Genomic DNA, 57,671 nt, shown 5'->3' with positions numbered 1-57,671 from the left:
CGCTACTTAAGGAGATTCTGCAACGGCACCATGAGGTCATGAAAAGTCTGGAGGGCAAGATCCCGTTGACGCTGGCAAGCAGCCTGTCCGACTTGAAATTCCAGATGCAGCACTTGGTTTTTCCCGGTTTTATGGCGGATACCCCCGAAACCTGGCTCAAGCAGATTCCACGTTATCTGGAAGCCGCCCTGATTCGAAGGGAGAAAATGACCCGGGAGATGGGGCGAGAGCGGGAGTTCCTGCACGATTTCAAACCGCTGTGGGAACGGTATGCCACGCGCAGGGAACATCTGATGCGCCAGGGTATCGCCGATCCGGAATTGGTGATGTACCGGTGGATGCTGGAGGAGTATCGGGTATCGTTTTTTGCGCAGATACTGGGGACATCGGTACCGGTATCGCTCAAGCGGCTGGATCGCCAATGGGAAAGGGTCAGGGTGTAAGGCGGAGTGCAGGTAGTTGGCGCCAGCTCAGTACCGGGCCGCTCGGTGGCGTGTTATGTTAATATTTTGACGCATAAATCAAAAAATTGTGGGGTTGCCTGTGACAAAGACAGTAATTAGCGGGACCGGTTTGTATACACCGCCGGCGGTCGTCGAGAATGACGATCTGGTCGCCGCCTTTAACGAATATGTGCGCCGCTTTAATGACGAACACCGTGCCGCTATCGAGGCAGGAGATGTCGCGCCGTTGCAGGAGTCCTCAACCGCCTTTATCGAGAAGGCTTCCGGCATTAAACGCCGGCATGTCATGGATCGGGAGGGCATTGTTGACCCCGAGCGCCTTTGTCCACGTTTACCGGAGCGGGATAACGAGTCTCCCAGTATCCAATGCGAAATGTCTGTCGCGGCGGCGCGGGAAGCGATGGCCCAGGCCGATCGATCTGCCGCCGATATCGATGCGGTCATCGTGGCCTGTTCCAATCTGCAGCGTCCTTATCCGGCGGTAGCGATTGAGGTCCAGGCCGCTCTGGGTATCGAGGGTTTCGCCTACGATATGAACGTGGCCTGCAGTTCGGCGACATTTGGGATTCAGGCGGCGGTGAACGCAGTGGAAAGCGGTTCGGCAAGGGCTGTGCTGGTCGTCAATCCGGAGATCTGTACGGCACACCTCAACTTTCGCGACCGGGACAGCCATTTCATCTTTGGGGATGCCTGCACGGCGATCATCGTCGAGCGCGCGGATCAGGCGCGGGGTGAAAACGTATTTGAGATCCTCGGAACACGCCTCAAAACGCTATTTTCGAATAATATCCGGAACAACTTCGGTTTCCTCAACCGGTGCGATGAGTCGGGTATTGGTAAGCCGGACAAGCTTTTTGTCCAGCAGGGCCGGAAGGTGTTCAAGGAAGTCTCTCCCATGGTTGCCGATACCATTATGGGGCACCTGGAAAGCCTGGGGCTGACGTCTGATCAGCTCAAGCGACTGTGGTTGCATCAGGCGAACCTCAACATGAATCAGCTGATTGCCCGCCGGGTGCTGGGGCGTGATGCGTCTGAAGAAGAGGCGCCGGTAATTCTGAACGAATATGCAAACACCAGCTCTGCCGGCTCCATCATTGCATTTCACCAGCACAAACAGGACATCGCAGCCGGTGAGCTGGGTGTGATCTGCTCCTTCGGTGCCGGGTATTCCATCGGTAGTGTGATTGTTCGCAAGCACGGCGCCTGATAGGCGCCTTTACTCCGCCGCCAGCGCGCGAAGAGAATCCGGTAGCTCGGTCGATTTGCGTTCGCGGTGGTTCAGCCAGACGATTTTGGCGTATCCTTCGCAGCAGATGTCGCCGGTCGCCTGGTCGATGACCTCATGGTAGGTATCGAGGCTGGATCGGCCGGCTTTGCCGGTGAACGTGCGAATTTCGACGTTGGTCGGCCACCCCAGTTCACGAAGGAATGTGGCTTCGGTCTTGATGATGACGGGGCCCGTTTCGGCACTGCCGACCTTGAGTTGCAGGGATTCCAGCCAACTCACGCGCGCTTCTTCAAAAAAGCGGAAATAGGTCGTATTGTTCACGTGCCCATTGGCGTCCAGATCACCCCAGCGTATGGACATCGTATTGGTGTAGACCAGATTTCGTTGATCACTCATAAAGGCTGGCTCCGAGCCGGATGATTCAGCCATCCATTGTCATCGAATGATCACGATTTGAAAACCAGGGCCCGGAAACGAGGCCATGATAGGGAGCATTTAACGGTATGCTTAACGTTGGAAAGCGACTTTCCATTTCTTCCCTCATTATCCGGGCAATGATGGTCGTCCTGTTGAGTGCGTCGACGGCGAATGCCTGGGCCGCGTCTAGTGACACGGGCTATCAGGACAGCAGCAACTATGATGCCCGTGACCCCTGGCAGCCCTTTAACCGCAAGGTTTTCGCGTTTAATGATTTCCTCGATCGGTGGTTCCTGAAGCCGGTGGCACGGGGTTACCGTGCGATCATGCCGCGCTTCCTGGATGATGGTGTCACGAATTTCTTCAGCAACCTGGGTGAGCCCATCAACCTGGTCAACAGTCTGTTTCAGCTCAAGCCCGATGCGGCCATGACCGCCACGGGGCGTTTTCTTTTCAACACGACCTTCGGCCTGGGCGGATTCTTTGATGTGGCGGGGCGCATGGGGCTGCCTGCGCACGATGAGGATTTTGGGCAAACCCTGGGATACTGGGGCGTGGGTACTGGTCCCTATCTGGTGCTGCCATTCCTCGGGCCGTCAGACGTACGTGACGCGTCGGGGATGACCGTCGACTACTTCTCGCCCGAAAACCTGTGGAGCTACATCCACGCACCGGACTGGTATTACCTGCGGGGCCTCGACGTGGTGGATACGCGAGCCGACCTGATTCCTGCGGAAGGTTTGATCGAAGGGGATCGCTACACCTTCCTGCGTAATGCCTATTTGCAGCGACGTCAGTTCCTGGTGAAGGACGGTAAGGTAGATGACCCCTTCACCAGCGGCGATGATTCGGACGTCATGTTAAAAGGGTTTTGATCCCCACGGAGTCGTCGCTTTCGGTGAGACGGACGACACATCGCGATAAGCTCATGATGACGCTGGCGGTATCGAGGTCTATGCTGGGTCAAAGGCGAGATCCGGTAAGCGTGGTACGGAGGCCATTTGCCAAGAGGGGCAGGGAACGCATCCTACCCCGACGACACGCAGACGAGTACGGATCCGCAGTGATAGCTGACCGGAGGTTTCTGGTTCATGGCGATGCGCGGCAAGATCCACCGTTTCCAGAAAATGCTGGCGGAGGCTCCGAATTACGAGAGCTGGAAGGCAGCGGCACTGGAGCTGGATTATCTTGAAGGGAAGGTCGACTGGAAGGAGACCTTTGCCTCTGATCTCTACAATTATGAGTTGATCTACGACCGGCTCAGTCAACTGCGACAATATCACCAGCAGCGTGAATTCGATCTGTTGCGTCGGGCGCTGCGGGAAGGTTTGCATCACGATCTCGGTAATATGGGCAACCCAGCCCTTTACCGTCAGAGCCGCGTAGGCACCAAGCATCTGGTTGAGGCCTATATCAACCAGGTCTGTGAATCGCTCGATTTTCTGTGCGATAACGACGTGCCAGGCTTTTCGGTGGCCGAAAAAATCGACTTTTTCAAGGATACACTGCTGAGCTATGGGCGACCTGCACTGTTGCTCAGCGGAGGGGCCAGTCTCGGCTTGTTCCATATCGGCGTCATCAAGGCGCTTTGGGAGAGGGCGCTGCTGCCTCAGGTGGTGGCCGGTTCCAGTGTCGGCGCGATCATTGCCGGCATCCTGGGAACTCATACCGACGCCGAGATCCCCGACCTTTTCTCACCGGAAAACCATAACCTTCATGCGTGGCGCTGGAACGGTCTGATGAATGGCCTGCGAGGCCGCGGCTTCATGGACCAGTCCCAGTTGGAGAACTGCCTGCGGGCCAATATGGGCGAGTACACCTTTGAGGAGGCGTTTCACCGGACAGGACGCTCCATCAATATCAGCGTGTCGCCAATTCAGGAGAATCAGAAGGCGCGGCTGTTGTGTGGTTATACGTCGCCGTACCTGCTGGTCTGGAGCGCGGTACTGGCGTCGGCGGCCGTGCCGGGTATTTTTGCCCCGGTCACCCTGATGAAGAAAGATCCCAGCGGTAACCTTCAGCCTTACATGCCGCGCCTGCAGTTTGTGGATGGTTCCGTCGTCAGCGATCTCCCGGTTGAACGGCTGATGCATCTGCATGATGTCAATTTCACCATCGTCAGTCAGACCAACCCCCATGTCGTACCCTTCCTCGGAACGCGGGGGCGTGACGAGAAGATGGGCCTGCTCGGCTTACCGAAGCAGTTGCTGAAGTCGGAATTCCAGTTCCATGGCAAGGGGCTGTTCGATTTCATGCGTAAGCGCGTGCGCCCGGAAATATTGCGTCAGGCCTCCGGCCAGATGTATACGATCCTGGCTCAGCGCTATTACGGTGATGTCACCATCGCGCCGCGATACGGCCTTCGCCACTACGCGGGGATGTTGAGAAACCCAACACCAGAGTTCGCCCGGGAGCTGATACAACAGGGCGAACGTGCCACTTGGCCGCATATCGCCATGATTCGTACCCATGCCAAGATTTCGCAGACACTGGAGCGCTGCGTTGCGCGGTTACGGCAACGGGCGGAATCGCGGCGGGCGGAAATCCGGGTGATTTCCTCCGATCCGGTAGCGGGTTCGGCGAGCTGAGGACCACGGGTTTCATGACGGATTACCGGTTCCCGGCAATCCGTCCAGATCGCGGGTGACAGTGTGGCGGGCCGGGGGCTATCATTAGGCTCCTGCATGCCCCGGCCCGATTGAGAATCAATGTACTACGAATTTTTTGGATTTCGCGAGGCGCCTTTTTCCATCGCCCCGGATCCGCGCTATCTCTATCTCAGCGAACGCCACAAGGAAGCGTTGGCCCACCTCATGTACGGCGTGGGCGGGCAGGGCGGCTTTATCGTCATTACCGGTGAAGTCGGAACCGGGAAGACGACTATCTGTCGCTGCTTTATGGAGCAGGCGCCAGAGCATGTCGATATCGCGTTGATCCTCAATCCCAAACTTTCGGCGCGCGAGCTCCTCGGCAGCATTTGCGACGAACTGGGTATCAAGATTCCCGCGGGCGCATCGATCAAACGCATGATCGACCAACTGAATGCCCATCTGCTCGACGCGCATGCCAAAGGGCGCCACACGGTGCTTATCATCGATGAGGCGCAGAACCTGTCGATCGATGTGTTGGAACAGCTGCGCCTGCTGACCAATCTGGAAACCTCAGAGAAAAAGCTGCTGCAAATTGTCCTGTTGGGGCAACCGGAGCTGCAGGAAATCCTGGAACGACGGGAGCTACGACAGCTGGCCCAACGGGTGACGGCACGTTACCACCTGGATTCGTTGGCCAAGGATGAAATCCCCGCCTATGTCCGTTACCGCCTGTCCGTTGCCGGACAACGGACCGACCTGTTTACGCCGGCGGCCCTGCGCCGCGTCTATCGCATGGCGCGGGGCATTCCCCGGCTGATCAACCTGATCTGCGATCGCGCGTTGCTGGGTGCCTATGCCGAAGGCGTGCATCAGGTCGATGCCCGGACTGTACGTCAGGCCGGCCGCGAGGTGTTGGGCCGCGTTGGTGCTGCTGGCGGGAATATGAAGGCCGAACGCCCCTCTCTGCCGGGTGTCAGTGTCGGCGTCATTGTCGCCGCCTTGGTGTTGTTTACCGCTGGGCTCACCTCATACCGTCTTGGCTGGCTGAATATCCGCATCAATGACAAGGGGGCTTCGGCGACACTGTCTACACCGGAGAAGGCGACGCTATCGGCGTCCTCAAAGCCCCTCAAGGCAGATACCTCGTCGTCGGGAATAGGCTCGAGCGGCAGTCAACCGGGAGCGTCCACGTCTTTGAGCAAGGTAAGCGCTTCGGACGCTGGTGGCGATGTCTCCCAGCAGGAAGTCGCTTCTCCTGACACCTCGACCGGCCAGAAAAGCGATCCTGCGCCTGACCTTGATGCCTATCAACCCCAAGGCGACGAAAAGGTTCAGGCGTATCAGGTAGTGTTCAAGGCCTGGGGCGATGATTATCAACCGGCCTCGACGCCTTACGCCTGTGATTATGCCCAAACAATGGGGTTGCAGTGTCTTCACCGGGAGGGGAACTGGCGGGGTCTGCAGCAGTTGAACCGGCCTGTCGTCATGCGATTGTTCAATCGCGATGGCAATGAGTTCTACATTGCGTTGTTGCGCCTTTCGGGCGACCTTGCAACGATCAGTCTGGATGGCAAGGAGTACCAAGTGCCGCGTGACCTGTTGGACAAGCACTGGCTGGGAGACTATTCGCTCGTTTGGCGAATGCCGCCGGGTGAAAGCCGAAAGGATGCGGATCGTAAGAAATGGCTGTCTTTACAGATCAGTCAGGTGATCGACCGTCAGGGCGGCAGCGTTTCCCAGCGGCAGCAGCTCAAGTCCATGTCCTTGGTGGATCAGGTCAAATGGTTCCAGAAGTCGGTTGGCCTCATTCCCGACGGTATCCCGGGTACGGTCACACTGATCCACCTGAATACGGTGCTCGACGCCAAGGTACCCCGGTTGTTCGATACGACGCAGACCGTCGATAGTGCCAAACGAGGTTGACGATGTCCTATATTCTGGACGCATTACGTAAATCTGAAAGTGAGCGGCGCCAGGGGCGCATTCCGGATCTCGGTACAACAGTACAGATGGTCCACAAGAAGCGCTCCCAAGGCTTGCATTGGTCGTTCTGGATTGCCGTGGCGCTTGTCGTCAATGCCGGTGTCTTTGCCTATCTTTTCTGGCCGCGTCCAACGCCTTCGGCCAAACCGGTGGTTGCTTCATCTGTTCCCAAAAGCGCGGTGGCGGAGCCGGCGTCTAAAGCGGCAACTGCTGCCGTTCCAGCTGTGGCAGCAACGCCGTCGCCGCAAACCGCCCAGGCTACTCCCTCTGGCGCTAAGCCACTGCCAGCGGGAGCTTTGGTAACGCCGCCGTCACCGTCGAAGACCCAGGTCGTATCGGCACAGAGCGGTGTACCGACCCTGATCGTCCCATCGGAGGGCGACCAATCGTCTTTACCGTCAGCGTCAGCAGCAACGCCCGCACCTGGCCCGACGACCACCATTGCGAAGACGTCGTCGACGCCGGATCTGGCGCATCCTGACAGCATTCCGCTCCTGGTTGACGAGCCTCTGTCGTTCCAGCAGCAGGTCCCGCCGTTGCATTTCAGCGGCCATATCTATTCCTCTGTGCCCAGTGCACGCCGGGTGGTCATCAATGACATGTACCTCGGTGAGGGCGATTCATTGGGGGACCTGAAGGTGGAGCGTATTACCGAGTCGGGCGTGGTTTTCGATCTGAATGGCCAGTTGTTCCGGGTAGGTGTCGTCAGCGACTGGAATGGGCCGAACTGACATTATGCTGGCAGAAGAGACCAAACAGCAGATTCAGCAGGCCTACCGGGATTTTCTGGCAGGGCGGGGTATTCGCGCGCGCTATGGGCAGCGCATGATGATCGCCGAGATTGCCAAGTATGTATCGGCGATTCAATCTCACGACGGCGAGCGCACTTCACCACCCTCTGCCTGTGTGATCGAAGCCGGCACAGGGACGGGTAAGACGCTGTCCTATCTGTTGGCGATGATTCCCCTGGCGCGGCAGCTCAACAAGAAACTGGTGATATCCACGGCAACGGTGGCCTTGCAGGACCAGATTGTGGGGCGGGATCTGCCGGACCTCAAGGAGTTCGCCAAGCTCAACATTTCGTGGACCCTGGCAAAGGGACGGGGGCGCTATCTTTGCCTGTCTCGCCTGGAGAACAAACTTCATGAGCATGGCCAGGGCGACAGCGACACCATGCCACTGTTCCTGCTTGAAGAGCCCAGCGCGGAAGCGGGAGACAACCGGCAGTTCATGGAGGAGCTTTTGGCCTCCTATGCGTCACGTCAGTGGGACGGGGATCGTGACCACTGGCCGGGAGGCATTCCCGATGAAACCTGGCGCCAGGTGACGACGGATCATCGCCAGTGTACCAATCGCCACTGCAACTATTTCGATACCTGCGCCTTCTTTGCGGCTCGGGGGTATCAGGAAAATGCCGATGTGATCGTCGCCAACCACGACCTGGTGTTGGCAGATCTGACATTGGGCGGGGGCGCCATTCTGCCTCGTCCTGAAGATACGCTGTATGTCTTCGATGAGGCTCATCACCTTCCCGACAAGGCCCTTGGCCATTTTGCGGCGTCGCTTTCGCTGCAGGGAACGCGGCACTGGTTGAAACAGGTGTCCCAAGCGCTAACTCGCATTGTCCCCTTTGTGCCGCCGGGTTCCGGAGCGGCCCGGGTCGTCGATAGTATTGGCGCAGCGGCGCGAGATCTCGATCCCATGTTGGACGGTGTCTACCGCTATCTGCTGACTGAAACGCCCTGGCCAGACGAGGGCGAGGAGGATAGTGACCATTACCGTTATCCCCAGGGGCAGATCGGAGGCGGCGTCAAGGAACTGGTGGACGCGGCGGTGATTGCGTCATCGACGCTGGTGCGGCATCTCAATACGTTGCTCGAGGAGCTGGAAAAAGGGTTCGACGACAGAAAGACATCGGACCTGGACCGCTCCACCGCCGAGGCATGGTATCCGGCTATCGGTACCTTGCAGAATCGGGCGGAAGCCGGTCTCCGTCTCTGGCAGTCCTTTGCTGCCAAGGATGAGGGTAAGGGGCCGCCAACAGCGCGCTGGTTACAGCGAGAGTCCTGGGAAACCGGCGACGATATCACCCTATACAGCAGCCCGGTACTCGCTGACAGTCTCCTCTATTCCCGACTATGGACCAGGGCTTTCGGTGCGGTGCTGACGTCGGCGACGCTGACGGCTCTGGGGCGTTTCGACCGTCTCCGTCAACGCGCGGGGTTGCCGGAAGAAAGCCAGTACATCGTGGTGCCCAGCGCTTTCCGCTATGCCGAAATGGCGACGGTCGAGGTTCCTGCCAATGCCATTGATCCGTCCGATGCGGCTGCTTTCACGGAGGCTTTGGTCAAGGCTCTACCGGAGATATGGCGGGATGAAAGTGCCGTGTTGGTCCTGTTCACTTCTCGCCGCCAGATGCACGATGTTCGAGATCTCCTGGCGCCGGGCTTTCCCGAGCAGATCGTCACTCAGGATGATATGTCCAAGGCGGCGGTATTGGCCCACCACCGTGAGCGTATTGATCGTGGGGAAACCAGCATCCTGTTCGGGGTTGCCAGCTTTGCGGAAGGTATTGACCTGCCGGGCGCTTATCTGAGACATGTCATCATCACGCGACTGCCATTTTCGGTACCGAACGACCCCATTGAGGCCAGCCTGGCGGAGTGGATTACCGTGAGAGGGGGGAATCCGTTCATGGAAATCAGCGTGCCGGATGCCTCCATTCGCCTGATTCAGGCTGCCGGTCGACTGTTGCGAACCGAGGATGACCGGGGACGCATCACCATCCTGGACCGGCGTATTGTCTCTCGCCGCTATGGTCGCCTGTTGCTCGACGCGCTTCCGCCTTTCCGACGTATTCTCGCCTGAGATCCTTTCCAATAAGTCTTATCGATAGCCGTACCGACACCGTCGAGGATTCGTTCGTCCTTCTCTTGGAGCGGTAATGGATAAGGGGGGGGAATCGGGATAAAAAAAAGGTGTCATGCGCCGAACCGTACATGACACCTTTGCTGCAAGCAGGGCTTTTACTTGGGAGGCCCTAACGAAAGCTGAACAGGAATCAGAGGCCTGAAGTTCTGAATTCCGTTGATGAGTTACCTCATCGATGTTTGCAGTTTAGGGGGGGAGGGGGCGTATTCGGATCGTCCAAAGGGCGTAGCGGGTGGGCGTAACGCGTATTTTTGTGATGCTTGTCACAAAAGAAGGCGCTATTTACCGTAAATCAGGATAAAACACCTAGCTGTCTAGCCTTCGCCAGGGCTTCGGTACGGCTACGGGCGCCAATTTTACCGTAAAGATTACGAATGTGGGCCTTAATCGTGGTTGGCGCAACATCGAGTTTCAGGGCGATTTCCTTATTGGCCAGCCCGGCATTGATCAATTCCAATACTTCCAGCTCACGCTGACTGAGCGGTTCCACCAATTCGGCACAGCCAATCACAGCTGTGGCGGGCTTGGGCTCGCCCACCGGCTGGCTCGATTCGGGGGAGTAGCGTTCATCCAGCAGGCGGTGCAATTCCGCCATGTAGGAGTCGGGCAGGTCCCGGGTGTCGCTGTGCCGGATGAGGTGAGCGGTGGCTTCGCCCTCGTCCACGAAGAGGCGTAGCAGACGATCCCGGGCAGCAAGCCGGAGTGCCTGCTGCATCGTGGCTACGGCTTCGGCTTCATCGCCTTTTAAGTGGCAGGCCGTAGCATAGACGGCCAACAACTCGATCAGGTGCTTGTTGTGCTGGCTTTGTTCGGTTTCCGTCCGCAGTGGAATGAGGATATTCAGTGCATCCTCCGGGCGCTGGGTTGCCAGCATCACACGTGCCGCGGTAATGAGGCTTTGTTCGCGATTCAGCGGGTTCTGATAGGTTTGCTCCTCCCGCCGACGCAACCAGGCCGTGGCCTTGTCGAGTTGACCCATGGCCATGAAACAACGGGCTTTCAGTGCGTCCACACTTGGCGGCTCGAAAACTATGACGTCACGCTTGTGCGTCAGCACATTTTCCGCATCTTCCAGGTATGCGATGGCTTCCTCATAGTTTTCCTGGGAAAACGCGAGATGCGCGCGCATATACTGGATGATGATGTGCTGTCCGGGTTCGGTACCTTTTTTCACGTGATCAAGCAGTGGATTCAGGTACGTCTGTGCCAGGGAAAGGTCGTTACGCTCACGGTAGATCTGTATCAGGGCACTGTTTTGCCAGCAGGACACGAGGCGAGGCTGGGATGGATCGGTGTGGTAGCTATCCACCCAGGCCCGGACTGACGCGCAGAGTTCCAGGGCCAGGTCCATTTCACCCTGATGAAAGAGTATCCAGGCGAGCAGGCCACCGCTGGAAAGTACGGTGGAGTGCTTTTTCTCGGCCTTGCCGTGGTCAACGGACGATTGAAGTGCGGTACGTGCCGACACCAGATCGCCCCGGGCGTAACAATCCAGTCCGATACCGTAATAGGTCACCGATTTCAGCGGTATGTTCGTGTGGTCGATATCCCTCAGGACCTGCTGGGTCAACACGCTGGCTTTTTGTAAATCGCTTCTTGTGCGCGCGAGGTAGGAGCGTATCAACGCGATTTCGCTCTGCAGCGCCATGGCACCATCCGTATCTGGATGGTCTTCGGCAATGCGCTTGTGCAAAAGGCTTTCCAGGCGTTCGAGCAGGGGTTCAACGATATCGAGTTTGTTGCTGAAGAACAGTGCCCAGATACGCAGCATCAGCAGCCGGGGGCGAGACTCGGTCAGCGATACCGGCATGCGGTCCATCCAGCCGAGAACAGGAAGGTGATAGCCGCCGTGGATCAGGTTGTTGCCATACTGCTCCAATACCTTGGCCAGCCATTCCCAGTCTTCGAGCTGCACCAGTTGGGCAATGGCTTCCTGCAGTTGATCGTGCTCCAGAAACCAGTCGACGGCACGCTGCTGTAATTGATCGATGCGCTGACTATCGGTCTGCTTCAGGCGGTTATAGAGCGCTTCCCGGAACAGGTCGTGGTAGCGGAACCATTCACCCCGCGTATCCAGGGGAATAATGAAGAGGTTCGCTGCAACCAGCGTTTCCAGAATGCCCTGGCTATTCGTGGCCTCGCGAATGCCATCGCACAGGGGGCCGCAAAGGCGCAGGCAGCAGGCCGTTTCGAGCAGGAACTGGCGTATCTCCGGCGCCTGGTGATCGAGAATCTCGCTCAGGACATAATCGCTGATGTATTTGTCGCCGCCGCCGTACCGGATGAGTGATTCGGTATTTTTCAGGCGATCGTCGTGACTGCCGGAAAGTGCGGCGAGCTGCATGGCGGCGACCCAGCCCTCCGTTCGTTGCCAGAGCTGGGTGGCCTGTTCCGGCGTCAGCGCAAGTCCCATGTAGTCGTTGAAAAAGCTTTGGCACTCGCTTTCCGAAAAAGCGAGGTCAGCTGCATGGACTTCGTCCAGGCTGTGCCTGACGCGCCAGCGTGCAAGGGGAAGCGGTGGCTCTGTTCGCGAAATGAGCACTACCTGGAACTGTGGCGGCAGGTAATCGATGAAGTAGCCCAGTTGCCAGTGGATGTCCGGGCGCTTGATCAGGTGGTAGTCATCGAGTACGAGCACCGCGGCGTTGTCGTCGCGTTCGGCAAGGGCATTGATGAGCGCTGTGATGGCGCCATCGAATTCCTGCTCCGACAGGTCATTGATTCTTTTTCTGGCGTCGCTGATGTCGGCGATCTTCTGACGCTCAATGGCGCCGGCGACATATTGCCAGAAGCGACGGGGTTCGTCGTCGCCCGCATCCAGTGACAGCCAGGCGATCGTTCCGCCATCCTGCTCACACCATTGGTTGACCAGGGTGGTCTTGCCGTACCCGGCGGGTGCAATGACGGTGGTGATGCGTTTGCCCGGGCGGGGCTTAAGTCTGTCCAGCAAGCGCGTGCGAGTGATCGCACGAGAATCGGGGGCGGGTCTCAAGAATTTGGTCGCTAACAACATGCGAAATCAGATCATCCAGGAGCCTGAAAGTTCATCCCGACAGCATATGGGCAGAAAGGATCGTCAGCTCAGCATTGTCGGGCCTTTACAGGCATTGTCAAGCTGTGACTGACGTGTCGTGAGGCCGGAAATGGAGCAGGGTGACCCGGAACGGGGGCCCTGCCTAGGTTTCCTAGAAGAAGACGTATTTCAGTCCGACAAGGAAAAGGATGCTGGCAAGGGCTGATTGCATCACTTTGGCCGGAAGGCGCCGTCCCAAATAGGTCCCCAGATGGATGGCCGGCAGCGAGCCGAGCAGGAGACTGCCCAGCAGGTAGAAGTTGATGTTGCCCAGTTCCCAGTGACCGAGTCCGGCGACCAGCGTCAATGGAACCGCATGTGCCAGATCGGTGCCGATAATTTCGATCGGTGAAAGCCTTGGATACAGGATCATCAGAATGGCCGCACCGAAGGCGCCAGCGCCTACCGACGACAGCGTGACGCAGATACCCAGAAATACGCCGGCAAGAATGGTAAGCGGGGCCTGATAGTGTTCATGCCATCTGCGACCTTCGGTTGTGGTGGCTTGAAATCGCTGGAGGCGGGAGCGGAAAAGCAGGACGATAGATGTCAGGATCAGCATGGCACCCAGCGTCGACATCAATAGCCCCTGGTATTCGGCAGGATCCGAAAAAAAACGGGACAGGATGAGGATGGTGATGATTGATGCCGGCAAGCTGCCCGAGGCCAGACGACGCACCACCTGCCAGTTGACATTGCGGTGCCGGTGGTGAGAATGCACGCCGCTGCCTTTGGTGACGGCGGCATAGATAAGATCAGTACCCACGGCAATATGTGCCGGAAAACCGAACAGCAGAAGGATGGGGGTCATCAGGGACCCGCCTCCAACGCCTGTCAGTCCGACGGCGAAACCGACACCAGCGCCGGCTATAACATATAGCAATATATCCATGATTTTGGTCTACACTTTAGGTACTGTGCTTCCGTGGATGATCAAACTCTACTGACTCTTATCTATTCATAAAAAGAATATTTACTTATATTTTTATTCGACTTTGTTCGGATGAGGTTCTGGAGGAATCATGAAGCTGCAGCAATTGCGCTACATTTGGGAAGTTGCGCATCACGATCTCAACGTATCCGCTACGGCGCAGAGCCTTTACACGTCTCAACCCGGTATTTCGAAGCAGATTCGACTCTTGGAAGATGAATTAGGGGTCGAGGTGTTTGCACGCAGCGGTAAGCACCTGACTCGTATCACGCCGGCCGGCGAGACGATCATTCGTGAGTCGGGGGAAATCCTGAGGCGGGTAGAGGGGATCAAGAAGATCGCCCAGGAGTTCAGTAACCAGCGACGGGGTGATCTCAGCATTGCTACAACGCACACCCAGGCGCGTTATGCTCTGCCGCCCATCATTCGCGGCTTTATCGAGGCATACCCGGAAGTATCCCTGCATATGCACCAGGGAACGCCTATGCAGATTTCGGAAATGGCGGCGACGGGTGCAGTGGATTTTGCGATTGCCACTGAGGCCTTGGAACTGTTCAGCGACTTGATCATGATGCCCTGTTATCGGTGGAATCGTTGCATCATCGTGCCGCGGGAGCATCCGTTGACACAGTTGAAGGAGTTGACGCTGAAGGATGTCGCCGAGTATCCCCTGGTCACTTATGTCTTTGGGTTTACCGGGCGCTCGAAGCTTGACGAGGCTTTCCAGGAAGCGGGTCTGACGCCAAAAGTGGTGTTTACCGCTGCCGACGCTGACGTTATTAAAACCTACGTACGGCTGGGACTGGGCGTTGGGATCGTTGCCCGGATGGCAATCGATGAGGTGACGGACAAGGACCTGGTGGCTCTCGATGCAAGGCATCTCTTCAAGCCGAGCACGACACAGATCGGTTTTCGAAAAGGGACCTTCTTACGGGGTTATATGTATGACTTTATCCAGCGTTTTGCCCCCCACCTGACTCGCGATCTGGTCGAGGCCGCCTCTCACCGGACCAATCGCGTTGAACTGGATGAACTGTTCAAGGATATTGAACTGCCAATCCACTAGCCCCTGCGTCTTGCGAGCCTATCGAGGCCATCGGTGGCCTCGACGGTGTTCTAGCGGACTGAGTCGGCAAGGTCGCAAGAAGCCTTAAGATTGGCTTGCGATCAGGTTGCCGGCATGCAGGCCGCACTCCTTCTGCGTAGCCTCTTCCCACCACCAGCGCCCTTCGCGCTCATGCTGACCCGGCAGAACAGGGCGCGTGCAGGGCTCGCACCCAATGCTGATGAAGCCCTTTTCGTGCAGGCTGTTATAAGGCACTTCGGACATCCGGATGTAATCCCAGACTTCTTTGGAAGACCAGTTGGCCAACGGATTGAACTTCACCAGTGGCCGCTCGTCTGAGCCAAAGGTGGTGTCCTGCTGCACCACAGGAACATCATTGCGGGTGCTGGGGCTTTGATCACGGCGCTGACCGGTGATCCAGGCGTCGACAGTCGCCAGCTTGCGGCGCAGGGGTTCAACCTTGCGAATGCCGCAACATTCGCTGTGTCCATCCTGGTAGAAGCTGAAAAGCCCTTTGCGGCTCACGAGTTGCTGAACAGCCTCGGTATCCGGAAACAACACTTCGATATCGATACCGTAATGAGTCTTCACCTGATCGATATAACGATAGGTTTCAGGGTGTAGGCGACCGGTGTCCAGCGTGAAGACGCGCAGGTTATCGGTCAGTTTATGTGCTAGCTCGATTAGCGCCACATCTTCTGCGCCACTAAATGATATCGCAATATTATCATAGTGTTGCAGGGCATATTTCAGAATGCTTCTGGGTGACTCCGCACTAAGCTCCTGGGCGAGTTGGCTGATGTCGGTCATGAGTGACGAGCCTCTGAAGATCGGATGGCAGGCTGTCCCGAAATACCGATAAGTACCGGACCCGGGATGAGCCAGGGAACAAGGCCGAACTTTATCATTGCGCCGCTAGGCACAAAAGGAATAGCAACTTATATCCTTATAGCAATTTGAAGCGCTGCCAAAGGTCGATGCTTTCCTTTATTATGAGGCACCGCTTATCGGCATGGCGCACGCTGGCCGGATGTCATATCGGCGACGCTTGTCGTAAACTGATTGAATAAAATCAAGGAGTTATTCGTGGAACTGGCCTGCCTCGATCTGGAAGGTGTATTGATTCCGGAAATCTGGATCGCGTTTGCCGAGAAAACCGGCATTCCTGAACTCAAGGCAACAACCCGGGATATCCCGGATTATGATGTGCTGATGCGTCAGCGGCTGCGCCTGCTCGATCAGCATGGCTATGGGCTCAACGAGATTCAGGAAGTGATTGGCGGCCTGGACCCCCTCGAAGGTGCCGTTGAATTCATGGACTGGCTGCGGGCCCGGTTCCAGGTAGTGATTCTGTCGGACACCTTTTATGAGTTTGCCATGCCGCTGATGGCTAAGCTGGGCTTCCCAGCATTGCTGTGTCATAAGTTGGACGTGGCTGAAGACGGGCGTATCACCAACTACCTGCTTCGCCAGCGAGATCCCAAGCGCCAGTCCGTCCGTGCATTTCAGTTGTTGAATTACCGTGTGTTGGCGGCGGGAGATTCCTACAACGATACGACAATGCTGTCGCAAGCGGATGCAGGCATCCTGTTCCATGCACCGCAAAACGTTATCGATGAGTTTCCGCAGTTTCCGGCGGTCCACACCTATGAGGATCTCAAACGGCAGTTTTGTGAGCTGAGCGTTCGCGATATTGCTCTCTGAGGCCTGACGGCATGGCCGGCGCACCGAGATGCCGGCCATGTGGTTAGTGAAGACTTTCGACAATCTCCATTAACCGTTTGACCTTCACGCAAGACTCTTCGTATTCCTCTTGCGGATCTGAGTCGGCAACCACGCCGCCGCCGCCCCAGCACTCAATCAATCCCTCGCTACACCTCAATGTCCTTATCGCGATATTGCTGTCCATGCGGCCATGGTGGCTGATATAGAAGATCGATCCACAATAGGGGCCTCGCTGATGCGGTTCCAGCTCGTGAATGATTTCCATGGCGCGCCGTTTGGGAGCACCAGTGATAGAGCCGCCCGGAAAGGCACTCAGCAGCAGGTCCAACGGTGTCAGGTCCGGGCGTAGGCGCCCGGAAATCGTGCTGACAAGGTGGTGGACGTTGGGATGACTTTCGACGCGGAACAGCTCGTCGACGTGAACGGAGCCCGTGACGCATTGGCGCCCGAGATCGTTGCGCAGTAGGTCGACGATCATGAGGTTTTCGGCCCGGTCTTTCTCACTGTTGACGAGCTGCTCGCGAAGACGTGCGTCCTCGTCCCTCGTGGCACCGCGTGCTCGCGTACCCTTGATGGGGGCTGTGATTACCCGACCCTTATCCGCCAGTATGAAGCGTTCGGGAGAGAGGCTGAGTATCTGGCTGTGGCCAGAATTGTAATAGGCCGAGAAAGCGGCGTCATGGGCGGCGGTGAGTTGGAGAAACGCGTGCCATGGATCGCCCTCGTAACCACCTTCAAAGCGCTGTGAGAGGTTAACCTGATAAGCATCACCAGCAAGCAGGTAGTCGAGAATTCGCGATACCCTGGACTGGTACTGTTCGGCGGTTTGATCGGGCGCAAAAGGGCGGGTTATCCGGAAATTATCCGCCGGGCTGATCCTGGCCGTTGCCATTGACCGAATATGCTCCCGTGTCGCTGTTGTGCAGCGAGGGTGCCAGAATAGCGCAGAACGACCCGTTCGGTTCTCCTTAACCGCAGCCCAGGTATAGAGGCCAACCGATAACAGGTCGCCATCGTCCTTGGCACGAAGGGCTGTTGTTGTCGGGTCAAGGTAGTAGCCGGTCTCATAACCTATATGGCCTGCCAGTCCGCCGATAAAAGGGGGAATGAACGGTAAGGACGTCAATTGATCAGGAGATAGGCGGGGCGCTGGCTCTAGTGCTGACTTCAATGTTTCAATGGCGGCTGGCAGGGGCATCGGCGACAGTGAATCCGCGTGGCAGCGGATTTGCCGCTCGGGCAGGGCGGTTACGATGTCGTAATCACCGCGTTCACCGTTATCGCCAGGCGCGCCGAAGTAGATGAAGCCCTCCTGACGATGAAGTCGGTCGGCAAAACGGGCGAAGTCTTCGAGGGGGGTGAACGCTACCAATGTGATTTCTCGGTTGGGGCCTTTGTTTGTGACGTATTGCTCAGTAGGGTGAATCGTTAAGAACCGAGTCGCCTTCCAGGCTGTCATACAGTTGGTGTCTGAAGACTGACGGAGACGAGCGACTGCGCCATCAATGCGGTGGAAAGTGGCGTGATCTTGTCGCACTGGTCCCAAAAGTGATGTCTGGGTCACAAAACTTCACAGTCGACTTCCCTGTAGGGGTGAGTGCGCTATTTTACAGGGTCCGGTGAGCGCGAGGAACGACTGCCGTTTCCTCGTGGCGTAATGAACGACTCATAACAACATGAATCAGGTGCAAGGCGTAATCGTATGCGAAGAATGGGTGTAGTTTTCGTGGCTTGTCTATTGGGCTTGACGCTCAATGTGGCTCAAGCGCAAGACGCTAAACAAGCGGCAGGCCAACCGGCGGCTACGTCGGCGCCAGAAGCGAAGAAACCAGAGAAGCCGATGACCGAGGCAGAGAAAAAGGCGGCAGCGGCTAAAGTCATTAAATCTATGGAAGGGGCTGCGGAGCGACAGTTGGCGGCGCTTTTCAAGGAAAGTATCAAGCGGCCTGTAGATTCGCTGTCGAAAGATGGGAAAACGATGCCAAGCGCCGCAATGATGTTTGTCAACGGTGGCGTTAAGGAACTGGATATCAAGCAGAAGGATGTTCCGGCCGGCGCTCGTGTCGAAATATACCGTGCCGCCTTAAGGGCCGCAGCGAGGCACCATACGATCGTCGCCGCAGTAATTTATTACACGGCGGCTGCCCCTGAAAAGGATGGAAAGAAACAGACGGTTCTGGTCGCCGAATACGAACACTTGCTGGGTGTATCGGCGATGCGGATCATCCCGTATAAGTTTAAGGATGGGAAGCTCGCATTTGGAAAGCCTATCGATCGGAAGAAACCTTTCGTCATGTTCTATGATCCTCAAAAAGGCTCCCCGAACAATGGATGATTTGTAATGGCTGTGAAATAAATCCGGCTCGCAGATACGGCAGTTTAATGTCGTATCTGCACTTTTCTTCTGCAAAAACCCCGGTAACAAGCCCTTCACATTTCTTGTCGAATTTTACCAATATTAACGATGTCTGTATCTGTTCGTAATGATTTGTGACTACAGTCACGGAAGAATTCGACTGACAGGCACTAGAATGGCTTCGACGGTCAGGAAAAGCCCGTCTAACGATAAAACTAAAAAATCACATTTGTACTCTGTGTAATAAGGAGAACAAGATGAAAGGCCTGAAGAAGCTTGTACTGGTTACCGCTATTGCAGCTGCCCCCATGGTTGCAAACGCACAACTGAAAGCACTGAACGATTCTACCCTGGGCAACGTTACTGGCCAGGCCGGTGTGACCATCGAACTGTCTTCGCACATGACGATTGGCCAGATCAAATACACTGACGACGGCAGCCTGACCATCAACAACGTAGAAGTTGGTGGTGCTGGTGTAACTGCTAACGGTGCAGCTTATGCTACTGCTAACAACACTGGCTGGACCAACGCTCTTGACGACGCTGCAATCCTGATCGACATTGCTGCAAACGGTGATGCCACTATCGATCTGGGCAGCATCTCCGGCAACCCGATTGACTGGGGTGTCAAGGTTGGTTCCATCGGCATCCAAGACTCCACTGGCGCTACCAGCACTACGCTGCTGTCCAACATGGAAGCCTTCGGTCTGTTGGGTGCTCTGAACATCACTGTTCACAACCAAGACTACACGCCTTTCGGTGCAACCGCTGCTACTAGCAGCTTGGAACTGCAAACTGCGTTCAGCGTTGAAGACATGCAATTCGATGCCAACTTCGTTGCCGTGGGTATCCGTGGTCTGAGCATCCACCACGGTGGTTACCTGGCTGCTGTTGCTGCAGGTAACACCGCCGGTGCTACTGCCGCTCAGTTCGCGACTGCTGACCTGAACCTCTACGCCAGCACCCCGACTGCAACCAGCGTTACCCTGCTGGGCTCTACTGGTCCGGTTCAGGTTGCTCAGACTGCAACCAGCGCTCTGGCTATCGACGTAGCTGTATCGCCGATGGATATCAACATGAGCCAAGTCCTGGTTGGTGGTGTTAGCGTCGGTTCGGTTGCTATCAGCAACCTGGCTGTAGACAACACCACTCTGCGCATCTACGGTCACTAAGATCGACTGTAGTACTCGCAAGAGTGAAGGCCACCCCTCGGGGTGGCCTTTTTTATGGATCGTCGCGGATTAGCGTGAAAAGCCGTAGGGCGCAATAACCGAAGGGCATTGCGCCGAATAAGACGCCACTCGGTGTAACAACACCCCATGACTGACCAACGACGATACTACACCCGGAAGCTAAACTCGGAATTTGTCCGCTGCCATGCGGCGCAATGCCCTTCGGTTATTGCGCCCTACCGATGGAGCAAGCGCTAACCTCCAGGTATGACAAGGGGGTATCGGGGCAGCGACTTCTCTTTGAAATCAAAGCCGCTTTTCCCGGTAAAGTGCGATGAACCTTTTTTATTGGGGCATGGGAAACGAAGTCGCTTGTACAAGACGGGAGCGATTCGAATTGATGGGATGTTCCTGGGGGTATGCCTGTAGTGCCGGCTGGTGTTCTGGTCCCGTTGTTATAGGAATATGGTACAGGCGGGGAACGCGGGAAGCCGTCTTTGCAGTGGACTGAAGTTCGGGGCACAAGCGTCAAGAGTGTTCAGGCATGAAAAAGCCGGACCTTTAGCCCGGCTCTCACGTGTAACCCGTGGTTGCTGGAATCAGTTCTTGGGGACAGCAATCGATAAGTCGAAACCACCGCCAGGTTTGGGCGTCAGGTCAATACCGCCCTGATGGATCGCTTGCGGCATCGTAATGGTGCTCACCCCTGGGAGGCTGTTGCCGAAGGAGAACGTTACTTTCTGTCCGTCATAGCTCAAGCCCAATTGATTGCCAAATGCACTTTGCGTAAAGGGGGCGTCGGGGATGGTGACGCGATTCAATTGGCCGAATACGACTGGGGTAATCGTGGGCGAGAAATCGGCGACGGGCTGGGCTTTGGAGATCTGATCCAGCGGTGTCAGCAGAGTTTGCTTAACCAGTTGCTCTTCTGCCGTTTGTACCGCACCGCTGATTTGGTCTGAGCTGGCCTTTTGCTGTTTATCGAGCAGGCGCTGCTTGTCTGCATCAGTAACGACGGGTTCTCCGGGCGAGATCGTTAGCGTCCTGATAACCGCGTTTTCTTCCTCTTCGAGCTGCTTTTTCTTCTCAGCTTCTTTCTCTTTTTCCGACTTATTCGTTTGCGGCACGATAATGATGGCCGAGTCCTTGATGTAGGTCTGAACCATCTCGTCGGAGGAGAGTGACTTGACGCCTGCATCAGCGGACAGCGGTATTGCGGTCAGCGCAATGGCAGTGGCAAGGGAGGAAATAGTCAAAGTGGCTCTAAGCGTACGCATGAGGCTGTCCATGAGTAGAATGCCGGATTTGGGTCAACAGCAACCGCAATAATGCTATTTAGCTGTAAGATTCCGATGTGTCCGGATCATTCAGCATAAGTCTCTGGAAATACCGATCATACTCTTATCGGCCGGGCATTTCCGATGCATTCATCCGACTTCACTGACAGATTACGATACCTGTGCCTGGACGACCTGCTATTGTTCAGTATTCGATTGAGGATCGTGTTTTTCAAGCCTATTTTCGTAGTTTTGTGTACAAATACTACCATTGGGGCAATCCGACGATTGTAACGGAAGCCTAGCAGTAAAAAGGTGGCGTATTTCCATGATTTCTAGCCTGATTTCGACACCTCGCCGTCTTCTGCGTCAGCGGTGGCAGCACTGGGTTGATCAGCGTGTCGGGCGTTCGGATCGCGTCTGTTTCGAGCAAAGGAATATCTTTATCGTGCCTTCCGGTGCCGGCCTGGTGTTTTGTGGCCTGCTGGTCGTCATGCTGTTGACGGGAATCAATTACCAGAACAGCCTGATCTATCTTCTGACGTTCCTGTTGGGGACGTTGTTTTTCCTGTCAATTGTGCAAACATATCAATCCCTTGCGGGGCTGGAATTGATCGTTGTCGAGGCCGGAGAAGGCGAGGTCGGGTCGTTATCGCGAATTGGTTTAAGGTTTATCGCGGACAATGACAGGGATTACCCCTCGCTAACGGTGGCGGCGGATCCCCGGCATCCGGTCAATTTCTCGGTTATGGCGGGTAACAGCGTGGATGTCGAGCTTGGGCTACCGCTGCGTCGCAGGGGCCCGGTCGATTTGCCACGGCTGCGCATCGAAACCCGTTTTCCGTTCGGCTTGCTCAAGGCCTGGAGTTGGGGGCGCCCTCTGAGTCGGGGGCTAGCCTGGCCGGCGGCGATCCCTTGCCCTCCCGAGCGGGTAGGTACGCTCGCCGCTGATGAAGGTGCTCCCTCGTCCGCGCTGGCCGGTGTCGACTGGATAGATCTTCGGCCGTATCGACAGGGGGATCCCCTACAGCGCGTGCAGTGGAAGCGGTACGCCCGGTCGGAGGATATGGTGACGGCGGATTGGCAGGCCGGTCTGTTGGACCCCGACTGGCTGGATCTTGAGGCCTTCCCGGGTGTTGATGTCGAGCTTCGTCTGAACTACCTGGCTCACCTGATCGATTTGCGAGAGCTGTCGGGGAAGCCTTATGGCCTGAAAATGGGCCCTCGCCGTTATGGGCCGGGACTAGGGGCGGCGCATCGGCTGAGCTGCATGCGGGCGTTAGCGTGGCACGGCTTTGAGGGGCCGGCCAATGGGTAGCCTGGATGTAAAGCACAAGGGCCCGGCGCTGCGGGCATTCAGCGTTAACTGGCTGTTTTTCGGTTTTGCGCTCCTGATCATCCCCCAATGGGCGCGTTTACCGATTTGGCTGGCACTGGTCACTAGCGGCCTGGCGATTTGGGCATGGGCGGGGGCGCGTTTTGGTGTGCGCATGCCCGGCAGAGCCCTTCGTGTCCTTATGGTGTTGGTGTTGGCGGTGATTTTTGCGGTTACCGTCAGGGGACGATTTACGGTTGAAGCCGCCAGTGATTTCTTCGTCCTGACCGTCGCGTTGAAGTGGCTCGAGTTGCGCAGCCGTCGCGATCTCTATGTGCTCTTTTTTATTCTTTGCTATCTGGCAGCCGTCAACTTCCTGTTCAGGAGTTCTCCTGGATGGGCGCTGCTCGACTTCGTCGGTATTCTTTCTCTATTCAATGCGTTACAAGGCTCTCAAGGGGGGCACCTGAAGCGGGGGATGCTTCAAACCTGGAAGCGCATGGGCAAGCTATTCCTGCTGGCGCTGCCGCTGGTGATCGGTCTCTTCATCTTTTTCCCCCGTATCGGTCCGTTATGGAGTGTCCCTCTGGTGTCGGATCGTGGAACGACGGGGTTCAGCGATACGGTTGCGCCTGGCGATATTTCCCATTTGGCGCAAAGTGACCGGCGTGCTTTCCGGGTTCGCTTCGGCGGCGCTCTCCCGCCGCCCCGGGAGCGTTATTGGCGTGGTTTGGTGCTGGAGGACTATGACGGTCGAGCCTGGCGGGAACGGCAGTCCTATTCCCCGTTGTCTCCGCCGGGCAAGGTCAACGAAGAGGCTGGGGCGGGCCCATTGCCGGCCGACGAGTACGAGGTCTTGATGGAACCGACCTATCAACGCTGGGGATTTGCGTTGAGGGACTCGGTGCCGGTTTCATCGAATATCTCGGCGATGGGGAACGGCCTGATCCGCTTTCGTCGGCCGGTGGATACGACGGTGCGCTACCGGATGAAGCGCCTGTCAGTGGCGCCTCTGCCGTCGCGCTTGAGTGCTGCAGTTCGTTTTCGGGATACGGCATTGCCGTTGGGCGGAAACCCCGAGACCCGGGCCTGGGCGCTATCGCTACGTGCACGCTATGGGACGCCAAGGGCCGTTGTTGCAGCCGTCCTGAACTATTTTCATACCCAGCCATTCTATTACACGCTGAATCCGCCGAAGCTGGGGGCCAATCCCATGGACACGCTGTTGTTTCAGACGCGTCAGGGGTTTTGTGCCCATTACGCCAGTGCGACGGCATATGTGCTGCGGGTGGCAGGTATTCCGGCCAGGTTGGTGGTGGGTTATCAGGGTGGAGAGGTTGGCGCAGACGGTCGCTATCTGATCGTCCGTCAGTATGACGCCCATGCCTGGGTGGAGGTTTGGCTTGGGCAGCGCTGGGTAAGGGTGGACCCCACCGCTGCCATCGCACCGGAGCGTATTGAACGGGGTTTACAGTCCGCAGTCTCCGACCCCGCCGACTTCCTGGCAGACAACTGGATGGCGCCTTCGCGGTACAACAACATAGCCTGGGTCCGTTGGATCAATTTGCAGATGGACGCCTTCAACTACCGCTGGGAGCGTTGGGTGGTGGGTTACCAGGGGAATACCCAGCTGGCGTTGTTCGGGCATCTTTCCCGTCATATCGGAAAACGGGAACTGGGATGGATTTCTGCAGGACTGGTGGGATTGTTCTCGCTCGGTGTTGCGCTGTGGTCTCTCTGGCGCGCACGGCAAGAACGACAGGGGGAGGGTATGGCACGACTGTTTCGTCAGTGGCGGGTGCTCTTGTCAAAAGTCGGAGTCGCTTCCCAGGCGTCGGAAACGCCGCTTCAGATTGCCCAGCGTGCCTATGACCTGGATCCCACGCTGGGGCGCTTGTCGATGAACTTTGCCCGTCAGCTAAACAGCCATTACTATGACTCCTCGCGGGGCACTCCAGAACGGGAACTCTGGCGTCAACTGAAGCGCTTCAAGCGGAGTGTTCGCACGTTCAAACAGCGGAAAACCTGAAATGCCGGCGACGGAAAACCCAATTTTACCCTGGCACGAGTCATCCTGGTTACGAGTGGTGGAGTGGTCCCGGTTGGACCGCCTGCCCCATGCCTTACTGTTATCGGCGGTGCGAGGTAGTGGAAAGCGGGACTTTGCAGAGCGCCTGGCGACGTGGCTGCTCTGTTCCAATCCGGGCGATGTAGCCTGTGGGGAGTGCAAGCATTGCCGCTTGCGTGCGGCAGGTGCCCACCCGGATATTCAAGTGTGCACGCCGGCTGACTCTCGTGTTATCAAGGTCGACCAGGTTCGGGCCTTGACGGAGTTTCTGGTGCAGAGCCCGCAGGTTGCCGCGCGCAAGATCGCCATCGTGGATACGGCAGATCAGTTGAATATGAATGCGGCGAACGCCTTGCTGAAAACGCTCGAGGAGCCGGCGACGGACGTCAATCTCCTATTGCTGCAGCATGCCGGCCAGCGGATTTTGCCGACCTTGCGCTCACGCTGCCAGGTATTGTCACTACCCACGCCGCCCATCGACACGGCACGTGACTGGTTGCTATCACGTCTGGAAGGCGAGGAAGGGCGGGATCCCGAACTCCTCGATCATGCGTTGGCGTTGGCAGGCGGTGCGCCCCTTGCCGCGCAGGCGTTGATTCATGATGGGCATCTCGCCGCCGCAGAACAGTGCCTGTCGGCGTTACGCCAGTATCTCAAGGGGCAGGTTGTATTAAGCGATGCGGTCGCCCCTTTCCTCAAGGAAGGCTTGGCGTCCACGCTGGTCTTCATGGGGCGCTGGGCGCAGGATCTAGCACGACTTGGCGCCGGCGGTCATGGAGAGGATCATCAGGCGCACGATATGTTGAGCTATCTCGCGCAGCATAACCATCCCGCAGAGGTTCATCATCTTTATGCCCGTATCCAGGAAGCGAGGGCGGGCATGACGTACAATCTCAACCCGGAACTGGAAATCGGTCAACTGCTGATGGCGTGGCGTAAATTGATGCCGCGTAAGCAGGCACGCGCATCCTGACTGCGGTAGACTCCGGTGGAAAGTCCCGGCAGAGTGGCTAGAATTGGGTAATCTCCGTGCACCTTTCAATGGCGGGTTTTGTGCCGCCCAAAGGTGAACCTTTCCATGGAGTCCTTTCAAACATCAGTGGTAAGTGCGCCACCTCGCAGGTTTGGCGCCCGACAGGTAGAACGATCATGGGGCCAGGATTTGGTGCTCGCAGCGGTATTCTGACGCTGACGATCAAGGACAAGGCAGTGCTGTATGCGGCCTATATGCCGTTTATTCGCAATGGCGGTCTGTTTATTCCCACCCAGAAGCAGTACCAGCTGGGGGACGAAGTGTTTTTGCTGTTGAACCTTATGGAAGAGGCCGAAAAAATTCCGGTTGCCGGCAAGGTCATCTGGATTACGCCGAAAGGCGCCCAGGGAAACAGGGCAGCAGGTGTTGGTGTTCAATTCAATGCCGATGACGAGACGGCAAAAAACAAGATTGAAGCCTATCTGGCCGGAGCTTTGGGCTCGGATCGCCCGACGCATACCATGTAACCCCTCCAGATAGGTATTTCGCATGACCAGGATGCGCGACAGGACTCGGGAAGGCGCTCCCTGGAGTCTTTCTCTCAAACATCTCGACGTTGCCGGGCTGACATGGGGTTCGCCTGAGCATCCGCTGATCCTTTGCCTGCACGGCTGGCTGGATAATGCAGCATCCTTCAGCCGTCTTGGCCCCGCCTTCGCTGAGGCATACCATGTGATCGCTGTCGACTTGGCTGGGCACGGACATTCCGGTCACCGACCACCCGGCGACGACTACGCACTGCTCGATTATGTGCGGGATGTGGCTGAAATCGTTGCGGCGCTTGGCAAACAGCGCCTGATTCTGATCGGTCATTCCCTGGGGGGAATCATCGCCAGCCTTTATGCCTCGGCCTTTCCCGAAAAAATCGAGCGGCTCGTCATGATCGACAGCCTGGGTCCAAGAACCTTGGATGAGACGCGCTTTGCCGAGCAACTGCGCAAGGCCATTGACCAGCGCCTGAACGATCGCCGGAGCCAGCCCCGAATCTACGCTGACCGGTCTGACGCGGTGGCAGCCCGCGAGACAGGGGCGTTGGCGCTGAGCCGCTGGGGTGCGGAACGTATCGTTGACCGCAACCTGAAGGTGCTGGACGAGGGCTTCGGCTGGCGAACTGATCGGCGCCTCAGAGATGCCTCGATGATGTATCTGTCGGAACCTCAGGTGAGAGGCTACCTGTCGCGTCTCACGATGCCGAGTCTCCTGGTGACGGCGGAAGCCGGGGTGCTGGCGAAGGCGCTATCGCATAATGATCGTTTGGGTAGCCTGGAAGACGTGCGCGTCGTGGGCGTTACGGGTACTCACCATTGCCACCTCGAAGCCGAGTCGGCGCCCGTCGTCGCTGAAACCATCCGGAACTTTCTTTTATGAAGTGGCATGTTTTGAAAACAGCGGCTTTCACGGTGCGAAGCCTCATGGTTTGGGGGGCGCTGTTGCTGTCTTTGCCGGCCTTTGCGTCGCCGCCCCCTGTACCTGCCTTTCCCGGGGCAACCCAGACGTCGGAAACTTCCGTGAAGGATGCGGATTACCGAATATTTCTAAGCTCCGTCAAGCAGATCAACGATGAGCTGAGAGGGGACCGGGTGATCCGCGTTCCCGTCGAGGGGCGGGTCAGGTTTTATCGTATCAACCAGGACGACAGCCCGACCCGGGTGGTTGAACACTATCAAACCTGGTTGCGGGATCATCGCGCCCAGATGCTGTTTGGCTGCGATGGCCGAGATTGCGGTCCCAGCCGGCTTTGGGCGAATCAAGTTTTTCAGACGGCAGACCTGTACGGGTCCGACGATCAGCAATATTATCGAGTGGCACTGTGGCGGGATGCGCAGGGCCAGCGGGTGTTAAGTGTGATTTACGTGGTTCGGCGTGGCGATCTGGGGATTCGCGTGCGAGTGGGGGAACTGCTCTTGCCGCCCAAGGCGGTATTGCCAGGCATTACGGCTGAGGAGGGGCGTCGCATTGGGCCAATCGTCGTGCCCTGGCATGGTGGACTGACGACCCATTTCGATCTCGATGTCGAGACCACGCGTGAACTCAAGGCGCTGGCGGACAAGTATCCCCAGGCAGAATTTGTGGTCGTTGGCTATACCGCGCTCGACCAGCAGTCGCTGAGCCAGATGATGGCGCGAGCGCGTCAGGCTGCGAATGCGTTTGCCGACCTGCTTCAGGCCCGAGGCATCGATCGCTCCCGTATTCAGGTTGTGCCGGTGGGGCCGGTCATACCGATCCAGGAATCCGGCAGAAGCGGTAATCGTGTTGAAATCGTTCTGATTCGTAAAGGAGGTGCGGATTCATGAGCGACACCAATCCCTTGAGCCCGTTCGTGGCCCGACCAGGTAACGGAAAGACCGTGGCCTTGGTGCTGGGCAGCGGAGGCGCTCGGGGCTATGCCCATATCGGCGTCATCGAGGTCCTGCTCGAGCGAGGCTACGATATCATCGCCATTGCGGGCTGCTCGATGGGCGCGCTGGTCGGCGGCGTGTACGCCGCGGGTAAGTTACAGGACTACAAGGATTGGGTCACGGGACTCGGGCAGTTCGATGTCCTCAAGTTGCTGGATATCTCGCTATCGCTTCCCGGAGCTATCCGCGGAGAGAAAATTTTTGCCATTGTGCATGACCTGATTGGCGATATCCGTATTGAGGATTTGCCGGTTCCCTATACGGCGGTGGCAACGGATCTCCTGGCTCACAAGGAAATCTGGTTCCAGGAAGGTTCGCTGCATCAGGCGATCCGCGCCTCGGTGGCGATCCCCAGCTTACTGACGCCGGTCCTGATGGGGGGGAGGGTGCTGGTCGATGGCGGATTGCTGAACCCGTTGCCCATTATTCCCACCATTGCGGCCCGTGCCGACCAGATCATTGCGGTTAACCTCAGTGGTGATGACGCTCAGCCGTTTCAGTTGCTGGAGGTGCCATCCTCCGCGTCCGAAGAGACTGACGCGGAAGACGATGGCGACCCCTCTGAGGAATGGCTGGAGCGTATCAGGGAAAAGGCCTCGCGAATATTTGACCGGGATACCTGGCGCTCCTTTTCGGGGAAGCCGGATGATGAGGAAAATGCGCGGGCTGAGGATAGTGGCGTTCCACCGCAGCGGGACCCGACGCTGAAAAAGGATGCTGAAGATGCCAGGCAGGCGCTGAAATGGCAGCGGTTGGGATTGGGCAAGTTCGACATCATGAACCTGGCCTTCGAGACGATGCAGAGTTCACTGACCCAGTACAAGCTCGCGGGCTATCCGCCGGATATCCTGATTGAAATCCCCAAACACTCGTGTAAGACCTTCGATTACCACAAGGCGCCTGAAATGATTCAGTTGGGGAGAGAGTGCGCGGAGGCGACGCTGGATCGCCTCCTGCCGACCGGGAAGTCATCGCTGTTTTACTGACAGCGGCGTTGGTTGGGGCGTTATCGTATCAGTGCGAGGAATTCCTGGCGGGTGGCAGGGTTTTCGCGGAATGCGCCCAGCATGACCGAAGATTTCATGAGTGAATTCTGTTTCTCGACACCGCGCATCATCATGCACAGGTGCTTGGCTTCGATCACCACGGCGACGCCGGCGGCGCCGGTGACTTTCTCGATGGCCTCTGCAATCTGCAGTGTGAGATTCTCCTGGATCTGCAGGCGGCGGGCATACATATCGACGATACGCGCAATTTTGGAGAGCCCCAGTACGCGGCCGGTCGGTAGATAGGCCACATGGCACTTGCCGATAAAGGGCAACAGGTGGTGTTCGCACAAGGAATACAGCTCTACGTCGCGAACGATGACCATCTCGCTGTTGTCCGACTCGAACAGGGCGCCATTGACGACCTCGTCGAGTGTCTGTGCATAGCCTTTGTTGAGAAACTGAAAGGCTTTGGCGGCGCGTTTCGGGGTGTCGCGTAACCCGTCGCGTTCAGGGTTTTCGCCAATCGCGCGAATGATCTCTTCGAAAGATTTTTCCATGATATAGAGCCGGTCCGCTGTTTCTATAGGGGCTTGGGCGCCTCCGAAAGAGGCCTGTGGAGCGAAGCAGACTCTCGGAGCGCGACAAGGTTAGCCATCTCGGCCGAACAGGTAAAGACCGGATCGGTTTCGGGCGGAATCGACTCGGTGGCCACTTCGCACATCAAATCGACTAATTCGGTCACCGCCAAAGCCAAAGCCGGTCGAACCCGGTTATAATAACCGACTTGCCCGAAGAATCCCCGGCGATTAAGGATACCCGATGACCCCTAGTACCATCTCACATGCCGACGACCTGATCAGCATTCGTGATTTCCTGCGTTATGCCGTCAGCCGTTTCGAGGCCGAAAACCTCTTCTATGGCCACGGCAGTGACAATGTGTGGGATGAGGCGGTTCACCTGGTTTTTGCCAGCCTGCATCTGCCCTTGGACAATAATGCCATTTTCCTCGATGCGCGTTTGACCCGTTCTGAGCGTGAACTACTCCTGAACCAGATCGAGCGCCGCGTGGTGGATCGCGTACCGGTTAGCTATCTGACGGGAGAGGCGTGGTTTATGGGGCTGCCGTTCTATGTCAACGAACATGTGCTGATCCCTCGCTCTCCCATAGCCGAACTGCTGGAGAACAGTCTTCAACCCTGGTTGGGAGAGCGGCCGGTAGGGCGTTTGCTGGATCTGTGTACGGGCAGTGGCTGTATCGGTATTGCCGCGGCACTGGTGTTCCCGGAAGCAGAGGTGGATCTGGCGGATATTTCCCCGGAGGCTTTGGCCGTTGCTGAGCGGAATATTCATCGCCACGAGGTGGGTGACCGGGTACAGGCTGTCGAGTCCGATCTTTTTGAGGCCCTGTCCGGACGCTACGATGTCATCCTGAGCAATCCGCCTTACGTCGATGCGTCCGACCTTGCGGCGATGCCGGAAGAATTCCGGCACGAACCGGTATTGGGGCTTGAGGCGGGTACTGACGGTCTCGACGTGGTGCGACGTATCCTGGCGGAGGCGCAGGACTATCTGACAGAAGATGGCTTGCTGGTCGTCGAGGTGGGCAATAGCGCCCCGGCACTTGAGGAAGCCTTCCCGGAATTGCCCTTCACCTGGCTGGATTTTGAGCGGGGCGGCCATGGTGTCTTTCTGATGATGGCATCCGATCTACGGGATCACTTCAAGAACCTGAATTAAAAAATCACACTAAGCGATTGTATTATGTCTGGAAATAGCTTCGGAAAACTGTTCGTCGTTACCACCTTCGGGGAAAGCCATGGGCCGGCGTTGGGCTGTATTGTCGACGGCTGCCCGCCCGGGCTGGAGCTTTCCGAAGCTGATCTCCAGGAGGATCTGGATCGCCGTCGGCCGGGTACGTCCCGCCACACGACCCAGCGTCGCGAGCCTGACGAGGTACGCATCCTTTCCGGCGTCTTTGAAGGCAAGACCACAGGTACGCCGATAGGGTTGCTGATCGAGAATGTCGATCAGCGCTCCAAGGATTATGGGTCTATCAAGGACCAGTTCCGTCCGGCCCATGCCGATTACACCTATATGCATAAGTACGGCGTGCGGGATTATCGTGGCGGCGGCCGTTCGTCGGCCCGTGAGACCGCCATGCGGGTGGCGGCGGGGGCCATTGCCAAGAAGTACCTGCAGCAGCGCCTGGGCATTCAGGTTCGGGGGTATCTGGCGCAGTTGGGCCCGATCAAGATCGACTGCGTCGACTGGGATGCTGTCGGGAACAATGCATTCTTCTGCCCGGATCCATCGCGCGTTCCTGAGCTGGAAGCCTATATGGATGCGTTGCGCAAGGAAGGTAATTCCATTGGCGCCCGTATCAACGTTGTGGCCGACGGTGTGCCGCCCGGATTGGGCGAGCCGATCTTTGATCGGCTCGATGCGGATCTGGCCCATGCTCTGATGAGTATCAATGCCGTGAAGGGCGTTGAGATCGGTGCCGGTTTCGCGTCCATCGAACAGAAGGGGACGGAGCATCGGGATGAAATGACGCCGGAAGGATTCCTCTCCAACCAGGCGGGAGGCGTGCTTGGCGGAATTTCGAGCGGTCAGCCGATTACGGCCAGTATTGCACTCAAGCCGACCTCCAGCCTGCGTCTGCCCGGTCGTAGTATCGACCTCCATGGTCAGCCCACGGAGGTGATCACGACCGGGCGTCACGATCCCTGTGTCGGGATTCGTGCCACGCCGATCGCTGAAGCCATGATGGCGCTGGTGCTGATGGACCATTACCTGCGGCACCGGGGGCAGAATGGGGACGTCAGCATCGACACGCCTGACCTTGCGGCCCTCCAGCGGGAAAGCCAGCCCCAGTAAGCCGCCCTATGTCGATGTATTGGCGCCTGTCGAACCTGTATTTCTGGTTCTTCGCGTTGATTGGAGCCCTGGTCCCTTACTGGTCACTGTACCTGGAGGGGCAGGGCTTCACCTATTTCCAGATCGCCATGTTGATGGCGACCATCCAGTTTACCAAGATCATTGCCCCCAACGTGTGGGGCTGGCTCGGCGATCACACCGGCAGCCGGGTTCGGCTGGTGCGCATCGGTGCACTCGGGGCCGGAATGATCTTCGCCGGTGTCTTCGCCCATCCTGGTTTTGCCGGCTTGATGCTGGTTATGCTGGGATTCACGTTTTTCTGGAATGCCATCCTTCCGCTTTACGAAACCATCACCTTGACCCGGCTGCAGGCAGACAGGGCCCGCTACGGACGTATCCGGCTCTGGGGATCTATCGGTTTTATCTTGTCGGTGACGGCGTTGGGGGCCTTGTTTGAACATCTGTCGGTACGTTATCTGCCCTGGTTGCTGATGCCGCTGTTCTGCGGGATTTTCCTGTCGACGTTGCTGATTGGGGGCGATGCGCCGGTGCCAAGGAAGGGGGAGCATGCCGGTGGACTGCTGGCGCGGATTCGACAGATGCCGGTTTGGGCCTTTCTGGTGACCAACATCCTGCTGCAGGTCTCCCATGGCAGTTACTACACCTTTTTCAGTATTCACCTGGCGCAACAGGGGTATTCCCGCCTGGCGGTCGGCCTTCTATGGGCATTGGGGGTCATTGCCGAGGTCGTTCTCTTCCTGGTCATGCATCGACTGCTACACCGCTTTAGCCTACGCCATATAGCGCTGGCGGCACTGAGCTTGACGACCCTGCGCTGGTGCCTGATCGCCGGCTGGTCTGACGTCCTGGGCCTGCTGATTCTTGCCCAGCTGATGCATGCAGCGTCATACGGTGCCATGCATGCCATGTCGATTCAGTTCATTCACCTGCATTTTGGTCCTACGCATCAAGCGAGAGGCCAAGCTTTGTATGGTGGGCTCAGTTTCGGTGCGGGCGGAGCCATCGGTGCCTGGATGGCCGGCGTCCTGGTGGACTGGCATGGCACCAGTGCCGCGTTCTGGGGCAGTGCCGTTGCCATCGGCCTGGGGTTGATGGTCGCCTATATCGGATTACGCCCCCGTCCCGAGTTGGCATTTGCCAACTGACATCAACACGAACCCTGTTTGACGCTGGTCAATGCCGCTCAGTTTCCAATGCCGTCTAATGGTCCGAGGGCGGTAAGTCGTCCGCTTCTCACGGTTTTTATTATGACTCTCGATGAGCTCACAAGGAGCGTCCCATGACCAAGGAACTGTTGTCCGATCTTTCCGATAAGTCCCGTAAATTGTTCGAGCAGGCTGGAAAACTGAACCAGCTCATGATGACGAACGTTGAAAAGGCCGCCGATGTTCAGATGCAGGCGCTGCGCGCCTACACCGACCTGGCACTGCGTCAGGCGCGACAGTTGGGTGATATTCGCGATGCTGAAGGCCTGAAAGCCTTCATTAACGGTCAGAGCGATGTTGTCAGGGAAGTCTCTGATCGTATGGCGGAAGACTGGCAGTCGATGCAGGAGCTGGCCACCAAGTTGCGCGAAGATTTTCAGGGTCTGATTGTTGAAGCCAAGCCTGAGGCGGCAAAACCCGCTGCGGCAAAGCCTGCCGCCAAGCCAAAAGCGAAAGCTGCACCTAAAAAGCCGGCAGCGAAAAAGCCTGCTACCAAGAAGCCGGTTGCGAAAGCCGCACCCGCAGCCAACACCAATACGGCATCTGCCGGTTCCTGAAAGTGAGCTAATGGGATGAGGGTGTGTGGATGACCGAATCAGGTCAGGGATTTTTCCGCCGTGCGTTCAACCGGCTGGATTCAGCAGCTGCCAGTGCGCGACAGCAGATGGAAGACTGGGTTTCCGGTTGGGGGGCGGTCGATGACGCGCAGCTGTCGACGTTGGCAGAAATGGGCGATGCCTATCGGCGGATGCTGGAGGATGCCCTCGTCCATCCGTTGCGGGTGGTCGGCCTGGAGGCGGAGTGGCTTCGGCAGCAAATGCGGTTGCTGGGGTATCTGGGATCGCGCTTGAGTGGCGGTCACCCGGAACCGGTTGCTTTGCCGGCACCGGATGACCGTCGCTTCCGGGCGGCTGATTGGGACAAGTACGCCGTTTTCGACTATCTCAAGCAGGCTTATTTGATCAATACCCGGTTGGCGATGGACCTGATTGACCAGACGGCGACCGGGCCGGAACACCAGCGGGATCAGCTCCGTTTCTTTGCCCGCCAGCTGTTAAGCGCCTTTTCACCCTCGAATTTCGTGCCGACGAACCCGGAAGTCCTGCGGATTACAATGGAGCGTAAAGGGCAGAACCTGGTCGATGGTGCGCGCTATTTCCTGCAGGACCTGCGCAATAATCCGCGACTTTTCAATGTGGCGATGACGGATACCGATGCCTTCGAGGTGGGGCGCAATGTCGCCACGACGCCAGGCGAGGTGATTTACCAGAACGACCTGATGCAGTTGATCCAGTATCGCCCGGCCACGGAAACCGTCTTTCAGCGCCCCTTGCTGATCGTGCCACCCTGGATCAACAAGTATTACATCCTGGATCTCAAACCGAAGAATTCCCTTATCCAGTGGCTGGTTGAGCAGGGCTTTACGGTGTTCATCATATCCTGGGTCAATCCGGGGCCGTCCCTGCGGGACAAGGGCTTTGAAGATTATATGCAGGAAGGTCCGCTGGCCGCGATCGAGGCGATCCAGCAGGCAACCGGTGAGAAGCAGATCAATGCCATCGGCTACTGCATCGGGGGTACCCTGCTGGCAGCTACCCTGGCGTGGCTGGCGGAGAAGGGCCGGAAACCGGTGGTCAGCACCACCTATCTGGCGACTTTGATGGATTTTTCCGATCCGGGGGGTATCGGCGTCTTCATCAATGAACATCTGATCAAGGCGGTCGAGCGTCTGATCAACAAGACCGGCTACTACGATGGCCGCGCCATGGCCTTCAGCTTCAACCTGCTGCGGGAGAATGAGCTGTTCTGGTCCTTCTGGATCAACAGCTACCTGAAAGGCGAAAAGCCTGCAGCCTTCGATCTGCTTTACTGGAATACCGACAGCACCAACCTGCCGGCGCGCATGCACAGTTTTTACCTGCGCAACATGTATCTGCATAACCGACTGATCGAGCCCGGTGGTATCAATCTGTCGGGGGTGCCGATCGATCTCCGGAAGATTCGTATCCCGGCCTTTTTCCTGTCGGCCGAGCAGGATCACATCGCCAAGTGGAAGGCTACCTACAAGGGAGCTCGTGTCCACAGTGGGGATGTGCGCTTTGTGTTGTCGGGTTCAGGCCATATTGCCGGAGTCGTGAATCCACCCGCTGCACATAAGTATGGTTACTGGACGAATGACAGCCTCGCGGAGACCCCGGATGAATGGATGGCAGGTGCTGAGCGCCATGAGGGGTCCTGGTGGCCTGAATGGAAGCGCTGGATTGAAGCCTATGCCGGACCTATGGTGCCTGCCCGGCAGCCAGGGGACGGGGCCCTGCCGTCGCTTGAGGCCGCGCCGGGGCATTATGTGCAACAGCGTATCAGTGACATTGCCGGGTCATGACTGACTGACGACCGACATCAGGGCCTGCGCGGCGCGACTGAGTCGGCGTCGACGCAGGCCGACAGCGCCCAGCATTCTGCGGACCTCGATCTGAAGGGGCATAGCGTGGAGTGATCCGTCCAGCATGGTGCGCGGAAGGACCGACCAGCCCAGACCGACGCTGGCCATCATCTTCAGTGTTTCCAAATAGTTAGTGGCCATCTGCACATGCAGGCGGACGTTCTCCTGCAGAAACAGGCGGCTCACCACCCGATAGGTTTCCGTCCCCGTATCCGGCAACAAGGCATCATAGGGCTCCAGATCGGCCAGCACCGGGTGTTCGAGTTGTGCCAGCGGGTGATCCTTGGCGCAAACGAAGCACATCGGGTCCTCCCAGCTGTGATGCACTTCAAACGCGTCATCCATGCTGTCGTTCAGCGTGACGAAGGCCAGTTCTGCTTCCGCGCGACGGAGATGGTCGAACGCACGCTCCGATTCCATGAACTGAAAGCTCAGCGTGACCGCCGGAAACTCCCGTTTGAATCTTCGCAACCAGGCCGGCAGATGGTGCAGTCCCATGTGGTGACTGGCGATCAGCGGAAGTCCTCCTGCCACCTCGATATCCTGGCTATCCAACTGCTGGCGGGCGTTGTGCAGCTCGTCGAGAATGCGGCGGGCGTGGGGTAAGAGGCGCTGACCGGCTTCCGTCAGACGCACCTGACGGTGGCTGCGGTCGATCAGTTGATGATCGAGTTGTTGCTCCAGTGCGGCCAATCGCTTACTGATTGCCGGTTGGGTCAGGTGTAGCGTTTCGGCGGCAGCGGAAAAGGACCCGCTGTCGACGACGGCAACAAAGGTGGAGAGTGACTGGAGATCCATTTCTATTCCTATTTGGAATTTAGCATATGAAAAATATGAATTTGAGTTATTCGAGTCAAGTCCTTACCATCAGTGCATGATTTTCGCGGCCTGTTTGCGACCGCACCACTGCTTGCGCCTCATGGCGCCCGGGAGATTTTATGGCGGGAAAAACGCTTTACGACAAATTGTGGGACAGCCATTTGGTCAAACAGCGGGACGATGGCTCAGCCCTGATCTACATCGACCGTCATCTGTTGCATGAAGTGACCTCGCCGCAGGCCTTCGAAGGGCTGCGGCTGGCGGGACGCAAGCCCTGGCGGATCGACACCAATCTGGCGACGCCCGACCACAATGTGCCGACCACCGGGCGGGCGCGGGGTATCGATGGCATCGACGACCCGGTGTCCAAGGTGCAGGTGGAAACACTGGACCGCAACTGCGAGGAGTTCGGTATTACCGAATTCGGCATGCTCGATCAGCGTCAGGGTATTGTCCATGTGATCAGCCCGGAGCAGGGCGCTACCCTGCCAGGCATGACTATCGTCTGTGGCGACTCCCACACGTCGACCCACGGAGCCTTCGGAGCGCTTGCCCATGGCATCGGGACTTCCGAGGTGGAGCACGTTCTGGCGACCCAGTGCCTGGTCCAGAAGAAAATGAAGAACATGCTGGTGCGGGTTAACGGTCAACTGGGGGCCGGAGTGACCGCCAAAGATGTGGTTTTGGCGATTATCGGTCGTATCGGTACGGCGGGTGGCACCGGATGCGCCATCGAGTTCGGCGGTGAGGCGATCCGCTCGCTGTCCATGGAAGGTCGTATGACCCTTTGCAATATGGCCATCGAAGCGGGCGCACGCGCCGGCATGGTGGCAGTGGACGATACCACCATCGACTATGTGAGGGGCCGTCCGTTCGCGCCCAAGGGCGATCAGTGGGAAATGGCCGTCAAGGCGTGGCGTGAGCTGCACAGTGATGACGATGCCGTGTTCGACAAGGTGGTTGAGCTGGATGGTGCGGACATTCAGCCGCAGGTGACCTGGGGCACTTCCCCGGAAATGGTTACCGGCATCGACGGCATGGTGCCGGACCCCGCGGCTGAAAGCGACCCGATCAAGCGTGAAGGTATCGTTCGTGCCCTGAAATACATGGGCTTGCAGCCGAGTATGCCTATCAGCGAGATCAAGCTGGACCGCGTATTTATCGGGTCCTGCACCAACTCCCGGATTGAAGACCTCCGTGAAGCCGCCGGTGTCGTAAAAGGGCGCAAGGTCGCCCCGACGCTAAAACAGGCGCTGGTGGTTCCGGGCTCCGGCCTGGTCAAAGCCCAGGCGGAAGCCGAAGGCCTGGACAAGATCTTTATCGAAGCGGGACTGGAGTGGCGCGATCCGGGCTGCTCCATGTGCCTGGCCATGAATGCCGATAAGCTGGGCCCGGGCGAGCATTGTGCCTCAACGTCCAACCGTAACTTTGAAGGACGCCAGGGCTTTGGCGGCCGTACGCACCTGGTTAGCCCGGCAATGGCCGCGGCGGCTGCGATTGCCGGCCACTTTGTCGATGTCCGCGAGATGATGAACTGAGGAGAGCGCCATGAGAGCATTCGTTACACACACCGGTATTGTGGCGCCGATGGACCGTGCCAATGTCGACACCGACATGATCATTCCCAAGCAGTTCCTGAAGTCCATCAAGCGAACCGGTTTTGGCCCGAACCTGTTCGACGAGCTGCGTTATCTCGACGAAGGCAAGCCGGATCAGGACAGTAGTCAGCGTCCTCTCAACCCGGACTTTATGCTGAATCAGGATCGCTACCGTAATGCGAGCATCCTGCTGGCCCGTCGCAATTTTGGCTGTGGCTCAAGCCGTGAGCATGCGCCCTGGGCGCTGGAAGACTACGGTTTCCGCGCCATCATTGCGCCCAGCTTTGCCGATATTTTCTATAACAACTGCTTTAAGAATGGACTGTTACCTATTGTTTTGGATGAAAAGTCCATCGACAAACTGTTCCAGGAAACCTTTGATGAAGAAGGTTTCCAACTGGCTATCGACCTGGAGGCGCAAACGGTTACCACGCCGTCTGGTGAGACGTTTGCGTTCGAGGTCGACGGTTTCCGCAAGCATTGCCTGCTGAAAGGTCTGGATGATATCGGGCTCACGCTGGAAGATGCGGATGCCATCAAGGCTTACGAAGCGCAGCGCAGGCAGGTATCGCCTTGGCTGTTTGGTGGCTGAGACGTTATGACGGTTGCAGTGGCGCGCTGTAGAGGCGTTTGACGTTTTCAAGAAGGGATCAGGTAAATGAGTAAGAAAGTATTGTTGTTGCCGGGTGACGGTATCGGGCCGGAGATTGTGACGGAAGCGGAGAAAATCCTGCGCAAGGTCAACGAGCAGTTCAGTCTCGGACTGACCTTTGACCAAGCCCTGGTTGGTGGTGCGGCTATCGATGCCACCGGCATCCCCCTGCCGGAAGAAACCCTGGAAAAGGCAAAACAGTCCGATGCCATTCTGCTCGGTGCTGTGGGCGGTCCGAAGTGGGATAAGCTGGAGATGGCCAGGCGCCCGGAGAAGGGGCTCCTGGGATTGCGTTCCAATCTGCAGCTTTTCGCCAACCTGCGCCCGGCGATCCTTTATCCGCAACTGGCCGCAGCCTCCTCGCTCAAGCCGGAGGTCGTCTCCGGTTTGGATATCCTGATCGTGCGCGAGCTCACCGGCGGCATCTACTTCGGCCAGCCACGTGGCGTGCGTGATCTGGAGAACGGTGAGCGCCAGGGCTTCAACACCTATGTCTACAGCGAGTCCGAGATCAGGCGCATCGGCCGTGTCGCATTCGAGGCGGCGCAGCAGCGCAACGGCAAACTGTGTTCGGTGGACAAGGCGAATGTACTGGAAGTCACCGTACTGTGGCGGGAAATCATGGACGAATTGGCGAAGGAATATCCTGACGTCGAACTCTCCCATATGTACGTTGATAATGCCGCCATGCAGCTGGTGCGCGCGCCCAAGCAGTTCGACGTCCTTGTGACCGGCAATATGTTTGGTGATATCCTGTCTGATGAAGCCGCCATGCTGACGGGTTCGATCGGCATGCTGCCATCTGCATCGTTGAATGCTGAAAAGCAGGGTATGTATGAGCCATGTCATGGTTCTGCGCCCGACATTGCAGGACAGGGGATTGCCAATCCGTTGGCGACCATTCTGTCTGCTGCGATGATGTTACGATACAGCCTTCAGGCCGATGCAGCCGCCCTGGCGATCGAGACGGCGGTCAGCCAGGTTCTCGACCAGGGATTGCGTACCGCTGACATCTACGCCGAAGGCTGCGAGCGCGTCACGACGCAGCAGATGGGCGAGGCGGTTCTTGCGGCGCTTGGCGCCTGATTGGCGGATATTTCCGCGGGCACACATTCATCCGATCCCCGGAGGGGGTCGGCTTAACGAGAGGTTCAAAGGTCGCCCATTATGAAGCGAGTTGGACTGGTAGGTTGGCGAGGCATGGTGGGCTCAGTCCTCATGCAGCGCATGCAGGAAGAAAACGATTTTGCCGCCATCGAGCCGGTATTCTTTTCCACATCCCAGGCCGGTGGTGCCGCGCCCGATGTCGGGAAATCCGTGCCGGTGCTGCAGGATGCTTTCGATCTCAATGCCCTGTCGGACATGGAGGTCATTGTTACCTGTCAGGGCGGTGACTACACGAACGACGTCTATCCGAAACTGCGGGAGTCCGGTTGGCAGGGTTACTGGATCGACGCCGCCTCGGCGTTGCGCATGGAAAAGGATGCGACCATTATCCTTGATCCGGTCAATCGTCATGTGATCGATAGGGCACTGGATACCGGCAAGAAGGATTTCATTGGCGGCAACTGTACGGTCAGCCTGATGTTGATGGCGATCGGCGGTCTGTTTGAGCAGAATCTGGTGGAATGGGTCTCGCCGATGACCTATCAGGCGGCCTCCGGCGCCGGTGCGCAGAACATGCGCGAACTCATTCGGCAGATGGGGGCGTTGCACGACAGCGTCGACAGTCTGTTACAGGATCCGGCATCGGCGATTCTGGATATCGATCGCAAGGTATCGGAAACCATGCGTTCCGGCGAATTCCCGACCGATCACTTTGGGGCTGCGTTGGCTGGCAGCCTGATTCCCTGGATCGACAAACAGATGGCGAGCGGGCAAAGTCGTGAAGAGTGGAAGGCTCAGGCTGAAACCAACAAGATTCTCGGTCTTGACGCCAATCCCATCCCCATCGATGGTCTTTGTGTTCGTATCGGTGCTATGCGCAGCCACAGCCAGGCCCTGACTCTCAAGCTGCGTCAGGATGTGCCTGTTTCCGACCTTGAGCAGATCATGGCTGGCGCCAATGACTGGGTCAAAGTGGTGCCAAACGATCGCGAGATGTCGATCAGCGAACTCAGTCCTGCCAAGGTGACCGGTACGTTGAGCGTGCCGGTAGGCCGTATCCGCAAACTGAATATGGGACCGCAGTTCGTTTCCGCCTTTACCGTGGGCGACCAGTTGCTCTGGGGTGCTGCGGAGCCACTGCGCCGTATGTTGCGCATTCTCGGCGAGCGCGGTTGACGGACAGTTCCATTCGTTGGTGAAGGAATGCGAGGAGGGCGGTAGCTGCAAGGCACCGCCCTTTTTGTTGTAGATATTTTTCCTTTTGGTGACGAAATTTTGCCGACCACTTGTCGAGTGGTCAAAAACGCGGGTCACTGCGTCATGAAATCGCCGGAATAGCCGCATCAGAACTGGTCTCAAGCGCCGCGACAGTGGTTTCCGTCACGCTCCTGAAGTGATCTTGCAGCCAGCGAGGCTGATTTATTGATAAAAGAGGGTTTATCAACAATACTTTCGCTTGAATTGTAACGTCGTCTGCGTGCATCGGCCCACATCCAAAAGGCCGACCTCGTCCGAGTCTTTTGCTGACGAACCCTATTTTGATTACGGAGACTGGTAAGGAACTAGCATGAAGGTACGCAAGCTTGCGATTGCTCTGGCGCTGGTGGGAAGCCTCGGCGCGGAGATGGCTCAGGCCATAGGGCTGGGAGATGTGAATCTTGATTCGCATCTGAATGAGCCGCTTCGGGCTGAGATCAATCTCGTCAACGTCGGCAATCTTTCAACAGACCAGATCGCCGTAAGCCTGGCGCCGCAAGAGGATTTTGCGCGTGCCGGCATTCACCGGTCCTATGACCTGTCGAATCTCAATTTCAAGATTGTGCGTGGCAAGAACGGCCAGTTGGTGGTTGATGTCTCCACCAAAAATGCGGTTCGCGAACCCTATATGGATTTCCTGGTGCAGTTGGTTTGGCCGAAAGGCCGGCTGCTCCGCGAATATACGCTGCTGATCGACCCCCCCACTTATAATGAGGGCGCTGCCCAGCCGGTTGCCGCCGCTGCGTCTTCGACGCCAGCAGCGCAGGCTGCACCGCAACCCACGCAGGCAGCAGAGCCGTCGGCAGCTCCCGCTCAATCGGGCGCTATGGCGCCTGCAGGACCGCGCACTTACGGTCCCACCAAGGCCAGCGATACGCTGTGGCAGATTGCGGCACGTTTCAAGCCTTCCCGGGCGACGACACAGCAAATGATGCTGGCGATTCAGGACCGGAATCCGGATGCTTTCCTGGATCACAATATCAATTTGATGAAAAAGGGTGTCGTACTTCGCTTGCCGACACCTGATCAGGTGACATCGCGAACGGCGCATCAGGCCGTCCGTGAGGTCATTGCCCAGAACCGTTCCTTTAAGGCTTCGCGGACGCCGATTGACGCGACGTCCACCAAGACTACAGCGAGCACCTCCTCAACCTCGGAGCCAGCCAGCCAGGATAAGTTGCGTCTGTCGGTTGCCCCGAGCGCCAAGCAGAGTAAGGAAGGTTCGCATGGTGGCGGTATTGGCGGTGAGGGCGAAGGCTCCATCCAGGATCGGTTGGCGCTGTCCCAGGAACAGTTGGATAAGGCCAAGCGGGATAATGCAGAGCTGAATAGCCGCTTGCAGGATCTGCAGGACCAGGTCAAAACCCTCAACCGGCTGGTACAGCTGAAGAGTGATCAGTTGTCCGCGCTGCAGAACGAGTCCCAGAAACGTGAGGAGAGCGCTCCGGCCACCACAAGTGCTGCTCCGGTAACGGCGACCCCTCAGGCCACGCCAACGCCTGCTCCGGCAGCGACCCCGGAAGCCGGTCAATCCTCGCCAGAGGCACAGCCTAAAGCTGCTCAGCCAGGCATGACTGAGCAGAAGCCGGAGGCGGCTCAAACAACCTCGACTCCGGCTGCTACGGCGCAAGTCCAATCAACGCCTGCGGAAACGGCCCCGGCGCCCAAGCCAATGGCTGAGCCGGTGAAACCCGCAACAGCGCCTACGGTGAAGCCTGAGATCAAGACCCAGCCAGAGCCGGCAGCGAAACCCGGCTTCCCGGCCGATATTCTGAATGAGCTGAAAAATAATCCGCTTTACCAGATTGGGGCAGGTGGTGCTGGTGTTTTGTTGTTGTTGGCGCTATTGGCGTTGGCGCGTCGTAACGCCAAGCGGGAACAAAATTTCCAGGAACAATTGCGTAGCGCTGAAGAAGACGGCGACGACACCATCGAGATGCCAGGTTTCGACGGTGATTCTGGCGACGGCGAAGCTGACGATATGCCCCGTGGCGAGTCGGAAGATCCGTTGTCGGAGGCCGATGTTTATATCGCATACGGTCGTCTGGATCAGGCTGCTCACCTTCTGGAAGACGCCATTTCCGGTGAACCAAGCCGTAGCGACCTGCGCCTGAAACTGCTTGAGGTCTATGCCGAGTCCAGCAACCGCGAGGCGTTCGACAAGCAGTTCCGTGAACTTGAAGCATTGGATGATACCGAGGCTCTCGCGAGCGCAGAAGCGCTGCGTGACCGGCTGCAGGAAGCCGAGGAGATGCCGAGTATCGATGATCTTGAGAGCGAGCTGAAAACCGGCAGCGCTCAGGAGTCGACCGATTTCGGTGCGTTCCTGGAGAAGGAAGAGGCTGAGCAGGAGGCTGCCGAACCTGAAGAGTCTTCCATTGACTCGGTTAGTGAGGTTTTGCCGGAAAGTGAAGAGGAAGATCTGGGCATAGCGTGGGATCTCTCCGATGAAGAGCCTGCGCAGCTTGAGGAAGAAACGCCTGAGGCAGAAGAAAAGCCGGCGAAGGAAGAGGCTGACTTCGGGTCAATTGACTTCGATCTGGGTAATCTCGAACTTGAAGATAAAGCCGAGGCGGGGCAGGAGTCAGTCGTCCCGGAAGCTATTGAGCCAGGCTCAGAGGAGGTTGAAGAGGAACCGCTCGACTTCTCCCTGGAGACCGTGGAAGAAGAAAGTGGTGACATCGAACCGTTGATGTCTGAGGGTGAACTTGAGGACCTGGCAAACGAGTCCTTCGAGGAAAGCCCGACAGCTGAAAGCGGAGAGACTCCGGAGGAGCAGGAGCCTCTGGCGTTCACGTCCGATACCGCCACGCCGGCAGAGGAAGTGCTGGATGAGTCCTTCCTGGATGAACTGGACGCGGAGCTGGAAAAAGTTACTGGTGATACCGGTGCTGCCGATACCGAGGAAGAAGCCTTTATTCCTGCCGTTGAACCTGAGGCTGGTCTGACGAAAGAGGAAGAGAGTGCAGTCGAGGAAGCGCCTTCACTTGAAGAACCCTCCGCAGAGCTGACCTCCGAAGACCTGACTTCTGAAACGGAACTGCCGTCCTTTGAAGAAACCGTTGCGGCGGAAGAAGACGATACCCTGGACGGGCTGGAACTGGACGTTTCTGACGATGACCTTGCGGTTCTCGAAGAAGCGGCGGGTGACGAACTGGATGATCTCGATCTCCCTGACTTCGGCGAAGAAGTCGATCTTGGCGAGTCGGATGAGCCTGAACTGGGCGGCGGAGAAGACGTCCTCGATGTCGACCTCGACGAGCCTGAAGCCGACTTGTCGAAGGAAGCCGAAGAGCTTTCTGATGCAGAGTGGGACCAGCTCGAAGAGAGCGATTTCGCGCTGACTGACGAAGACCTCGACGCTGCTGCCGGCGCTGCTGATTCCGAGTCGTTGGGCGAAGAACTGCCAGAACCGGATGACGAGGATTTCGATTTCCTCGCCGGTACCGATGAAGCGGCCACCAAGTTGGATCTGGCTCGGGCCTATATCGAGATGGGTGACAGCGATGGCGCCCGCGACATTCTTGAGGAAGTTTCCCTCGAGGGTAACGACGAGCAGAAGAAGGAAGCGCAGGATCTGCTTAAAAACCTCAAATGAGGCGCTATAATGCGACCCCTTGAAGGGATCGGGGTATAGCGCATTGCTTGAAATGACGCCAGAACTCACGACCAGCATCGATATCGGTGCTGGTCGTGTCATTTTAACGGTCGAGTACGACGGCCATCGCTTCCATGGCTGGCAGTACCAGAAGATGGGGATTCCCTCCGTTGAGGCTGCCCTGCTGAAGGCCGTCTCGAAAGTGGCCGACGAAACGGTGGACCTTGTCTGTGCCGGCCGCACTGATGCCCAGGTGCATGCCAGTCATCAGGTCGTTCATTTCGAAACCCGGGCACTTCGTTCGTTGCGTTCCTGGGTCATGGGCATAAACAGTGCATTGCCGGACGAAGTCTGTGTCCATTGGGCCGGTAATGCCCGTGACGACTTTCACGCCCGTTTCAGTGCCGTAGCCAGACGTTATCGTTATGTGATCTTCAATCACCCAGTGAGGCCGGGACTGCTGCGTCATAATGTGACCTGGCAATATCGCCCCCTGGATGTGGAGGCGATGCGCAAGGCCTCGCGTTGCCTCGTAGGGGAGCATGACTTTACCTCCTTCCGTGCGACCGGCTGTCAGGCGAAGTCGCCGGTGCGGCGGGTGGAGTTTTTGAATATCGAGCGCTTTGGCCATTACATCGTGATCGATATTCAGGCCAATGCCTTTCTGCATCACATGGTTCGTAACATCGCGGGCAGCCTCATGGCGGTGGGGACTGGCCATCGACCGGTCGATTGGGTCGAGCAGGCACTTCAGTCCAGGGATCGGCGGGCTGGCGGTGTAACCGCACCGCCCTATGGGTTATATCTCGTGGATGTGATATACCCGGAGCAATACGGATTACCGGCGACACGGCCGGGGCCGGCTTTCCTGCAGCCGCTCTTCGACGGCGGAATCGCGGGTCAGCGCGGCTAACGGGAAATCAAAAACGGTTTTAGGACATGACGCGTATAAAAATCTGCGGGATTACCCGGCAGGAAGATGCCCAGGCGGCAGTCGACGCCGGGGCCGATGCGATCGGCTTTGTCTTTTATGCGCCCAGTCCGCGAGCAATTGCTATCGATCGGGCGTGGGATATTGTTCGAGGCCTTCCGCCGTTCGTGAGCAGTGTGGGGCTCTTTGTGAACGCCGAGCCGGATTGGGTGAGGGAGGTGCTGGCGACCGTTCCTCTCGACCTTCTCCAATTCCATGGCGACGAAACGCCGGACTATTGCTCGCAGTTTGGCCGACCCTGGATGAAGGCAATCCGGGTTCGGAGCAGTAACGATATTGAAAGGGCATTCTCCGTCTTCGCCGAAGCGCGTGGACTATTGGTCGATGCCTTTGACCCGGCCTTGTACGGCGGGACGGGACGCGCCTTCGACTGGAGCCTGATTCCCCGGCAGCGGCCTTTGCCGCTTGTGTTGGCCGGTGGTCTGGACTCTGTTAACGTAGCCGACGCAATACGTCAGGTGCGACCCTGGGCCGTAGACGTCAGCGGCGGCGTCGAGAGTGCGAAGGGCATCAAGAGTGCCGAAAAAATTCGAGCCTTTATTAACGAGGTGCGCAGTGTCGGTAAAACTGACTGAAGAAATGTTGAAAGCCCTGCCGGATGACCGGGGGCATTTTGGTAACTATGGCGGCCGCTTTGTCTCCGAGACGCTATTCGATTCGCTGTTGCAGCTTGAAAGAGAATACGAGCGTCTCAAGAACGCCCCGGAATTTACGGAGCGCTTTGACCGCGATCTGGCCGATTATGTGGGACGTCCCAGTCCTCTTTACTTTGCTGAGCGCCTGACCCGCGAAACCGGCGGCGCCCAGATCTGGCTGAAGCGGGAAGACCTCAATCACACCGGTGCCCACAAGGTGAATAACACCATCGGTCAGGCGCTGCTGGCGCATTTCCTCGGAAAGCCCCGGGTCATCGCTGAAACCGGCGCCGGTCAGCACGGAGTAGCAACGGCGACCGTGGCCGCGCGTTTGGGACTGAAGTGCAAGGTCTTTATGGGTTCTGAGGACATCAAGCGGCAGTCGCTCAACGTCTATCGCATGAAGCTACTTGGGGCTGAAGTCCAATCTGTCGACAGCGGCACCAAAACGCTGAAAGATGCCATGAACGAAGCCATGCGCGACTGGGTCACCAATGTCGACGATACCTTCTACATCATTGGCACGGTGGCGGGGCCCCACCCGTATCCCATGCTGGTCCGCGACTTCCAGTCCGTCATCGGCCGTGAGACGCGTCGCCAGAGCCTGGAGAAAGTCGGTCGTCTGCCCGATGCGATTGTCGCTTGTGTGGGGGGTGGGTCCAATGCCATGGGCATTTTCTACCCGTTCCTGGGTGACGAGGCGGTTGAGCTGTATGGCGTCGAAGCCGGCGGCCTGGGGCTGGCGACCGGCCAGCACGCAGCGCCGCTCAGCGCAGGTCGCCCTGGCGTTCTGCACGGCAACCGGACCTACCTGATGGAAGACGACGATGGTCAGATCTCGGCGACGCACTCCATTTCGGCCGGTCTCGATTATCCGGGAGTGGGTCCGGAGCATGCCTGGTTGAAAGATATCGGGCGTGCCAATTATGTATCGGTGACGGATGATGAGGCGCTGGATGCCTTTCGCCGCCTGACACTTGTCGAAGGCATCATGCCGGCGCTGGAATCGAGCCATGCGGTGGCATACGGCGTGAAACTGGCCGGTGAGATGGACAAGGATCAGATGGTGGTTATCAATGTTTCCGGTCGCGGCGACAAGGATATTCATACGATCGCCGAACGCGATGGCATTACGATTTGAGGATCTGGCATGAGCCGAATTGAAGCGACACTCAGTCAACTGCGTCGTCAGGGACGCAAGGCGTTGATTCCCTATATCACCGCCGGCGATCCCCAGCCGGGGGAAACCGTCCGGATCATGCAGACGCTGGTCGCCGCCGGTGCCGATATTATCGAACTCGGCGTGCCGTTTTCCGACCCGATGGCAGACGGTCCCGTTATTCAGTTGGCCTGTGAGCGGGCGCTCAGGCACCATGTGTCACTGCGCAATGTCCTGGAGATGGTTCGCGAATTTCGTCAGCAGGATACGCAGACTCCCATTGTCCTGATGGGTTATCTGAACCCGGTTGAGGCGCTGGGCTATGAGACATTTGCCGAGATGGCCGCTGATGCCGGTGTCGACGGCGTCCTGACCGTGGATCTGCCGCCGGAAGAAGCGGATACGCTGGTGCCCTTGCTTAAGGCGAGGAACCTGGACGTTATTTTCCTTCTGGCGCCGACCACGACGGATGACCGTATCCGCAGGATCAGCCAACATTGTTCCGGCTACGTCTATTATGTTTCGCTGAAAGGCGTCACCGGTTCCGCCCAGTTGGATGCAACCGAAGTTGCACAAAAAGTTGCGCATATTCATGAGATTACGGCGTTGCCGGTTGGTGTCGGGTTTGGTATTCGCGATGCCCGGTCGGCAGGTATGATCGGCCGGGTATCCGATGGTGTAATTGTCGGCAGCGTGCTGGTTGATACGATTGCTCGATATCAGGATAAACCGGAGGCGCTGCATCTGGCGCTTTCCGATATTCTGCGCCCCATGCGTGAAGCGTTGGACGAACTCGCTTCCTGAGGCACAGTAACCTAAATCGGGACAACTTGAGCAGGTAAAGACCCCATGAGTAGCTGGCTGGACAAGATTATGCCGAGCATGATCCGCTCGGAAACCCATCAGCGGACGACGGTGCCAGAAGGCCTGTGGAAGAAATGCCCCAAATGCAATGCGTTCCTCTATCGGCCTGAACTGGAAAAGAACCAGGACGTCTGCCCCAAGTGTCAGCATCACTTGCGCATATCGGCACGGCGACGCCTGGACATTTTCCTGGATCCCGAAGAGCGCCATGAAATCGGAACCGAGCTGGAGCCAACCGACCGGCTCAAGTTCAAGGATTCCAAGCGCTATAAGGATCGCCTGTCCCAGGCACAGAAAGCCAGTGGTGAAAAGGATGCCCTGGTAGCGATGTCGGGCAAGGTTCGGGGCATCCCGGTTGTGGCCTGCGCCTTCGAATTCAACTTCATGGGCGGCTCCATGGGTGCCGTGGTGGGGGAGAAGTTCGTGCAGGGCGTAAACATTGCGCTGGAGCGGGGGATACCGCTGGTCTGTTTCTCTGCAAGCGGCGGCGCCCGTATGCAGGAAGCGATTATTTCGTTGATGCAGATGGCCAAGACGTCCGCGGCGCTCGAGCGTATGAAGCAGCGTGGGCTGCCTTACATCTCCGTGATGACGGACCCCGTCTTCGGAGGCGTGTCTGCGAGTCTGGCCATGCTGGGTGACTTGAATATCGCCGAACCTTTCGCGCTGATCGGTTTTGCGGGCCCCCGTGTCATTGAACAGACGGTTCGGGAGACCCTGCCTAAGGGCTTCCAGCGCAGCGAATTCCTGCTGGAGCATGGCGCTATCGACATGATTCTGCATCGGGGCGAAATGCGCCGACGTATTGCCTCTCTGCTGGCAAAAATGCAGAATCTCCCGGCCCTGGAACCTGCGCCGGAAGACGAAATTGTCGATGTCGACGAAGAAGAAGCCTGATGTTGGGGCCAGCCTGGACGACTGGCTTGCCTATCTCGAAAGTATTCATCCGCAAGCGATGGATCTTGGCCTGGATCGTGTGATCCAGGTCTACCGAAAGCTCCTCCCCAAAGGGTTGCCTTCCCAAGTGATTATTGTGGGGGGTACCAATGGCAAGGGTTCGACGGTTGCGGCTCTGGACTGGTTGTTGCGCCAGCAGGGGAAACGTACGGCCGCCTATACCTCTCCCCATCTTCACCGATACAACGAGCGAGTCCGACTTTCTGGCGAAGAGGTTGACGATCAGACGCTGATCGAAGCCTTCGAAGCCGTTGAGGCAGCCCGCGGTCGTACCTCTTTGACGTATTTCGAGTTTGGCACGTTGGCTGCGCTCTGGGTGTTTTGCCGGGCGGCTCCGGACGTGGTGATTCTTGAAGTCGGTTTGGGGGGCCGTTTGGATGCGGTCAACGTTGTGGACCCGGATGTGGCCGTTATCACTTGCGTGGATATCGATCACGCTGACTGGCTGGGTTCTGATCGGGAAACGATTGGGTACGAAAAGGCCGGCATCCTGCGTGCACGGCGCCCTGCAGTCTACGGTGAGTTGAATCCCCCGGACTCGGTGTTGCAGCAGGCGAATGCCCAGAAGGTTGACCTGTATGTCCGGGGGCGCGATTTCGGCCCGAAGCCTGAGGGTGGAGAGGCATTCCGCGTTGGTATTCGCTATCGGGGCGAGGAGCGCACGCTGGATGTGCCGGAGTCCGCGATTCCACGAGACAGTGTGATCACTGCTTTGCAGGCGCTGGCCTTGCTTGACCTCGACCCATTGGCCCTCGATGTTACGGGTCTTTGCCGCGAACTGCGTATCCCCGGGCGCTTTGAAAGCCTTTCCGAGTCTCCCCGGATCCTGGTGGATGTGGGGCACAATCCCCATGCCGCCCGCTGGTTGCGGGATCGACTCGCCAACCGCGGGGAGTTGCGGCCGGTGACCGCGGTCTATGCCTGCCTTTCCGATAAGGACTGTGTCGGTGTTGTGCAGGCTCTGGCCCCCGAGATCAGCCACTGGTATCTGGCCGGTCTGGATGTGCCACGCGGACTGTCCGCCGAGGCATTGTCCTCGCGTCTGGCGGAAGCCGGGGTGAGTATCCCGGTGGCGGCCGCGACGGAATCGGTGGGCGAGGCTCTGGATCAGGCCGTTTCCCATCTGGAGTCTGGTGGAACAGTGCTGGTTTTCGGTTCCTTTTTCACGGTTGCGGAGGCGCGTGAGCACCTGAAACGGTCGGAATAGGCCTTCTCTGACCGGTAGTTGTCGCCGGGAATCAATCCCCTTTGAACTTCCCGGGCTCACCGCGGTACTATCCCACACCAATGTCATAACCTGACCTGGGTAACTTCTGGGGCCGTTCGATCGCTAATCGAACGGGTTCTCCGGGAGTGAATAGGCATTCCTTATCCGATAGCGAATCAAGCGAGGTTGTCCTGTGGACGGACTGAAACAACGGATTATTGGTGCGCTGGTACTGATCTGTCTGGCCATTATTTTTGTTCCGATGCTGTTCGATGAGCCTCATAACAAACAGACGACGAAGACCATCGAGATCCCGAACAAGCCACAGTACCCGGTGATGACCATCGAACAGCCGACAAAACCGGCAACGCCTGGTGCAGACACGAGTGCACCGGTGGTTCAGGATAACGCCTCCGCATCGGCTGATCAGTCCGGTACGGCGCCGACGACATCTGCCAATACAGTGACGTCCACTGATAATACAGCGACAGCCACCGATAATAGTGATGTTACGACTCCGGCACAGACCCCTACAGCCGATACGCCGGCAGCCGCCACTACCGCACCTGCCGCCGCCCCGTCGACACCGGCTCCGGCGCCAACACCTGCGCCCAAGGCTCAGCCGGCGCCGGTCACCACCCAGGCTGCACAGCCGACACAGAAACCCGAGTTCAGCCAGAGCCTGAAAGGGGCCTGGGTCGTGCAGTTAGGTAGTTTTGGCGACACGAAAAATGCCCAGAGACTGCGGGATTCTGTCAGGGCCAAAGGGTATCCCGCGTATCTGCAAACCGCGCATACCGGCAGTAAAGCCCTGACCCGGGTGTTTTCCGGTCCCTTCGTCCAGAAAGCTGATGCGGACGCCGCGAAAATCAAGCTGGACAAGGCTTTCAAAATCAAAAGCCTGGTGATGGCCGGCGACAAGTGATCCGGAGTAGGGGTCTGCAGACCTATTTCGGATTATCCTGACGCGGGTCAAGGCTTTGGCGTGAGGTCGATTCCTGCTAGAATTCGGGCTCACGCTGAAGCACTCAAGGCAGCTCATGAAGGCACTGATCTGGATTGACTGGGTCATTATCGCCGTTATCGGTTTTTCGACCCTGGTCAGTCTTATGCGAGGCTTCGTCCGGGAAGCGCTTTCACTGGTGACCTGGGTGGCCGCCTTTATCGTCGCCCGCACCTTTCACCCCCATTTACAGGCTCTGCTTGAAGGCAGTATCCAGTCGCCCTTGGTGCGGCTGATAACAGCGTTTGCCATTTTGTTTATTGCAACGCTGATTGTCGGGGCTGTGGTCAATAACCTGGTGAGCAAGCTGGTCCATGTGACCGGTCTTACGTCGACCGACCGAGTGCTGGGTATGGGCTTTGGACTGCTGCGGGGCGTGATCGTCGTCGTGGTGGCCATTGCTATTCTGCGTTATACCCCCATGTCACAGCAGTCCTGGTGGCGACAGTCGATTATGGTCGACAAGCTGGGGATGGTGGAGCAGTGGTCACGGCGAGTGCTCGGCGACCAGATTCAGCAGATTTCCGGGCCTCACGCGTCTGGTGCCATGCAAAAAGTTGGCGCCGCGCCACAGAGTTCCTGAAACGGTCCGATGGATCGTCGCAATAGGGATGACATCCTGTCAGCCAGGCTGGCTGAAGAAGTTTCAAGGCGGTTCGGGTCGAGACCTGGACGGCCAAACTGAGTTTCGGGTTTTTTGAGGGGAACGAGACAGCGCATGTGTGGAATCGTAGGTATTGTCGGCACATCCAATGTGAATCAGGCGCTGTATGATGCGCTGACGGTCTTGCAGCACCGTGGCCAGGATGCCGCTGGTATGGTGACGTTCCAGGATGAGCGTTTCTTCCTGCGCAAGGACAATGGCCTGGTGCGGGATGTGTTCCGGACCCGCCACATGAAGCGCCTGGTCGGTAATGTCGGTATCGGTCACGTCCGTTATCCGACGGCAGGTACCTCCAGTTCCGCGGAAGCGCAGCCCTTTTATGTGAACAGCCCCTATGGGATCACGCTGGCTCACAACGGTAACCTGACCAATGCGGACGAGCTCAGTCGTGACTTGTTCCGTACCGATCTGCGCCATATCAATACCAATTCCGATTCTGAGGTGCTCCTTAACGTATTTGCCCACGAGCTGCAAAAGTTAGGCAAGCTGCATCCGAGCAAGGAAGACATCTTCTCTGCCGTGAGAGCGGTGCATCGGCGCTGCCGTGGAGCCTATGCGGTTATCGCCATGATCACCGGCTACGGTATCGTCGGCTTCCGCGACCCCTACGGTATTCGTCCGATCTGTTACGGAGAGCGCGATACGCCGGACGGTAAGGAATATATGATTGCCTCCGAGAGTGTGGCGCTGAGCGCGTTGGGCTTTCGCCTGGTTCGGGACATCGCGCCCGGCGAGGCGGTCTATATCGAGACTGACCACAAGCTCTATACCCAGCAGTGCGCCGAAAATCCCAGTCTCCACCCCTGCATTTTCGAGCACGTCTATTTTGCCCGTCCGGACTCGATCATCGATCAAGTTTCCGTATATAAGGCCCGCCTCCGTATGGGGGAAACCCTGGCCGAGAAGATTCTGCGCGAGCGTCCTGAGCACGATATCGATGTGGTCGTACCGATTCCGGACACCAGTCGGACCTCGGCACTGCAGATGGCGAACCGCCTGGGCGTCAAATTCCGCGAAGGCTTTATCAAGAATCGCTATATCGGCCGCACCTTTATCATGCCCGGACAGAAATTGCGCAAGAAGTCCGTGCGCCAGAAGCTCAACCCGATCGACCTCGAATTCAGGGGCAAGAACGTGTTGCTGGTCGACGATTCGATCGTGCGCGGTACGACCTGTAAGGAAATCGTGCAAATGGCGCGGGATGCCGGCGCCAACAAGGTCTATTTCGCCTCTGCTGCGCCGCCCGTGCGTTTCCCCAATGTTTACGGGATCGACATGCCTGCGGCCAGCGAACTGATCGCCCATAACCGGACGATCGAGGAAATTCGCGAGCAAATTGGTGCGGACTGGCTGGTCTACCAGGATCTGGAAGACCTGGTTATGTGTGCTCACGAGGTTAATCCCGCCATCGAAAGTTTCGAGTGTTCAGTGTTCGATGGACACTACATCACGGGCGATATTACCAGTGAGTTCCTTAACCGGCTGGAGACGCTGCGTAACGATGCCAACAAATCAAACAAAAATCCGGAGCTGCTGGCCGACAACGGCATTCTGGATTTGCACAATGACGAGTAACCGACGATGAGCAAGCTAGTCGAACGTCATGGCTGGGTGCCGGAATCCGACCTGGACGGCGTATCGCTGGATACCCTGGCGATCCGCGCTGGTCACCATCGCACCCTGGAGCTCGAGCATTCAGAACCCCTGTTTCCGACGTCGAGTTTCGTCTACGGAACGGCGGCACAGGCGGCAGCCCGTTTTGCCGGCGATGAGCCGGGTAATATCTATTCCCGCTTTACCAATCCTACCGTTGCCGCTTTCGAAGAGCGGATTGCCGCACTGGAAGGTGGAGAACGGGCCGTTGCCACAGCTTCCGGGATGGCCGCAATTCTCGCGACCTGTATGGCGCTGTTGAAGAGTGGCGATCATGTCGTCTGCTCGCGTAGCGTCTTCGGCACCACCAATGTGGTGTTCGGCAGATATATGGAGAAGTTCGGTGTTCGCACCACCTTTGTCGATCTGACCGATCAGGCTCAATGGGAACAGGCAGTCATGCCTGATACCAGGATGCTGTTTCTGGAAACGCCGTCCAACCCGCTGTGTGAAGTGGCCGATATTCAGGTTATTGCCGAGATCGCCCATCGTCAGGGGGCGCTCCTGGTCGTGGACAACTGTTTCTGTACACCGATTCTGCAGCGTCCGCTGGATTTTGGGGCCGATGTCGTTGTCCACTCCGGCACCAAATACATTGACGGGCAGGGCCGTTGTGTCGGCGGTGTGGTGGTAGGCTCCAATACGGTGATGCAGGAGGTATTCGGCTTCCTGCGCTCTGCAGGCCCGACGCTGAGCCCCTTCAATGCCTGGGTTTTCCTCAAGGGGTTGGAAACCCTGCCGTTGCGCATGCGTGCGCACAGTGAGCAATCCCTGACGCTGGCGCGCTGGTTGAGTGAGCAACCCGCCATCGAAACGGTTTTCCATGCCGGCCTGGAAACGCATCCCCAACACGCGTTGGCTAAACGCCAGCAGAAGGGGTTTGGTGGGATGCTTTCGTTCAAGGTGCGCGGTGGACGGGAAGAAGCCTGGAAGTTGATTGACGGAACCCGCATTGTGTCGATTACCGCGAACCTCGGCGATGTCAAGACCACGATCACGCATCCGGCGACCACTACGCACGGCAGACTGTCTCCAGAGGACAAGGCGCGAGCGGGTATTACCGAGAACCTGGTTCGGGTGTCGGTGGGCCTTGAGGATATCGAGGACCTGAAGGCTGATCTGGCGCGCGGTCTGGCGGCCATCTGAGTTGTTCGGGACGGCGTCGGTGAATGTCTTAAGCTCGTTTGCTATATAAAACATAAAAATAGGGCTATATTTTAAGGTGAACTGTCAGGCGGAATCGGCGCGTCAAATTGCCTGACAGTGGCCGGTAACATCGTCGGCACATTGCCCCCATCTTTCAGAAGGACATGCATGTCGGATTTGAAGACAGCGACCATGGATTCCCATACCGATAAGCAGAAACGCTTCCAGCGCCTGTTGGCCCAGGGCGGTCGGGAAGGCGCGCTGATTGGCCTTGTGGCACTCTGCATTTACCTGACCATGGCACTGGTTTCCTATAATCCGGCGGATCCTGGCTGGGCCAGTATCGGTCATCAAACACAGGCAACCAACTATGCCGGGAGGACCGGTGCCTGGTTCGCCAGCCTGTTTTTTAATTTCTTTGGCTATGTGTCCTACCTGTTCCCGGCGCTGACGGCGTATTACGCCTTTTTGTTAATCCGTCAGCGCAACCGCAGCATGGCGTTTCACTGGCCGCTGTTCCTGCTGCGTATGGGCGGTTTTCTGCTGTTGCTGTTTTCTGCGACGAGTCTTCTGGCCACCTATTCGATCTTTGGGCTGGACGCTGGCGCCGGGGGTGTCATCGGGCGGGAAGTGTCGAACTCGATGGTCGGCTCCTTCAATTTGCCGGCCGCCACGGTCATTCTGGTGGCTATCTTCCTGTTTGCCGTCACTATCTTCACCGGGATTTCCTGGTTGGGGTTGATGGATCGTCTCGGCGGCCTTGCGCTTACCGTTTGGCAGCGAATTTCCAGCCGGGAGGAAAAACACGAAGATTCTGAACCCTCCCGACCGGCCCGCAAAGCGGTGGTGCCATCGCCAGCTCCCAAGCCGGTTCCCAAAAAGGACGTTGAGCCCCCCGTCGTCAATGACCGCATTGAGGACACGCAGGAACTCGACGCTGAGCCCGGTTGGTTGAAGCGCCTTTTCCGGCGCAAGCCCAAGGAAGACAGACCGGTTGAGGACCGCCGGGAACCTGTGATTGCCGTTACCGAACCTGAACCTCCCAAGGTGCCGCGCTCCGAGCCGCCATTGCGCGCAGAGCCTGCGGTAGGGAAGGGGGCCGACGCGGTCGGCAAGGCGCCGAAAATTGCACCTTTCCGGCGCGATCCCAAGCCGGCTGCAAAGAAATCGGTGAATGATCAACAGCCGTCGCTGTTTGACGACATGGACAGTCCGATACCGCCGATTACCCTGCTGGACCCGCCGGAAACCCATAAGAAGAAGGGCTTTTCCCGCGAGCTGCTGGAGCATATGTCCCGCCTGCTGGAGGAGAAACTGCAGGATTTCGGGGTGTCGGTGGAAGTGGTGGAAGTCAATCCCGGCCCGGTGATCACCCGTTTTGAAATTCAGCCGGCGCCGGGTGTCAAAGTCAGCCGTATCTCCAACCTCGCGAAGGATCTCGCCCGCTCATTGGCGGTATTCAGCGTGCGCGTGGTGGAAGTGATTCCCGGCAAGTCCGTTGTGGGTATCGAAATTCCCAATGAAGAGCGGGAAATGGTACGCCTCAGCGAAGTGCTGTCGGCACCGGAGTTCAAGGATGCCAGTTCGGCGCTGTCGCTGGCACTGGGCAATGACATTGCCGGCAATCCGGTTGTTGCCAATCTGTCGAAAATGCCGCACTTGCTGGTGGCCGGTACTACCGGGTCCGGTAAATCCGTTGGTGTTAACGCGATGTTGCTGAGCATGCTGCTCAAGGCCACGCCGGAAGAAGTCCGCTTCATCATGGTCGACCCCAAAATGCTGGAGCTGTCGATCTACGACGGAATCCCGCATCTGCTCGCGCCTGTTGTGACCGACATGAAGGAAGCGGCTAATGCGTTGCGTTGGTGCGTGGCCGAAATGGAGCGTCGTTACAAGCTGATGGCGGCGCTCGGCGTGCGTAATCTGGCAGGTTTCAATCGTAAGCTGCGAGAAGCTGCGGCGGCGGGTGAACCCATTCTGGATCCGCTATGGCGGCCGGATGAGTTCCTCGACAACAGCGAACAGGCTCGGCCTGAGCTGGAGGTTCTGCCCTTTATCGTTGTCGTCATCGACGAATTCGCCGACATGATGATGATCGTCGGCAAGAAGGTTGAAGAATTGATTGCGCGGATTGCCCAAAAGGCACGTGCGGCGGGGATCCACCTGATTCTGGCTACCCAGCGCCCGTCGGTGGATGTCATCACCGGCCTGATCAAAGCCAATATTCCCACCCGAATGTCGTTCCAGGTGTCGTCCAAGATCGACTCACGAACCATTCTGGATCAAGGTGGTGCGGAGCAATTGCTGGGACACGGGGATATGCTGTACCTGCCGCCCGGCACCGGTCTGCCAGTGCGTGTACACGGTGCCTTTGTTGCCGACGAGGAAGTTCATCGAGTGGTCAGCGCCTGGAAAGCCCGGGGCGAGCCGGTTTTCGTCGAAGAGATCCTTTCCGGTGCTGAGGGTGAGAGTCTACCTGGAATGCCGGCTTCCTTTGGCGGTGAAGGCGATAGCGAGCAGGACGCGCTCTACGACGAAGCCGTGGCTTTTGTCACGGAAAGCCGCAGGGTGTCGATTTCCTCTGTTCAGCGTAAATTCAAGATTGGCTACAACCGTGCGGCCAATCTGGTTGAGGCCATGGAGTCCTCCGGTGTCGTAAGCGCTGCAGGCCACAACGGCTCTCGTGAAGTCCTGGCACCACCACCTCCCAGGGACTGATGTTCCGACGTTGCGAATAAGGATTGCTATGTCCCGGTTTATCAAATTGTTTTTGACGACGTCTTACTCAACATTCCTA

At 57.7% G+C, this 57,671-nt stretch carries 48 protein-coding genes (2 of these 48 only partly in view); 40 read left to right on the top strand and 8 right to left on the bottom strand.

Annotated features, from left to right (window positions below; genetic code table 11):
- Positions 1-443: the final stretch of an ATP-dependent RNA helicase HrpA gene (gene hrpA / locus CLR77_RS15585; RefSeq protein ID WP_198962795.1), read on the top strand. Its footprint begins 3,451 nt before the window's first position; only the last 443 of its 3,894 coding nucleotides appear in the window; the start codon falls outside the window, past its left edge; its stop codon occupies positions 441-443.
- 100 nt (positions 444-543) lie between these two features.
- Complete coding sequence (locus CLR77_RS15580; protein ID WP_097461610.1) at positions 544-1,671, top strand: beta-ketoacyl-ACP synthase III; 1,128 nt, start codon at positions 544-546, stop codon at positions 1,669-1,671.
- A gap of 9 nt (positions 1,672-1,680) precedes the next feature.
- Here the strand turns inward: CLR77_RS15580 and CLR77_RS15575 are convergent, their stop codons facing one another.
- The gene (locus tag CLR77_RS15575) at positions 1,681-2,088 is read right to left on the bottom strand and encodes an acyl-CoA thioesterase (protein ID WP_097461609.1); all 408 of its coding nucleotides are present in this window, start codon (positions 2,086-2,088) and stop codon (positions 1,681-1,683) included.
- Between the two features lie 107 nt (positions 2,089-2,195).
- On the opposite strand from CLR77_RS15575, the gene CLR77_RS15570 reads away from it, so the two are divergent.
- From CLR77_RS15570 to dinG, 5 genes are all read left to right on the top strand, one after another.
- Positions 2,196-2,984, top strand: coding sequence for an MlaA family lipoprotein (locus CLR77_RS15570; RefSeq protein ID WP_227519952.1), 789 nt, complete (start codon positions 2,196-2,198; stop codon positions 2,982-2,984).
- 216 nt (positions 2,985-3,200) lie between these two features.
- Positions 3,201-4,697 (top strand): DUF3336 domain-containing protein, encoded by a 1,497-nt coding sequence (locus CLR77_RS15565; protein WP_097461608.1) that lies wholly within the window; start codon positions 3,201-3,203, stop codon positions 4,695-4,697.
- Between the two features lie 120 nt (positions 4,698-4,817).
- Positions 4,818-6,623, top strand: coding sequence for an ExeA family protein (locus tag CLR77_RS15560; protein WP_097461607.1), 1,806 nt, complete (start codon positions 4,818-4,820; stop codon positions 6,621-6,623).
- Positions 6,624-6,625: 2 nt separating this feature from the next.
- The gene (locus CLR77_RS15555) at positions 6,626-7,414 is read left to right on the top strand and encodes a general secretion pathway protein GspB (protein WP_097461606.1); all 789 of its coding nucleotides are present in this window, start codon (positions 6,626-6,628) and stop codon (positions 7,412-7,414) included.
- Position 7,415: 1 nt separating this feature from the next.
- Positions 7,416-9,551 carry an ATP-dependent DNA helicase DinG gene (dinG, locus tag CLR77_RS15550; RefSeq protein ID WP_097461901.1) on the top strand — a complete coding sequence of 712 codons (2,136 nt, stop codon included), beginning with the start codon at positions 7,416-7,418 and terminating at the stop codon, positions 9,549-9,551.
- A gap of 355 nt (positions 9,552-9,906) precedes the next feature.
- Here dinG and CLR77_RS15545 read toward each other — a convergent pair whose 3' ends face one another.
- Together CLR77_RS15545 and CLR77_RS15540 are read right to left on the bottom strand one after the other, a co-directional pair.
- Positions 9,907-12,564 (bottom strand): LuxR C-terminal-related transcriptional regulator, encoded by a 2,658-nt coding sequence (locus tag CLR77_RS15545; RefSeq protein ID WP_227519950.1) that lies wholly within the window; start codon positions 12,562-12,564, stop codon positions 9,907-9,909.
- A 235-nt stretch (positions 12,565-12,799) separates the two neighbouring features.
- Positions 12,800-13,579: a sulfite exporter TauE/SafE family protein gene (locus tag CLR77_RS15540; RefSeq protein ID WP_097461604.1), complete on the bottom strand. Its 780-nt coding sequence runs from the start codon at positions 13,577-13,579 to the stop codon at positions 12,800-12,802.
- Between the two features lie 130 nt (positions 13,580-13,709).
- On the opposite strand from CLR77_RS15540, the gene cysB reads away from it, so the two are divergent.
- Complete coding sequence (gene cysB, locus CLR77_RS15535; protein ID WP_097461603.1) at positions 13,710-14,684, top strand: HTH-type transcriptional regulator CysB; 975 nt, start codon at positions 13,710-13,712, stop codon at positions 14,682-14,684.
- An 84-nt stretch (positions 14,685-14,768) separates the two neighbouring features.
- Here cysB and CLR77_RS15530 read toward each other — a convergent pair whose 3' ends face one another.
- Positions 14,769-15,494, bottom strand: a complete 726-nt coding sequence (locus tag CLR77_RS15530) for a phosphoadenylyl-sulfate reductase (RefSeq protein WP_097461602.1) — start codon at positions 15,492-15,494, stop codon at positions 14,769-14,771.
- 276 nt (positions 15,495-15,770) lie between these two features.
- Here CLR77_RS15530 and thrH point away from each other — a divergent pair, with 276 nt between their 5' ends.
- Positions 15,771-16,388, top strand: coding sequence for a bifunctional phosphoserine phosphatase/homoserine phosphotransferase ThrH (thrH, locus tag CLR77_RS15525; RefSeq protein WP_097461601.1), 618 nt, complete (start codon positions 15,771-15,773; stop codon positions 16,386-16,388).
- A gap of 43 nt (positions 16,389-16,431) precedes the next feature.
- On the opposite strand, the gene pabB is transcribed toward thrH, so the two are convergent.
- A complete protein-coding gene (pabB, locus tag CLR77_RS15520; RefSeq protein WP_158227222.1) occupies positions 16,432-17,781 on the bottom strand; it encodes an aminodeoxychorismate synthase component I in 1,350 nt (449 codons plus the stop codon).
- Positions 17,782-18,111: 330 nt separating this feature from the next.
- Here pabB and CLR77_RS15515 point away from each other — a divergent pair, with 330 nt between their 5' ends.
- The gene (locus CLR77_RS15515; RefSeq protein WP_097461599.1) at positions 18,112-18,744 is read left to right on the top strand and encodes a hypothetical protein; all 633 of its coding nucleotides are present in this window, start codon (positions 18,112-18,114) and stop codon (positions 18,742-18,744) included.
- 278 nt (positions 18,745-19,022) lie between these two features.
- On the top strand, positions 19,023-19,937 hold the full coding sequence (locus CLR77_RS15510) for a DUF6160 family protein (protein WP_097461598.1): 915 nt from the start codon (positions 19,023-19,025) through the stop codon (positions 19,935-19,937).
- Between the two features lie 599 nt (positions 19,938-20,536).
- On the opposite strand, the gene CLR77_RS15505 is transcribed toward CLR77_RS15510, so the two are convergent.
- On the bottom strand, positions 20,537-21,214 hold the full coding sequence (locus CLR77_RS15505; RefSeq protein WP_097461597.1) for a hypothetical protein: 678 nt from the start codon (positions 21,212-21,214) through the stop codon (positions 20,537-20,539).
- A gap of 328 nt (positions 21,215-21,542) precedes the next feature.
- Here CLR77_RS15505 and CLR77_RS15500 point away from each other — a divergent pair, with 328 nt between their 5' ends.
- The 7 genes from CLR77_RS15500 (at position 21,543) to CLR77_RS15470 (ending at position 29,015) form a co-directional block, all read left to right on the top strand.
- On the top strand, positions 21,543-22,532 hold the full coding sequence (locus CLR77_RS15500; protein WP_097461596.1) for a DUF58 domain-containing protein: 990 nt from the start codon (positions 21,543-21,545) through the stop codon (positions 22,530-22,532).
- On the top strand, positions 22,525-24,558 hold the full coding sequence (locus tag CLR77_RS15495) for a transglutaminase family protein (RefSeq protein WP_097461595.1): 2,034 nt from the start codon (positions 22,525-22,527) through the stop codon (positions 24,556-24,558). Before CLR77_RS15500 ends, CLR77_RS15495 begins: the two co-directional genes overlap by 8 nt.
- Before the next feature lies 1 nt (position 24,559).
- Positions 24,560-25,570 (top strand): DNA polymerase III subunit delta', encoded by a 1,011-nt coding sequence (holB, locus tag CLR77_RS15490; protein ID WP_097461594.1) that lies wholly within the window; start codon positions 24,560-24,562, stop codon positions 25,568-25,570.
- 176 nt (positions 25,571-25,746) lie between these two features.
- The gene (locus tag CLR77_RS15485; RefSeq protein WP_097461593.1) at positions 25,747-26,097 is read left to right on the top strand and encodes a PilZ domain-containing protein; all 351 of its coding nucleotides are present in this window, start codon (positions 25,747-25,749) and stop codon (positions 26,095-26,097) included.
- Positions 26,098-26,119: 22 nt separating this feature from the next.
- Positions 26,120-26,998, top strand: coding sequence for an alpha/beta fold hydrolase (locus CLR77_RS15480; RefSeq protein ID WP_097461592.1), 879 nt, complete (start codon positions 26,120-26,122; stop codon positions 26,996-26,998).
- Complete coding sequence (locus tag CLR77_RS15475) at positions 26,995-27,924, top strand: DUF4892 domain-containing protein (protein WP_097461591.1); 930 nt, start codon at positions 26,995-26,997, stop codon at positions 27,922-27,924. Before CLR77_RS15480 ends, CLR77_RS15475 begins: the two co-directional genes overlap by 4 nt.
- Positions 27,921-29,015, top strand: coding sequence for a patatin-like phospholipase family protein (locus CLR77_RS15470; RefSeq protein WP_097461590.1), 1,095 nt, complete (start codon positions 27,921-27,923; stop codon positions 29,013-29,015). Before CLR77_RS15475 ends, CLR77_RS15470 begins: the two co-directional genes overlap by 4 nt.
- 20 nt (positions 29,016-29,035) lie before the next feature.
- Here the strand turns inward: CLR77_RS15470 and folE are convergent, their stop codons facing one another.
- Positions 29,036-29,575 carry a GTP cyclohydrolase I FolE gene (folE, locus tag CLR77_RS15465; protein ID WP_097461589.1) on the bottom strand — a complete coding sequence of 180 codons (540 nt, stop codon included), beginning with the start codon at positions 29,573-29,575 and terminating at the stop codon, positions 29,036-29,038.
- Positions 29,576-29,837: 262 nt separating this feature from the next.
- On the opposite strand from folE, the gene prmB reads away from it, so the two are divergent.
- The 5 genes from prmB (at position 29,838) to CLR77_RS15440 (ending at position 35,504) form a co-directional block, all read left to right on the top strand.
- Positions 29,838-30,755, top strand: coding sequence for a 50S ribosomal protein L3 N(5)-glutamine methyltransferase (gene prmB, locus CLR77_RS15460; RefSeq protein WP_097461588.1), 918 nt, complete (start codon positions 29,838-29,840; stop codon positions 30,753-30,755).
- 24 nt (positions 30,756-30,779) lie between these two features.
- On the top strand, positions 30,780-31,895 hold the full coding sequence (aroC, locus tag CLR77_RS15455; protein WP_097461587.1) for a chorismate synthase: 1,116 nt from the start codon (positions 30,780-30,782) through the stop codon (positions 31,893-31,895).
- 8 nt (positions 31,896-31,903) lie between these two features.
- Positions 31,904-33,061 carry an MFS transporter gene (locus CLR77_RS15450; RefSeq protein ID WP_198962794.1) on the top strand — a complete coding sequence of 386 codons (1,158 nt, stop codon included), beginning with the start codon at positions 31,904-31,906 and terminating at the stop codon, positions 33,059-33,061.
- A 134-nt stretch (positions 33,062-33,195) separates the two neighbouring features.
- Entirely contained in the window at positions 33,196-33,678 is a 483-nt protein-coding gene (locus CLR77_RS15445) for a phasin family protein (protein WP_097461585.1), read from the top strand.
- A gap of 29 nt (positions 33,679-33,707) precedes the next feature.
- Positions 33,708-35,504, top strand: coding sequence for a PHA/PHB synthase family protein (locus CLR77_RS15440; RefSeq protein ID WP_097461584.1), 1,797 nt, complete (start codon positions 33,708-33,710; stop codon positions 35,502-35,504).
- On the opposite strand, the gene CLR77_RS15435 is transcribed toward CLR77_RS15440, so the two are convergent.
- On the bottom strand, positions 35,499-36,362 hold the full coding sequence (locus CLR77_RS15435; protein WP_097461583.1) for a LysR family transcriptional regulator: 864 nt from the start codon (positions 36,360-36,362) through the stop codon (positions 35,499-35,501). The genes CLR77_RS15440 and CLR77_RS15435 overlap by 6 nt on opposite strands.
- A 140-nt stretch (positions 36,363-36,502) precedes the next feature.
- Here CLR77_RS15435 and leuC point away from each other — a divergent pair, with 140 nt between their 5' ends.
- From leuC to lolA, 17 genes are all read left to right on the top strand, one after another.
- Complete coding sequence (leuC, locus tag CLR77_RS15430) at positions 36,503-37,921, top strand: 3-isopropylmalate dehydratase large subunit (protein WP_097461582.1); 1,419 nt, start codon at positions 36,503-36,505, stop codon at positions 37,919-37,921.
- A 10-nt stretch (positions 37,922-37,931) separates the two neighbouring features.
- Positions 37,932-38,573 carry a 3-isopropylmalate dehydratase small subunit gene (gene leuD, locus CLR77_RS15425; protein ID WP_097461581.1) on the top strand — a complete coding sequence of 214 codons (642 nt, stop codon included), beginning with the start codon at positions 37,932-37,934 and terminating at the stop codon, positions 38,571-38,573.
- A gap of 66 nt (positions 38,574-38,639) precedes the next feature.
- The gene (leuB, locus tag CLR77_RS15420) at positions 38,640-39,719 is read left to right on the top strand and encodes a 3-isopropylmalate dehydrogenase (RefSeq protein ID WP_097461580.1); all 1,080 of its coding nucleotides are present in this window, start codon (positions 38,640-38,642) and stop codon (positions 39,717-39,719) included.
- 81 nt (positions 39,720-39,800) lie between these two features.
- Positions 39,801-40,916: an aspartate-semialdehyde dehydrogenase gene (gene asd, locus CLR77_RS15415; RefSeq protein WP_097461579.1), complete on the top strand. Its 1,116-nt coding sequence runs from the start codon at positions 39,801-39,803 to the stop codon at positions 40,914-40,916.
- 391 nt (positions 40,917-41,307) lie between these two features.
- Positions 41,308-44,595 (top strand): FimV/HubP family polar landmark protein, encoded by a 3,288-nt coding sequence (locus CLR77_RS15410; protein ID WP_097461578.1) that lies wholly within the window; start codon positions 41,308-41,310, stop codon positions 44,593-44,595.
- A 52-nt stretch (positions 44,596-44,647) separates the two neighbouring features.
- Complete coding sequence (gene truA / locus CLR77_RS15405; protein ID WP_097461577.1) at positions 44,648-45,508, top strand: tRNA pseudouridine(38-40) synthase TruA; 861 nt, start codon at positions 44,648-44,650, stop codon at positions 45,506-45,508.
- A gap of 26 nt (positions 45,509-45,534) precedes the next feature.
- Complete coding sequence (locus tag CLR77_RS15400) at positions 45,535-46,161, top strand: phosphoribosylanthranilate isomerase (RefSeq protein WP_097461576.1); 627 nt, start codon at positions 45,535-45,537, stop codon at positions 46,159-46,161.
- Positions 46,162-46,165: 4 nt separating this feature from the next.
- On the top strand, positions 46,166-47,362 hold the full coding sequence (gene trpB / locus CLR77_RS15395; protein ID WP_227519975.1) for a tryptophan synthase subunit beta: 1,197 nt from the start codon (positions 46,166-46,168) through the stop codon (positions 47,360-47,362).
- 9 nt (positions 47,363-47,371) lie between these two features.
- Positions 47,372-48,184: a tryptophan synthase subunit alpha gene (gene trpA / locus CLR77_RS15390; RefSeq protein ID WP_097461574.1), complete on the top strand. Its 813-nt coding sequence runs from the start codon at positions 47,372-47,374 to the stop codon at positions 48,182-48,184.
- A 45-nt stretch (positions 48,185-48,229) separates the two neighbouring features.
- Complete coding sequence (accD, locus tag CLR77_RS15385; protein ID WP_097461573.1) at positions 48,230-49,141, top strand: acetyl-CoA carboxylase, carboxyltransferase subunit beta; 912 nt, start codon at positions 48,230-48,232, stop codon at positions 49,139-49,141.
- Positions 49,119-50,408 carry a bifunctional tetrahydrofolate synthase/dihydrofolate synthase gene (gene folC, locus CLR77_RS15380; protein WP_097461572.1) on the top strand — a complete coding sequence of 430 codons (1,290 nt, stop codon included), beginning with the start codon at positions 49,119-49,121 and terminating at the stop codon, positions 50,406-50,408. The genes accD and folC overlap by 23 nt, the downstream gene beginning before the upstream one ends.
- Before the next feature lie 193 nt (positions 50,409-50,601).
- Entirely contained in the window at positions 50,602-51,333 is a 732-nt protein-coding gene (locus CLR77_RS15375) for an SPOR domain-containing protein (RefSeq protein WP_198962793.1), read from the top strand.
- 115 nt (positions 51,334-51,448) lie between these two features.
- The gene (locus CLR77_RS15370; protein ID WP_097461571.1) at positions 51,449-51,994 is read left to right on the top strand and encodes a CvpA family protein; all 546 of its coding nucleotides are present in this window, start codon (positions 51,449-51,451) and stop codon (positions 51,992-51,994) included.
- A 135-nt stretch (positions 51,995-52,129) separates the two neighbouring features.
- Positions 52,130-53,650 carry an amidophosphoribosyltransferase gene (purF, locus tag CLR77_RS15365; protein WP_097461570.1) on the top strand — a complete coding sequence of 507 codons (1,521 nt, stop codon included), beginning with the start codon at positions 52,130-52,132 and terminating at the stop codon, positions 53,648-53,650.
- A gap of 6 nt (positions 53,651-53,656) precedes the next feature.
- On the top strand, positions 53,657-54,874 hold the full coding sequence (locus CLR77_RS15360; protein WP_097461569.1) for an O-succinylhomoserine sulfhydrylase: 1,218 nt from the start codon (positions 53,657-53,659) through the stop codon (positions 54,872-54,874).
- 168 nt (positions 54,875-55,042) lie between these two features.
- Positions 55,043-57,592, top strand: coding sequence for a DNA translocase FtsK (locus tag CLR77_RS15355; protein WP_097461568.1), 2,550 nt, complete (start codon positions 55,043-55,045; stop codon positions 57,590-57,592).
- A 28-nt stretch (positions 57,593-57,620) separates the two neighbouring features.
- Positions 57,621-57,671 carry the start of an outer membrane lipoprotein chaperone LolA gene (lolA, locus tag CLR77_RS15350; RefSeq protein ID WP_097461567.1) on the top strand. 633 nt of this gene lie beyond the right edge of the window, so 51 of the gene's 684 nt are visible here — the first part of the coding sequence; its start codon is at positions 57,621-57,623; its stop codon lies beyond the right edge, outside the window.

The sequence above is a fragment of the Mangrovitalea sediminis genome, from assembly GCF_002514725.1.
Lineage (GTDB): Bacteria > Pseudomonadota > Gammaproteobacteria > Pseudomonadales > Oleiphilaceae > Mangrovitalea > Mangrovitalea sediminis.
This window is presented reverse-complemented; position numbering and strand designations above follow the sequence as displayed.

Excerpts from the sequence above, each read along its gene's own strand:
- CLR77_RS15575 (WP_097461609.1), bottom strand. The coding sequence starts at position 2,088 with ATGAGTGATCAACGAAATCTGGTCTACACCAATACGATGTCCATACGC.
- CLR77_RS15570 (WP_227519952.1), top strand. The coding sequence starts at position 2,196 with ATGCTTAACGTTGGAAAGCGACTTTCCATTTCTTCCCTCATTATCCGG.
- CLR77_RS15565 (WP_097461608.1), top strand. The coding sequence starts at position 3,201 with ATGGCGATGCGCGGCAAGATCCACCGTTTCCAGAAAATGCTGGCGGAG.
- CLR77_RS15560 (WP_097461607.1), top strand. The coding sequence starts at position 4,818 with ATGTACTACGAATTTTTTGGATTTCGCGAGGCGCCTTTTTCCATCGCC.
- CLR77_RS15555 (WP_097461606.1), top strand. The coding sequence starts at position 6,626 with ATGTCCTATATTCTGGACGCATTACGTAAATCTGAAAGTGAGCGGCGC.
- CLR77_RS15540 (WP_097461604.1), bottom strand. The coding sequence starts at position 13,579 with ATGGATATATTGCTATATGTTATAGCCGGCGCTGGTGTCGGTTTCGCC.
- cysB (WP_097461603.1), top strand. The coding sequence starts at position 13,710 with ATGAAGCTGCAGCAATTGCGCTACATTTGGGAAGTTGCGCATCACGAT.
- CLR77_RS15530 (WP_097461602.1), bottom strand. The coding sequence starts at position 15,494 with ATGACCGACATCAGCCAACTCGCCCAGGAGCTTAGTGCGGAGTCACCC.
- CLR77_RS15515 (WP_097461599.1), top strand. The coding sequence starts at position 18,112 with ATGCGAAGAATGGGTGTAGTTTTCGTGGCTTGTCTATTGGGCTTGACG.
- CLR77_RS15510 (WP_097461598.1), top strand. The coding sequence starts at position 19,023 with ATGAAAGGCCTGAAGAAGCTTGTACTGGTTACCGCTATTGCAGCTGCC.
- CLR77_RS15505 (WP_097461597.1), bottom strand. The coding sequence starts at position 21,214 with ATGCGTACGCTTAGAGCCACTTTGACTATTTCCTCCCTTGCCACTGCC.
- CLR77_RS15500 (WP_097461596.1), top strand. The coding sequence starts at position 21,543 with ATGATTTCTAGCCTGATTTCGACACCTCGCCGTCTTCTGCGTCAGCGG.
- CLR77_RS15495 (WP_097461595.1), top strand. The coding sequence starts at position 22,525 with ATGGGTAGCCTGGATGTAAAGCACAAGGGCCCGGCGCTGCGGGCATTC.
- holB (WP_097461594.1), top strand. The coding sequence starts at position 24,560 with ATGCCGGCGACGGAAAACCCAATTTTACCCTGGCACGAGTCATCCTGG.
- CLR77_RS15485 (WP_097461593.1), top strand. The coding sequence starts at position 25,747 with ATGGGGCCAGGATTTGGTGCTCGCAGCGGTATTCTGACGCTGACGATC.
- CLR77_RS15480 (WP_097461592.1), top strand. The coding sequence starts at position 26,120 with ATGACCAGGATGCGCGACAGGACTCGGGAAGGCGCTCCCTGGAGTCTT.
- CLR77_RS15475 (WP_097461591.1), top strand. The coding sequence starts at position 26,995 with ATGAAGTGGCATGTTTTGAAAACAGCGGCTTTCACGGTGCGAAGCCTC.
- CLR77_RS15470 (WP_097461590.1), top strand. The coding sequence starts at position 27,921 with ATGAGCGACACCAATCCCTTGAGCCCGTTCGTGGCCCGACCAGGTAAC.
- folE (WP_097461589.1), bottom strand. The coding sequence starts at position 29,575 with ATGGAAAAATCTTTCGAAGAGATCATTCGCGCGATTGGCGAAAACCCT.
- prmB (WP_097461588.1), top strand. The coding sequence starts at position 29,838 with ATGACCCCTAGTACCATCTCACATGCCGACGACCTGATCAGCATTCGT.
- aroC (WP_097461587.1), top strand. The coding sequence starts at position 30,780 with ATGTCTGGAAATAGCTTCGGAAAACTGTTCGTCGTTACCACCTTCGGG.
- CLR77_RS15450 (WP_198962794.1), top strand. The coding sequence starts at position 31,904 with ATGTCGATGTATTGGCGCCTGTCGAACCTGTATTTCTGGTTCTTCGCG.
- CLR77_RS15445 (WP_097461585.1), top strand. The coding sequence starts at position 33,196 with ATGACCAAGGAACTGTTGTCCGATCTTTCCGATAAGTCCCGTAAATTG.
- CLR77_RS15440 (WP_097461584.1), top strand. The coding sequence starts at position 33,708 with ATGACCGAATCAGGTCAGGGATTTTTCCGCCGTGCGTTCAACCGGCTG.
- CLR77_RS15435 (WP_097461583.1), bottom strand. The coding sequence starts at position 36,362 with ATGGATCTCCAGTCACTCTCCACCTTTGTTGCCGTCGTCGACAGCGGG.
- leuC (WP_097461582.1), top strand. The coding sequence starts at position 36,503 with ATGGCGGGAAAAACGCTTTACGACAAATTGTGGGACAGCCATTTGGTC.
- leuD (WP_097461581.1), top strand. The coding sequence starts at position 37,932 with ATGAGAGCATTCGTTACACACACCGGTATTGTGGCGCCGATGGACCGT.
- leuB (WP_097461580.1), top strand. The coding sequence starts at position 38,640 with ATGAGTAAGAAAGTATTGTTGTTGCCGGGTGACGGTATCGGGCCGGAG.
- asd (WP_097461579.1), top strand. The coding sequence starts at position 39,801 with ATGAAGCGAGTTGGACTGGTAGGTTGGCGAGGCATGGTGGGCTCAGTC.
- CLR77_RS15410 (WP_097461578.1), top strand. The coding sequence starts at position 41,308 with ATGAAGGTACGCAAGCTTGCGATTGCTCTGGCGCTGGTGGGAAGCCTC.
- truA (WP_097461577.1), top strand. The coding sequence starts at position 44,648 with ATGACGCCAGAACTCACGACCAGCATCGATATCGGTGCTGGTCGTGTC.
- CLR77_RS15400 (WP_097461576.1), top strand. The coding sequence starts at position 45,535 with ATGACGCGTATAAAAATCTGCGGGATTACCCGGCAGGAAGATGCCCAG.
- trpB (WP_227519975.1), top strand. The coding sequence starts at position 46,166 with ATGTTGAAAGCCCTGCCGGATGACCGGGGGCATTTTGGTAACTATGGC.
- trpA (WP_097461574.1), top strand. The coding sequence starts at position 47,372 with ATGAGCCGAATTGAAGCGACACTCAGTCAACTGCGTCGTCAGGGACGC.
- accD (WP_097461573.1), top strand. The coding sequence starts at position 48,230 with ATGAGTAGCTGGCTGGACAAGATTATGCCGAGCATGATCCGCTCGGAA.
- folC (WP_097461572.1), top strand. The coding sequence starts at position 49,119 with ATGTCGACGAAGAAGAAGCCTGATGTTGGGGCCAGCCTGGACGACTGG.
- CLR77_RS15370 (WP_097461571.1), top strand. The coding sequence starts at position 51,449 with ATGAAGGCACTGATCTGGATTGACTGGGTCATTATCGCCGTTATCGGT.
- purF (WP_097461570.1), top strand. The coding sequence starts at position 52,130 with ATGTGTGGAATCGTAGGTATTGTCGGCACATCCAATGTGAATCAGGCG.
- CLR77_RS15360 (WP_097461569.1), top strand. The coding sequence starts at position 53,657 with ATGAGCAAGCTAGTCGAACGTCATGGCTGGGTGCCGGAATCCGACCTG.
- CLR77_RS15355 (WP_097461568.1), top strand. The coding sequence starts at position 55,043 with ATGTCGGATTTGAAGACAGCGACCATGGATTCCCATACCGATAAGCAG.